This window comes from Phaeodactylibacter sp. (assembly GCF_022763345.1).
Taxonomy (GTDB): Bacteria; Bacteroidota; Bacteroidia; order Chitinophagales; family Saprospiraceae; genus Phaeodactylibacter.
The window spans coordinates 1-57,671 of record NZ_JALEGS010000061.1; the positions used below are offsets into that span (position 1 = coordinate 1).

At 51.0% G+C, this 57,671-nt stretch carries 33 protein-coding genes (1 of these 33 running past the window's edge); 18 read left to right on the forward strand and 15 right to left on the reverse strand.

Annotation, left to right across the window (positions count from 1 at the left end):
- The 9 genes from MRY86_RS16565 to MRY86_RS16605 form a co-directional block, all read right to left on the reverse strand.
- Nucleotides 1-589: hypothetical protein (locus MRY86_RS16565; protein ID WP_293571659.1), on the reverse strand; the 589-nt coding region annotated here is incomplete at its 3' end.
- A gap of 40 nt (nt 590-629) precedes the next feature.
- Nucleotides 630-2,603: a hypothetical protein gene (locus MRY86_RS16570; RefSeq protein ID WP_293571661.1), complete on the reverse strand. Its 1,974-nt coding sequence runs from the start codon at nt 2,601-2,603 to the stop codon at nt 630-632.
- Between the two features lie 144 nt (nt 2,604-2,747).
- Nucleotides 2,748-17,567 (reverse strand): hemopexin repeat-containing protein, encoded by a 14,820-nt coding sequence (locus MRY86_RS16575; protein ID WP_293567648.1) that lies wholly within the window; start codon nt 17,565-17,567, stop codon nt 2,748-2,750.
- 667 nt (nt 17,568-18,234) lie between these two features.
- Entirely contained in the window at nt 18,235-18,864 is a 630-nt protein-coding gene (locus MRY86_RS16580) for a fibrobacter succinogenes major paralogous domain-containing protein (protein WP_293567646.1), read from the reverse strand.
- Between the two features lie 268 nt (nt 18,865-19,132).
- Nucleotides 19,133-20,029 carry a hypothetical protein gene (locus MRY86_RS16585; RefSeq protein ID WP_293567644.1) on the reverse strand — a complete coding sequence of 299 codons (897 nt, stop codon included), beginning with the start codon at nt 20,027-20,029 and terminating at the stop codon, nt 19,133-19,135.
- A 258-nt stretch (nt 20,030-20,287) separates the two neighbouring features.
- Nucleotides 20,288-21,004, reverse strand: coding sequence for a response regulator (locus MRY86_RS16590; protein WP_293567642.1), 717 nt, complete (start codon nt 21,002-21,004; stop codon nt 20,288-20,290).
- Complete coding sequence (locus tag MRY86_RS16595; RefSeq protein ID WP_293571663.1) at nt 20,970-22,829, reverse strand: sensor histidine kinase; 1,860 nt, start codon at nt 22,827-22,829, stop codon at nt 20,970-20,972. The genes MRY86_RS16590 and MRY86_RS16595 overlap by 35 nt, the downstream gene beginning before the upstream one ends.
- Nucleotides 22,830-23,576: 747 nt before the next feature.
- Nucleotides 23,577-24,449 carry a hypothetical protein gene (locus MRY86_RS16600; RefSeq protein WP_293563331.1) on the reverse strand — a complete coding sequence of 291 codons (873 nt, stop codon included), beginning with the start codon at nt 24,447-24,449 and terminating at the stop codon, nt 23,577-23,579.
- 94 nt (nt 24,450-24,543) lie between these two features.
- Nucleotides 24,544-24,996, reverse strand: a complete 453-nt coding sequence (locus MRY86_RS16605; protein ID WP_293563330.1) for a DM13 domain-containing protein — start codon at nt 24,994-24,996, stop codon at nt 24,544-24,546.
- Between the two features lie 231 nt (nt 24,997-25,227).
- Between MRY86_RS16605 and MRY86_RS16610 the strand changes: the two genes are divergently transcribed.
- The 3 genes from MRY86_RS16610 (at nt 25,228) to MRY86_RS16620 (ending at nt 28,491) form a co-directional block, all read left to right on the forward strand.
- Nucleotides 25,228-25,947 (forward strand): response regulator transcription factor, encoded by a 720-nt coding sequence (locus tag MRY86_RS16610; RefSeq protein WP_293563329.1) that lies wholly within the window; start codon nt 25,228-25,230, stop codon nt 25,945-25,947.
- Nucleotides 25,944-27,425, forward strand: coding sequence for an ATP-binding protein (locus tag MRY86_RS16615; RefSeq protein ID WP_293563328.1), 1,482 nt, complete (start codon nt 25,944-25,946; stop codon nt 27,423-27,425). Before MRY86_RS16610 ends, MRY86_RS16615 begins: the two co-directional genes overlap by 4 nt.
- A gap of 262 nt (nt 27,426-27,687) precedes the next feature.
- A complete protein-coding gene (locus MRY86_RS16620; RefSeq protein WP_293563327.1) occupies nt 27,688-28,491 on the forward strand; it encodes a choice-of-anchor J domain-containing protein in 804 nt (267 codons plus the stop codon).
- Between the two features lie 69 nt (nt 28,492-28,560).
- On the opposite strand, the gene MRY86_RS16625 is transcribed toward MRY86_RS16620, so the two are convergent.
- From MRY86_RS16625 to MRY86_RS16635, 3 genes are all read right to left on the reverse strand, one after another.
- On the reverse strand, nt 28,561-28,935 hold the full coding sequence (locus MRY86_RS16625) for a hypothetical protein (protein ID WP_293563326.1): 375 nt from the start codon (nt 28,933-28,935) through the stop codon (nt 28,561-28,563).
- 84 nt (nt 28,936-29,019) lie between these two features.
- Nucleotides 29,020-30,108, reverse strand: coding sequence for an endonuclease (locus tag MRY86_RS16630; RefSeq protein WP_293563325.1), 1,089 nt, complete (start codon nt 30,106-30,108; stop codon nt 29,020-29,022).
- A gap of 31 nt (nt 30,109-30,139) precedes the next feature.
- Nucleotides 30,140-30,826 carry a hypothetical protein gene (locus tag MRY86_RS16635; protein WP_293563324.1) on the reverse strand — a complete coding sequence of 229 codons (687 nt, stop codon included), beginning with the start codon at nt 30,824-30,826 and terminating at the stop codon, nt 30,140-30,142.
- Between the two features lie 138 nt (nt 30,827-30,964).
- Here MRY86_RS16635 and MRY86_RS16640 point away from each other — a divergent pair, with 138 nt between their 5' ends.
- Nucleotides 30,965-32,935, forward strand: a complete 1,971-nt coding sequence (locus MRY86_RS16640) for a sensor histidine kinase (protein WP_293563323.1) — start codon at nt 30,965-30,967, stop codon at nt 32,933-32,935.
- Nucleotides 32,932-33,582, forward strand: a complete 651-nt coding sequence (locus tag MRY86_RS16645; RefSeq protein ID WP_293563322.1) for a response regulator transcription factor — start codon at nt 32,932-32,934, stop codon at nt 33,580-33,582. Before MRY86_RS16640 ends, MRY86_RS16645 begins: the two co-directional genes overlap by 4 nt.
- 41 nt (nt 33,583-33,623) lie before the next feature.
- Here MRY86_RS16645 and MRY86_RS16650 read toward each other — a convergent pair whose 3' ends face one another.
- Nucleotides 33,624-34,577, reverse strand: coding sequence for a c-type cytochrome (locus MRY86_RS16650; protein WP_293563321.1), 954 nt, complete (start codon nt 34,575-34,577; stop codon nt 33,624-33,626).
- A gap of 238 nt (nt 34,578-34,815) precedes the next feature.
- Nucleotides 34,816-37,773 (reverse strand): aminotransferase class III-fold pyridoxal phosphate-dependent enzyme, encoded by a 2,958-nt coding sequence (locus MRY86_RS16655; protein WP_293563320.1) that lies wholly within the window; start codon nt 37,771-37,773, stop codon nt 34,816-34,818.
- 172 nt (nt 37,774-37,945) lie between these two features.
- Here MRY86_RS16655 and MRY86_RS16660 point away from each other — a divergent pair, with 172 nt between their 5' ends.
- The 4 genes from MRY86_RS16660 to MRY86_RS16675 all read left to right on the forward strand — a co-directional run bounded on the left by MRY86_RS16660 (nt 37,946) and on the right by MRY86_RS16675 (nt 41,229).
- The gene (locus tag MRY86_RS16660; protein ID WP_293563319.1) at nt 37,946-38,812 is read left to right on the forward strand and encodes a helix-turn-helix transcriptional regulator; all 867 of its coding nucleotides are present in this window, start codon (nt 37,946-37,948) and stop codon (nt 38,810-38,812) included.
- A 113-nt stretch (nt 38,813-38,925) separates the two neighbouring features.
- Nucleotides 38,926-39,525 carry a YeeE/YedE thiosulfate transporter family protein gene (locus MRY86_RS16665; RefSeq protein ID WP_293563318.1) on the forward strand — a complete coding sequence of 200 codons (600 nt, stop codon included), beginning with the start codon at nt 38,926-38,928 and terminating at the stop codon, nt 39,523-39,525.
- A gap of 12 nt (nt 39,526-39,537) precedes the next feature.
- Nucleotides 39,538-39,951, forward strand: a complete 414-nt coding sequence (locus MRY86_RS16670) for a YeeE/YedE family protein (protein ID WP_293563317.1) — start codon at nt 39,538-39,540, stop codon at nt 39,949-39,951.
- A gap of 18 nt (nt 39,952-39,969) precedes the next feature.
- Nucleotides 39,970-41,229 carry a sodium:proton antiporter gene (locus MRY86_RS16675; RefSeq protein ID WP_293563316.1) on the forward strand — a complete coding sequence of 420 codons (1,260 nt, stop codon included), beginning with the start codon at nt 39,970-39,972 and terminating at the stop codon, nt 41,227-41,229.
- A 17-nt stretch (nt 41,230-41,246) separates the two neighbouring features.
- On the opposite strand, the gene MRY86_RS16680 is transcribed toward MRY86_RS16675, so the two are convergent.
- Nucleotides 41,247-41,936, reverse strand: coding sequence for an NUDIX domain-containing protein (locus MRY86_RS16680; protein WP_293563315.1), 690 nt, complete (start codon nt 41,934-41,936; stop codon nt 41,247-41,249).
- A gap of 297 nt (nt 41,937-42,233) precedes the next feature.
- Between MRY86_RS16680 and MRY86_RS16685 the strand changes: the two genes are divergently transcribed.
- From MRY86_RS16685 to MRY86_RS16725, 9 genes are all read left to right on the forward strand, one after another.
- A complete protein-coding gene (locus tag MRY86_RS16685) occupies nt 42,234-45,323 on the forward strand; it encodes a TonB-dependent receptor (RefSeq protein ID WP_293563314.1) in 3,090 nt (1,029 codons plus the stop codon).
- Nucleotides 45,324-45,326: 3 nt separating this feature from the next.
- Nucleotides 45,327-46,880 carry a RagB/SusD family nutrient uptake outer membrane protein gene (locus MRY86_RS16690; protein WP_293563313.1) on the forward strand — a complete coding sequence of 518 codons (1,554 nt, stop codon included), beginning with the start codon at nt 45,327-45,329 and terminating at the stop codon, nt 46,878-46,880.
- A gap of 107 nt (nt 46,881-46,987) precedes the next feature.
- On the forward strand, nt 46,988-50,527 hold the full coding sequence (locus tag MRY86_RS16695; RefSeq protein WP_293571665.1) for a VCBS repeat-containing protein: 3,540 nt from the start codon (nt 46,988-46,990) through the stop codon (nt 50,525-50,527).
- A 4-nt stretch (nt 50,528-50,531) separates the two neighbouring features.
- Nucleotides 50,532-52,049 carry an arabinan endo-1,5-alpha-L-arabinosidase gene (locus tag MRY86_RS16700; protein WP_293571667.1) on the forward strand — a complete coding sequence of 506 codons (1,518 nt, stop codon included), beginning with the start codon at nt 50,532-50,534 and terminating at the stop codon, nt 52,047-52,049.
- 28 nt (nt 52,050-52,077) lie between these two features.
- Nucleotides 52,078-53,628, forward strand: coding sequence for an alpha-L-arabinofuranosidase C-terminal domain-containing protein (locus MRY86_RS16705; RefSeq protein ID WP_293570386.1), 1,551 nt, complete (start codon nt 52,078-52,080; stop codon nt 53,626-53,628).
- Between the two features lie 6 nt (nt 53,629-53,634).
- Nucleotides 53,635-54,630, forward strand: a complete 996-nt coding sequence (locus MRY86_RS16710; protein WP_293570387.1) for a glycoside hydrolase family 43 protein — start codon at nt 53,635-53,637, stop codon at nt 54,628-54,630.
- Between the two features lie 19 nt (nt 54,631-54,649).
- Nucleotides 54,650-55,639, forward strand: coding sequence for a glycoside hydrolase family 43 protein (locus MRY86_RS16715; protein ID WP_293570388.1), 990 nt, complete (start codon nt 54,650-54,652; stop codon nt 55,637-55,639).
- Nucleotides 55,636-56,628, forward strand: coding sequence for an arabinan endo-1,5-alpha-L-arabinosidase (locus MRY86_RS16720; RefSeq protein ID WP_293570389.1), 993 nt, complete (start codon nt 55,636-55,638; stop codon nt 56,626-56,628). The genes MRY86_RS16715 and MRY86_RS16720 overlap by 4 nt, the downstream gene beginning before the upstream one ends.
- 7 nt (nt 56,629-56,635) lie before the next feature.
- A protein-coding gene (locus MRY86_RS16725) for a beta-L-arabinofuranosidase domain-containing protein (protein WP_293570390.1) crosses the window boundary here: on the forward strand, nt 56,636-57,671 show its 5' portion. The gene runs 932 nt beyond the window's last position; 1,036 of the gene's 1,968 nt are visible here — the first part of the coding sequence; the start codon lies at nt 56,636-56,638; its stop codon lies beyond the right edge, outside the window.

Below are 57,671 nucleotides of genomic sequence, written 5' to 3' on the forward strand. Positions count from 1 at the left end.
CAGTGAGCTTGAATTGCCCGTCTTTGTACGCCTGGTTGACGTGCATCAGATCGGCGAGCAGGCGCTCGCGGGTAGCGGCGTCCATCTTTTCAATAGCGTCCGGGCTCAGCTTAACCTCCTCGCCGTCTTTGACCCATCTTTTGAGTTTCAGCTGGTCGTTGTTGAGTAGGTCGCCGATTGTTTTTTTGACCTGTGCTTCCTTTTCCGCTGGAGAAAGTGGGGTTTGGGCTGTAGTGCTACCTGCCGATTGTTTGCCACTAACCGATCCCGTTTGATTGCTATTCTGTTGTGAAGCGTTCTCAGAAGTGTCAGCCTCACTGGCGGATTGGGCACGCTGTCGCTGTTCAGTGCGGCTAGTGGCACGCGAAGGGGGAGCGGAATTCGACCGTTGCCGGGCCTCAGTGCGGGAGGTAGGGTTTGAATTGGTATCGCGAGTGGTTGCTGACCGGTCCCGCGTACTTGTATTTGAGGAACTGCGGTCACGGCTGTTGTTGAGGCTGGAGCGGCTACGGCTACGCGAATGGCTGTCCGGCCTGGCGTTGGTCCGGGAACGGCTGGAATTGGAACGGGAACGGCTGGTTTTGGACATAACTGTATTTTTTATTTCAAATGCTCAGGAGATCGCTTTATCAAGATCTACCCGGAGCACCAGGAGCCCTTAGCGGTCGTAGTTGAGTGTTGGGCCATGGAGCAACTTCAGCAGCCGGTCTTGATTGAGCTTGCTGCTCAACTTGTGATGGGGCGCCAGGCATTGGCGCCAATCTAGGTCGCCCGGCAGCTGTCTGAGCTCTGACTGATTGCCCATGGATTCCTACCTTGGGATTGAAAGCGGCCTGTGGTCTTGGGATAGGACCATGCTGATAAATCCCATCTTTGAAAGCATCAAGTTTTTCTAAGTAACCGGGGGTTAAATTTACCGGAGGCTTGTAATTGTGGAATGCTTGAAGTGCTTCATCCCTGGCAATTTCCAATCTGGTTTGACCGGCAACTGTTCTTTGTATGGCAGGTGTATTTACCTGATATTTAGCCTTGTAGTAAGCCTGCGCCAGTTCATTGAGTTTAGCGGTGGTTTGTTCATAAAGCCTGACCTGGGCTTCATCTTCAGTTTGTGCCTGTTTGAGAGGAGTGAGGCCGCTCAGGAAACTGGCGAAGAGTTTTTCGCGGGCGAGTGCTTCTGTTTTTTGGAGCTGAGCGGATTGCACAATTTTTTCACTTTCGGAGATTGTATGTCTGTATCGTAACTCTAAAATTCTAGCCTGAAGCTTTTCTTTTTCTGAGTTGAGTTCTCTTTTTATAGCATCCAGGTTATTCTTTTCCCTGGTTAAAGCCTGGACATCTTGAACTCTGTTCTGTCTGGTAGCAATTCTGATTTTATTATCAAATGATTGGGGCGTTATTTCTTTGATTGCTTCAGATATTTCACCTAAGGATTTTTCAACAGCATTGAGTGTCGCCAAACTCCCATCCGTTTCAGTAACATCTAACATTCTTTCAATAGCAGAATAATTTCTAAGCCCCAGGGTTTTGACTCCGGGAATATAAGACGTACTGATTTCCTTTTGCAAGGAGGTAAGAAGTTCATCAACTTTTGTTTTTCTATCATTAATTGTTTTTCCAGCCAATGCAGCTAGCTCCTGCCTTTTTTGCCCGGTCTCTTCAGATTCCAGGTTTCTATCAGCGAATCGCTTAAAATAAGAACCAAGTTTCTTGAAATCCTCGACATTTTTAGGAATGTCATTGATTTCTGGATGCCCCTTTCCATCATTATCATTTATTAATTTATTTAACCTTATTTTTGCCATTTCCGATTCTTGGGGTGTTAGTACATCTTTCCATTGCTGGATAAGCTCATCTTTTTTGGATTTTAATTTATCAACGTAACTTTGAGGAATTTTTAAATCTGATGGGAATAAATTTCCTGCATCCCTTCCAGTAGTACGCCCCAATCTTGCTAAATCATTTGAACCGAAAGACGTATCGCTGTCAATTCCGCGTATTCTGGTAAATCGGCCATCTTGGTCTTCCACAAAGAGATTAGTAAGGTTTCGATCTGTTTGCCCTGTGATATAGTCGATTACCTGAAGGTTAAAAAGGTCTCTGACAAATGCCGGGTTAAGGGTGTCGGTATTGTATGGTTTCCTAATTACTTCCGCGGCACTTTTTCCTGGTGCCAAAGCTATTACTTGTCCCTTCTGCCCATTTATTTCATCTAAATAAGAGACAGGAAGGGGGACTTGATCACCAAAAAGAGTTTCACCTACATTAAAGGTTGCTACACTTCTTTCTTCAAGCCGTGGTTGGTCCTCAGGTATGCCGGCAGTGATCAAAGGGTTAGGCATTGAAGTCAGCCTTTCTTCAGTAGGCTTAAAGAACGCCTCCGTCCGATCTCCAATCGTATGCCGGACCTTCGTCGCTCCGGACGTATTCCCCTGTTCTGCCCGCTCGCCAAGTATTTTCTCTCGTGGATTTGCATCTTTTTCCCGCCGGGTCACCGCCACACTCTGTGTCCGTCGGCGGCCATTACGGATACTCGTATCAGCCGTATGCCCACCACTTTGATGAGCGACTGAACTTCTTCTGGGGCGGTTATGAATTGTAGACATAGGTTATACTTTTTTAAGCCTCAGGAGTCTTGGAAAGACTGTTGAGTTAATGGAAAATCATTGGTCGAATGCACCTGGTGCAGGCCCGCTTTTGCATGGGCGGACCTGCTTTGGATCAGATGTTGGATTAATTGGCTTAACGCATCACCCCACCTTCGCCCGATACCCCACCACCAGGCTAATATTCTGCAGCTCGCTCCGGTCGCCCGAATAGGTAAGCTGCCAGGTGGAGCCATTGCGGCCGATGTTGAGGCTACCTGGTTTCAGGATATGCTGGTGCTTCAGGGTCAGTTCCTCATCCTGATTGAGTTGAACGTTCCCCCGGCTGTCACCATCCGCCTCCACGAAGAGGTAGATGCTGTTGACCTTACCGCCCGACATATTGGGGAAAAGGTCGCGGGTAAGCGGCAGGGTCAGGGTATCCGTGTCCCCATCCAGGAAGTCCAGCCAGTTGTCACCGCTCACCAGGCTCAGGTCAAGCAGGGTAGTGGTTGGGTAAGGCTTCAACAGCCCTTTGATGGAATCTGCGTAAGCCTGTCCGCCCTGTAGGGCCGTGTACTCTACGTTGATGATGACATCTTCCAGATTGGCAATGTCCAGGCTGTCGCCGGGGCTGCCATTGATTTCCAACCGCCAGCGGGATACGGCTCCTGTACCTTCGAAGTGCTCGTAGCGCTCCTGATCGGGGAAGCTGTCCAGAATGCCATTGTCTTCCTGTATCCGGGATATGGCAATCTGCTGGCCGTCGCGCCAGTTGCTACGGATACTTTGTGGTGGCTGCCCCTTTGGATCCAGCATGAACTTCACGGCCTTGCTATCTGGCTTCGTCACTGTATGGTGGCTCAGTTGTGTAAGGGTAGCAAAAATGGTACGGTGCAAGTTAGGCTGTATGTCAAAGGTAACCGAGACAGACTTGATTTGACGGCAGTAGTGGCCGGGGAAATCGTAGGCAAAGAGTGCTTCATTGAGGAAGAACTCGCAACTGCGCTTGGTCTTAAGGTCAAGGAACGCCAATGGGTTATGCTCCAGCAGAGAGATCGGCTTCCTTACTTCCAACCGGCGTTTATCACTCTGCATAAAGGCTTGCTCCATACGATTGAGGTCAAGCTGCAGGCTTTCACCAGCAAGTAAGCCCTTGCGGCGGCTGTCCCAGTAATTGGGCTGAATGAAGCTGGTGTCACTTTCTGATGCAGCCCGTTCAAACTGATAGGCCCGCTCGGCCTGCTTTGCAACATCGTAGGCCAGCTTATAGGTCTGGTAATACAAGCCGGACAAGCGCCCGATCTGCCACTGATACAGCTGAGCATTGGTGAATTTGTCCCGCATGAATTTAGCGGTTTCTTCCTGGTGCTCAATTTCTTTCTCGAGCAGGTCGATCTCGTACCGGGCAATTTGCTCCTGCAGGTGGGCACCCTCAATTTGGTAATCTAACTGTACCAGTTCACTCAACGCCAGCGCTTTTTCCATTTCCCAGTCCATTTCCTGGCGTTGCTGATTGGCAATAATGGCCGGGATTTCAGCCAGCATACTGACGGCATCGCCACCGGTCTCCAAGCCTTCTCCAATCGCTTCTATGATATCACCCACTTTGCCACCACCGTGGGAGACTCCGGCTATGAATGGACCTACGTAGGCTTCCGGGGCTGCACGAGGCAGGCTGGACGCTGTTTTGATGATCGCTGAGATGCCCATCATCGCTGCACCTGCCGCGATAATGCCCATTTGTATCTGTTCTCCCAGGAAGAACCCTTCATCAATCAGTTCCTCGAAGTGCTCGAGGCGTATCTGAGTACTGTTTTTCGTTTCTTCCAGTACTTTGGTGTTCAAAATCGCATCTTCTAACTGAGCCTGACGTATCTGCCGGTTCATTTTAAGGATGATGCCTTCCTGCCGGTTTTGCAACAAGGTCAACTCCTCGGCATCTTTCTTTTCCAACGCTGCCAGAAGGGCATCACCAAATTGAGTAACCTGGCCCACCAACTCCTTAGCTCTGTCCAGCATGAATCGGAACCGGTAATGCGGTACGGGCAGGTGGAGTCCGCTGATCGCTGCACTGAGTGGCATGCCTCCGGCTACTGCCCGGACCAGGGCCATAGGGTCTATAGGTGGCTGGAAGAGTGGCAGTGGCTGCTTGACACCCAGTATATTTAGTGAATGGCGTATCTTATATAGCCGGTCTTCAACCCGGTCCCAATATTCAAGGAAAAGGAAGTTGTCAGGTACGTAGAAGTAAGGGTTGGCGGCTACGCTCATCACGGAATCACTGGCGCCGTGGCTCAAACCCTGACCAGCCAGCCCTAATTCCTGTGAAGTCCGGCCAATCCCTTTGATGCCCAGAAGGAAGTCATAGTCAGAAGTGTTGGCGTTGTCCAGGCCTTCTGTCCCATCGGCATAAGCCATGGCAGCTTCGAGCTTTAGCCTACCCATATTCGCGGGTTTTTGCCCCAGCAGGTCATAGGCCAGCACATAAAGCATCCGTGCTTCGTTAATGCTTTCCCGGGTGTACTGTCGGAATAGCATATCTCCCCAGTCCAGCAGATTGTCAACGTAAGCCATGACGATAGCTTTGCGATAGGCAACGGGCCGAAGGTTGGCCAGTGTATGCGGATCAAAAGGATCGTCAAGGTAAGCTTTGATCTGGGCATCTGTACTGTCCCGTAGTTGCTCCCAACGATAGCGTATCGGGCCCACAAGCTCGAGTAACTCTACTAAAGATTGTTTTTGCTGTTCCGCTTCAGGCTCTAAACCGGATAGCTCATTTAGCTCATCAATGACGTAGTAAGGATTAAACTTTCTGTCATCAGACTTATGCTCTGATATCCAGTGCAAATCGTCCATGAGTGCTTTCTCACTGTCAGTAGGCAATCGCTTACCAGTAAAAGCCGGGATTAGGGTTTCCAGCTTTTCAGCAATTAAGTCAATTCGCTCCTGAAGATCACTAGCCAATTGGTCTTGTAAATCTTCCTTCAGGCTAAGGAGCCCATCGACCAGCGCCTGAATGTCAAGCCCTACGAATGGCAGGTACTGCCAGTAATGCTCTGCTTCTGTAGGGTCATAGATGTACTCGTACCAGCGTTTGGCTTCTTCAAATTTCTGGCTGCCATTGAGGTGCTGAGCCAGTAAATAAGGGGCGTGAAAGAAGATCTCTTTGTAGTAGATACCGTTGGCACTGGTGAAATCTAAGTGGGAACTAACCGGATACCGGTCCACTTTGTCTTTTCTAAACTTGATGGTGGTCCAGTTGGATTCCTCTCCACTAAAGCGAGGCAACTCATCCAGCTCCTGCGTTTGCCGGTTCAGTAAGGCGTTCATCCCGCCGGCAAATAAGCGTGTGTTCAACTCTACAGCGGTGCTCGCCGTAAGGCGGATGATGTCGTAATTGTCATAAACCCGCGACTTTGATGTCGTTGGTAAATTGTTGTCATCGTAGGCTACATATTGATTCCCCTTGAAAAATATCCAATTGGATGATGCATTAAGTACCGCTGAGAAATTGCCCTTGAAGTCAGGGTGCATATTAGGGAATTCACTGGCCACAGACCGGTTCGGCCTTATCACATCTTTTGAAAAGCCATTGACGGCTGCAAATTGATTGCCCTTGAAAAAATAGGTGCTGCCGCCCTGGTAGCTTGCCGCCGAAATACCGCTGGCATCAGGGTCTGTAACCGGATAATTTTCACCAAGGGCCCATGGGTTTTGTGGGTCATTGGTTAAGCCGTAGAAATAGACCTGGTCTCCACTGAGCAAAACAATACCCTCCTGATCACTGGCGTAAGCGGCATCAACACGAGATGGGCCATCATTGCCATTGCTGCTCTGTTGCTTTAGCCAGTTTTGGACGCTGGTTACCTCCTCTCCGACAATTTGCTGACCGGAAATCAGGTGCAGTTTCGGATTAGAGCTACCTAATGGCCAGAAGAACGCACCGTCTATCTGTTTCCAGGAAGCAGGCAACTTGTCATTGAACTCGCTAAGCTTTGTTGTGTCACCCTGGTAAGTTCCCGTCTTGGTGTCATTGCTCACATCAGAGAACGTGGCGTATTCATCTTGTTTGATTAGATAAAGCTGCCCATTGTGAGCAAAGGCAGCAGTGACAGGTTTGCTATTGCCCCAATCGTGGGAAACGGAAAACATTTCATTGCTACTGCCAAAGATTTTTGAAGTCGCAAGCATGTATTGTTTGACCTTCGTGCCATCCAGCTCTGAAAGGTCCATAGGTGGCCAATAGCTTTCTGAACTGAAAAGCCTGAGTCTATTGTCACCTGTAATCAGAGCCCCTGTTACAGGAGCGGACAGAATATGAGGTGTAATTACTCCGTTTTGAGATTTTTCGATTAGGAATCTATCGTAGAACAGGTAGGTCGTTCCTGCCCACTCAAAATGAGCAGTCAATATTCGGTTGCTGTTATGCTCCTCTATCAGTCGAGCTCTGATTTCTTCAGCACGCTTTGCTTCATCAGAGGTTGTCAAAAACGCTTTAGCTTCGCTACTATTAGTTACCAAGAGCCGGTCTCCGCATTCAATCCAGATGGAACTATCATTACCTGAAGCGTAGAAGACACCCAAAGATTGAAACAGCCACTTTGGCGTATCGGCAATAAGGTTTCCACTGCCTTCAGAATTTTGCAGCAGGCTGGGATTTACGTTGTTCGCTTTGATAGGGGTAGTGTGTTCAATCCCCGCAATACTCACGGCTACCTTCGGTATCGTATCAGCGGGTTTATAGGTATCTACGAGCTTCCCGTCCTTGAGGTACTGTATCTTATCGGTTTGGATGACAATCTGCCCATCCTGCGTATGTGCCACAGACTTTACTTCCTTGCCTTTTTGCGGGTTAGTCAGGCTGCCCTGGTACCCGAGAGCCTGCAGAAGATTGCCTAAGTTGGTGGTTTGTGGTGTGGCGATGGGGGTGTTCAGGTCATCTTTACCGTAGCGGATGAATTGATCTTTGCCTACAACAATGACTTCATTGTTGTGCCGGATGACGCCCCGGACATGGGTTATGGAAGAGTTGACCTTCCAGTCCTGCTGAACAGACCGTGGCGTCTGCAGGCTATCCGAAGTGAGGTAATTATTATTTTGGAAGAAGAAGTTTTTCCCGCCGAAGCGCACCGCAGCCTCTACTTTGCCCAGCGATGGGAAATAATAAGAATTTCCGGACAGTGGGCTCGTTGCAGATTCACTGAGCAACTGGTAACTGTTGCCACTGAACAATACCATGCTATCCTTGCCATTGCTGGTTTTATACTGGAATATAGTGTCTACGGACGGGAAATCAACTTGCTTGCGCCCCCAGTCCAGGCTAATATCTTTAATCTTGCTGAAGTCATCAGAGCTAGTGTATTTCCCACCCCTGAATAGATAAGTGATACCACCGATCTCAAATGCTGCGTCCAGGTTGGTCCAGGTATTAGGCAGTTTACTGTGGTAATCCTTAACCTGTTTGACCGGAATGGCTGCAGGTTCTGTCTCTTCGCCCACTACGGGTTTTACCAGGAAGCTTCCTCCCTTATGATCAAAGGTGAACCAGCCCTTAGACTTGAAACTAACAGGAGTACCCAGGGCGACCATTCTGTCTTGTGTCATCGGTTCATCTTCGTGGATTACACGATAGAAATGTGATTCCGGAGTGATTTGCGGTAAGCTCCCTGACTTTTCTGAAACCTGATGAACATAAAGCTCTGGGGTTAAATGAAAAGTAGTGATATGTGTCTTCCGCTCTTTCTCAAATTTCGGGAAGACCGGATGGGGAAACTTAAAGCCAGGGAGGTCAGGGTGCTCATTGGTGAAGCCTTTGAATACGGTATATTCCTGTGCATACTCACAGCTGATTTCAATATTTTCGTGCTGATTGCCATCCAACTGTTCAGCGTTCTGCACATGTAGCCGGAAAGCAACAATCGGGATATTGTTAGAAATAATGGAAACGGGCTGCCCTCCCATCCCACTGGAGTTTTTGACCTTCAGCAACTGAGGTGCTTTCCATTGCTTGTTTAGGTCATAGAAAGAATAGTGTATCTGGAGCAGATACTCCGTTTCTGTGCTATTGCGGACCTCTTGTGTATCCTCACCGGAGCTTTTAACTTGTACAGCCCCTGTGTTGGAGGACTTGGAGGTTTGCTCCAGGGTCGCCCAAAAGACGAAGATCCGTCCAAAGGCGTATACCGGGTAAACCCGTGCAGCATTGATCTGAATCTCCATCGGTGTCCAGGCTTTCCAGGCGGCGTGTTCTGTTGCACCACCTACAAAAGTCGCTTCGCGGTAGTAGTAGCGCATGGGGTCTGTCTTGGTGCGCCCAAACAGGATGGTCTCGAGGTCATCAGGTGTATACAGGTTGTTGTAGACGTAGCCACCGGCGATGGTCAGCCGGGAAACTTCTGTATATTCATCCAGGTAGTTTTTGAATGCTTTGGTGACCAACTCCTCAGACATTTCCCCTTGCAGGAGGTCTTCTTCCAGCTTTTGGAAGGCAGGCGTTTTGGTATCACGCAGTTCTGGCCTGATATAGTTCTCGGGGTATAAGAATACTTTACGGTTAGCTTCCCATACCCGGTAGTTTTTAAGCCAAACCCAACGGTTCTTGAGTTCCTGCCGCACCAGGAATTCCTCGTCTTTTGTATTGGGGTCTTCCAGGTGTACCAAATACCGGTGAATAAACAGTTGCGTAGCTGCGATGGCTTCTTTGACCTTTGAGGTCCGCATCTCATTGCCCATTTCGATGTCAATCAAAAGCTCGCCGTATAGGTCGCGGGTGTTGATGTTTGGAGCACCGATGTATTTCTGCCCTGCAGGTACGGGGCTGCCACCTGACTGTTGAGCAAGGGTTTGCTGTTCTTTAAGCCATTCGCTCAGTGCTTCTTTGTTTTGATGAGCAAGAACATAACCGACCAATGCATCCCTTTTCTTCAGGTTCATCTCATCGTGCATCTGTCGCTTCAGGGTATTCCAGTCGGCTTCAGAATTTACGGTTTGCAGGAAATGGGCAGTTGTCTCAATAACTTCCGGACTTACAAATGGTAAGACATCGTTAAATTTATCCAGGTCGTTCATGGTATCGAAGAGCTTCAGCCATAAAGACTCGTAGAGCGCTTCGGGGCTGTGCCCGACTTTGGCGCACAGCCTAAAGATTTCGTACATCTTCAGCACCGCTTCCATATTGAATCGCGTCTCGTAGCGGCCCTGTACGGTGAGGAAGGCATTATTGCGCTTTAACCATTGCACTTTGTCTAGGTCTTCACCGAAGGTCTCCGCAAGGGCGGCATAGGGCTGTTCTTTGAGCCCGGTCACTGCATTGACAAAGTCGGTGAGGGTATAAGACTTGTCCGCAAACTGATCCGAGAGTGCTTTGAAGTCAGCAATGGTCTTAATGTCGATTAAGTAATAATCTGCCCGGCTTCTCCAGTGGTACCAGGCCCCTCTTGGGTAAAGGTCATCCATGCGTTGGTATGTCGGGTCGCTAAACCTGACGTACTGCACCATACCGGAGCCATTAAAGCATAGATAAGACTTCTGCTCAAAGCTAAAAGCACTATCTACTTTTATTTGCTCAGGCGGCATATGATATGCCATCCCTCCCCAGTGCCCCTCAAGTGGCTTGGGGTATCCTGTATCTACATATTCGTTGTTGAAGTCGCTATACCGGACGAATTGGTCGCCTTTAAATGCGTAGATAAAGCCATCCAATCCGTGCATCACAGCATCCACGCCTGTAGGGGCTTCCTGGAAGTTATTGTGGATTTTCCCCCAATTATCCTTGATTGGTATCGGAGTGGAAGAGCCTGTTTCTGAGAACCAGAAGTCTTTCCCTTTGAAAAAGCAAACCGAATAATCATTCAGGCTGCAACCTGCATCTATTCCGTCTCTGAACGAATTAGGTATAGCGAATCCATAGTCTTGCTCAAGGTTAGGATATATATCCTTAGGGTACCCTTCTTTTAGTGTCAGCTCGCCTTTTTCATCAGTATAGAAGTAAAACTGATCACCGCTAAATAAGATCATTTCCTTATCACCACTATGAATTGCCGCATCCACTTTTTTTCCGGACAATAGGTGGTTTTTGGCTTTTGTGAGTTGGCTGAGGTCTAGTTCTGCAGTTTTGTCATTCGCAAATACGTGCAAGTCGTCGCCAATGAATATATAGAGGTTCCGCCCGTTAGAAATGACTTCGTCAAACTGACCTGCTCCATCTACAAACATTTCTTCAAGCACTTCTTCAAACAGTTCCGGCAATAGTTTAAAGCCTGGCTCCATACGAAGGTTGCCCAAAATAGGCTTCGGGTAGTCCGGATCGATAAACTCATAATCAAAGCCAGAGTAGCGGACATACTGATCCCCGGAGAACAGATAGGTGTTGTTGTCAAAGACAAAAGCTGCCTCCAGCCCCTTCCGCTCTTGCAGGTTGTTCTTGATCTTGCCCCAGTATTCCTTAATTTTCAAGGGCGCTCCCTCTTTTTGCCCCTCCTTGTTGATTGACAAGAAAGTATGCTTGGAAAAGAAGTAAGTCCTTTGATTATTGGCAGTGAAGGCTGTTCGTACAGTGCCGAAATCTTCATTGGGTTCCGGCAGCTCCGGATAAATCCGCTGAAGAGGTTTAGGGAAGCTCCAGTAGTCTTCCGCCTTATTGTATTGTATAAATTCATTGTTGTTGATAAGGTACATATTGTCCTCCTCAAACAAAACGGCCTCAATGGTATTGAACCCTTCAGATATGTACTCCTCCGGTATATTCCACCATGAGATATCTGTTTCGTAGTATGCCCTACTGGACTCAATGTCATATTCCTCGCCTGTGATTACCAGGTGTAGCTGTACACCATTTTCATCGGGTTTGCCAAAGAAGTGCGTGTATTCCCCATCCGCGTAGGCTAGTACTACGCTTTCCAGTCCAAAATCTTCGGCAATAGAATGTGGGTAGCTTTCTGCATAAAGCTTGTCAGAAAGCTCAGGGCCTTTATCTTCTAACGGAAGCTTATAAGTCTGGTATTGACCACCTGAGAATACATATAGTTTTTGATCTTTACCGACAAGAATGGCATCAATGCCTTCGTCTAATTGTACATTGATCTCTGGTCTTCCCCATTCGTCAGCCAATGGATAGGCTTTTTCAAGCAGGCGGTTGTAACAGCGGTCGCCCTTGAAAAAATAGGTGTTGCCATCTGTACCTTGCAGCACAGCGTCTAATCCGGATTGGAATTCGGCAGGAATACCGTTAAGCAGCTCAGGCTTAGTTTCGCTTTGTACATCGTTATACGGATAGACTCCCCAGCCGTCACTGTTTTCTAAATATAGCTTGCCGCTATCCATGATGGCCGATAAAATCGGGCCTTTATGCATGTCGGTGTAATGCTGGTAGGGTTGGTCGACATTGGTGATGAGCTTCCCATCTTTAAAGATGTAAAGCGAACGGTGGTCAGCACAGATGGAGTCAAAACCTTCTACCAAAGAATGCTGAATCTGGTTAAATCGGGGTTCTGATTTCAGTTGGTCCAGGTTTTTGGGGTACCCTTCGTCAACGAAAGCGTAGTTTTGATCGGTATAACGTATGTATTGGCTGCCAGAGAACAGGTAACTGTACGCTACCTGCTTCATTTTTGGTGCTTCGTTTTTCTTCGCGGTGCCAGCCAGCTTGTCGGTCTTTGAGTCTTCAGTGTCGGAGTCTGGAGTTGTTTCCGGCACTTCTGCCACCATAAACAGTGCAGCGTCTACTATTTCCTTACGCTGGAAGTTATTGACCACCCGGCCCCAGGATGTAGCCGTTGATCTTGGATAGCCTTCGTCAATTTTAGAAAAGTCCTCGTTGGCATACCGGACAAACTGGTCGCCCACGAAAAGGTAAGTTTTACTGTCTTTTCCTGTGAAGGCAGCTTCAATATTGGTAAAGCCTTCCGGAAGCCCCCGCCATTTCTTCTTGATTTCCTCAGGCTCTGACCACCACCGTTCATTGTGCTCAAAGTAGACATAGTGCTGCCCGGAAAACAAATAGGTCTTCTCGTCCTTTCCGATGAATACTGCATCCGGCTTTTCAAATGTCGGGTACTGTTCCAGCAGTTCAAACGGAAGGTTCCACCAGTTGTCATCCACTGGCTTTGGATAGCCTTCTTCTAGTAGCGAATAGTCATTCGTCGTGTAACAAACATAGCCGGTCTTATCTATAGAGGGGGTTCCGGCAGAAGTGGAATTTTGCTCGGTGTAGGCGCCAAATAGGTACGTCTTCCCGTCCATGACAAAAGCCGCGTCAACGGTGGTTAAGCCTCCCCAGTCTCCTTCGATTTTCTTGGGGTAGCCTTCGTCTACTGTACCGTATTGCTCACCGGAATATCGGAAATATTGGTCCCCACTAAACACGTAAGCCATGCCATCTAAACCTAAAAGGGCTGCGCTCACCAACGGAGAAGGAGTAGGGTTGTTTTCAAAAGGATGATCGACTATACCCCAGAAATTACCGTTATTTCGTACCGTTACGCCATTTGAATCAGGAACAAGATTTAAGTGGGCATCAACTTCAACGAACAGCTCATCTTTAAATAAGTAGCCCCCTCCACTGGAAATTTGCAGTGCAGCATCGATCCCCTGATGGAATGGAGCCGGTAAATTCTTGACGTAATTGGTGATTAGCTTAGGAAAGCCTTCATCTATAATCGTATTGGGGTTCTCAATATTGCCGGAGTACCTCATTACCAACGGCCCGCTGAAGAGCACAAACTTGCCGTCCAGCATAAAAGAGGCCTGTACGGCTTCTCCCTCGTAAGTATGCTTTAGCTGCCCCCACCGATCATTTATGAGCAATGCCTGGGAAAAATCCTTAGAAGAAACATAATGTTCGCCTTTGAAGAAGTAGACCACGCCTTCCTGATCCCTGAAAGCAGCGTCGACCCCATCGTGAAAAGCTTCGGGCAGTTCATCCACACCGAATTCCGCTGCCCAATTCCCTTTAATGGGCTTAGGGTACCCCTCGTCCATCTCTTGAATGTCGGCCGGTGTTGGGTTGCTGTAGCGAATGTACTGATCGCCTACAAAAAGGAATAATTGGTTTTTTTCGTTGGTGATAGCTGCATCAATCTGATCGGGGTCTTCAAATGGATTATTAACAACCCCTATTTTCTTCTCTTTTTTGAGCACCCAATCCTCTTCTTCATGATCAAAGTAATAACAGGCACTGCCTGCAATCAACCATCCGATTTGATGGGTATCGACAAAGGCGGCATCTATTTTTTCAACCTCCGCCAGATTTTCAGATAGTCCGGACAGCGGTTGCTTACCGACGATTTCTTCGTAAGTATCAGGGTCGAAAGCTTTATAATAAGTTTTTCTGTCTGTCCAGTCATATTTAAAAACATAAATAGGGCCGTTGGGGAAGGGCAATATTTCAATAGGGCCGTCTCCCCAGCTCCAGATCTGCTCATTAAAGACAAAGCCCTCTCTGAACTTGTCTACTAGCCCCTGATCTATAAAGGCCGCCCGTGCCTCTTCCGCAGTCAGGTTAAGGTGGTTGCACAGGTGAGCGAACTGCTCAATACGCTGGTAGGTAAGGTTAAAATAATGGTCTTCGGGTATTTTTTGCACCTTGCCCAGAGTGTTGACGCTCTCCAAGACCGGAACGAGGAAGTGGACAGCTACAGATTCACGCCCGACCATCTCTTCCAGTATTACCCTTACAACAGGAAGATCCAGTCCAAGGCTTTCCTGAAGTTGCTCGTAGATCAGTTCTTCTTGTTGAGTAGCCTGGCTTTGGAGCGCTGAAGACACGTGAGCAGTCCAGTTTTGTACAGATTTGGCGATCTGATGAAGAATGCTGAATACGTTTTCCCCTTCCTGCTCATATCCCTCAAGGTCAAGGTCAAGCCGGTTGTTTTCGTTAAGAAAGTACCCCAGCTCGTTAGTAAGGATGTGCCCATTTTTCGTGAAGTTGTATTTTTCCAGCAAGTGCTTAATGGCTGAAAACTGCTCAGGGCTGTAGTCTAAATCCGTTACAGATTGGGGGGCAAAACGAAGTGTACTTACCGTTTTTGCAATTTCCGCGAGCTTTCTAAAGACAGCCTGTTTGTAGTAACTATTGAAATAGGGGCTTAACTCAAAATCGGATACATTTTCATCTTTGGAGAAGAAACGGTCCTCATCATCTCCTAAGACCTGACTTTCGGGTAGATAACCACCTTCGATCAAGTCATTCAGCAATAGCCTGCCAGTCAGTTCCTCGGCCAGATCGCCCAGGTCTTCCTTCTTTATACGGATGAATTGATGCTTGTAATCAAGGACATATTCCTGAATCGCGGCGAGTATTTTGTGCCGATATGGATAGAAAGGTAAAGCGATTTTCAGATCATCGGCAACCAGTTCAAAAATACCTTCTTTATCAACGATGGCATGCCCGGTGTCCAGGTAATCGTTGAACTGCAAGTTTTCCATCAATTCATCCAACTCCTCCTCTTCCAGGCCCAGCTCGTCGAATACGTCCTTCCTCAGGACCAGCTCTTCTTTTTCAAAAACTTCAATCTTCTCGAGGATTTTTTTATGTATTTCGGGAGCCAATACCTCGAAGTTAAGGCTCAGGTTAAATTGAGCAAGGTTTTCCTCATCACCAAAGAAAGAAGGTTCAATCACATTGCCTGCTTCGGTTGTGTACCCGTTGTAAACCAATCTTTTGTGCAGCTCCAGCTTCTGTAGTTCGCTGAAAGGAGCCTGGCCCATATCACTGATAGCGAAATTTAATTCTACGGGGCTTTGTCCCTTTTCCTCAGCTTTATTGTAATTATGGTTCAGAAAAAAGAAGGTCGCCTTTTGAAGCTGACTGAGGTCAGAAGCAATGACAAAGTCTTCAGCTTTTTCCGGGAAGTTTGCTGGAATAAGGCGTCCATCCGTTTCCAGGTAGCGCAGCACCACGAGTTGCTCATATAGTTGATCCAGCAAAAGCTCAGAAATGCCCAACCCCTTAAAGTCATGAGCCGTGACCTTAGGTAGGCTGTGTATCATTGCGTGCGCGAAATCCTGCGCCACCTCTTTTTCAAAATGTAAAATATCAGGATGCCCGGCAACGACTAAGTCCGGGTGTTTTTTCAACGCTCGTGCCAAAAGGTTGGCGGTACGCTGGTCTACAGGCTTCCCCAGGAACATAGCCGGACCAGGAACAACTAATTTGAATTTCTGGTATAAAGCATTGTAGACCGCAATTTTCGCTTTGTCGTGGGCAGATAATTTTTCGCCCTGATTGTTTTTCTCAGCTTGCTGCTCCCTGAGCAATTGCTGAGACCCGTTGGTCTGCTTTTCTCTTTTTTCTCCCCGGAGTATAAACCTTAAATCGCTTACGCTAAATTCATGCTTTTCTGCCCATTGGGTGATTTCGCTCATTAGCAGGACTAACCAAGCGCTCTGATCCCAGCCATCAACCCCTCCCCAGGCCCCTGGCTCAAGCAACATATGAGTACTCAGAAGGAAGCCGCCTTCAGCACCGTGCATAGAACCAAATTTACTAAACATGGAAATGTGAGGGTCTCCATTAAGGATATCCAGCATGTCTAGGAAGTCCTCGATGCTTATCTCAAACAGCTCACTGAGCTTGACGATTCTATAGAGCAATAAATAGGCCCGCATAGGATCTGAGCCTTCTTCAAATAGCAGACATGTTTCGTGTTCTACGTAGATGTTTTGCCGGTCCTCATAGCGCGTTACTATCGTTTCAAAATCTTTTTTGCTAATGCCTAAAGCCTTGGATAGGTGTGTACTAAGGTCTTTATTGCCTTCATCCAGTAAACTCCCCGGTACAGGGCGCAGTGCTTTATATCCTGCAAAAGCGGGTGGTACGAATTCTGAACCTGCTATGTAAGCTTTATGAATGGAGCTGGAATGATGATTGAAAATACGGTTGAACAGATCCATTGGTAGATGGTCATCTCCTATCCCAATAGTATTCAAAGGCCAGCCCAGTAAAGCAACAGCCTCATCAGCAGCTACATCATAGCGCTTGGTAAATCCTTTCAGATAAGCAAGCCTTTGAGCAACCATCTCTGCGGCATAGCCCCAGCCACTCGAAGAACGGGCAATCAACTCAACCTCTTGAATACTGTACCCCGTAACGTTGGACACACTGATCAAAAAGTGTACCCGGCGTAACCAGCCGGGCCAATCGTGATCCCCCTCAGCGCCTGATCCTTTAAATACAATTCGCTCTTCTGCTTCATCCAGGGTAAAACAACCTTCCTCTATGTGCAGATTTTGATAAAATGCTCTGGCAGCGTCAAGCTCCGTTTTACCGCTTTCGTTTTTAGCCGTAGGGCTGAGGTTACCATACAGAAGGCTTAGTAAATCCTCAGAAGAGATTCCTGTAGCTGCCAAAAACCTCGAAACCACTTTTAAATCCTCAGCGGACTCTTCTGCGGTAAGATTGTACAGGTTCTCTATAGATTCCTGCCCGGCTCCTTTTCCGTTCTCAAATAAAAACTCATAGGAGGCTTTTGTGACTTTAAAGGGGTAGCCTTCAGTATTGAGATAGGAGGTATCGTGTTGGGATGCCATGCTACCCTCCGCCGCAAAAGCATGAAACAACTCCTCTAATTCTATATTCAAAAAATCCAGGTGCTGATACAATTGCTCATGCTCCAAATCAAAAGGAAGGTTCATTGGGTAGGCCGCTTCCTTTAGAATATCATAGGCTTTTCGCTTGATCTGGTCGCTCGTCCACTCTTCACCGGGGGGTATTGCGCCTTTTATGTCAACGACCAGGCGCTCCAGGATTTCGTTAACAATATCGAGATACGGCACCATATCAAATGTATTCTCCTCATTGAGCAGGATTTTTTTGATATCGGGCCTTCTGATGTCAAGGTCAGGGTTTTGAAACGTATCATCTATCAATTGAAGCAAATCAGCCAAATACGCTGCAGGGGAATAAACGGACCTGGCATCGGTGCCTTTTTTGAAGTTCAGTTGTCCAAATAAGTCTTGGTAGGAAGGTAGATTGTTATTGCTCATTTTTTGCGGGTATGAAAGGTGTAAGCATTAGGAGGGTAGACCATGTCTCATGGTCATTCCTTCGGAGGGTTTTTTCAAGATCCTGAGCGGTCTTTGTATGCTCAGAAAAGTATAGCGTTTCTCAAACGGGGATACTGGCTCTGTTTTAAAGGGAATGCAGATCAAAAAAGCCTTGGGCTGGGACCACCCACTTTCGCCCTGGATCATGATTGAGCTTGGTAGGGGGGATACAAGTTTCATTCGAAAAGCAACCACTTGTCGTCTCTACCAGACAAGTGAAATACCGGTTACTGGAACCAGGAATGAACTTTCCTAACCAGTTCTGTTGATTAGTCTGAAAGTTTCGAGGGTTGAGTTTTTTAGGCAATATCATTTCAATTAGGGGTTAGGTGCGGAGTTTAATATTGGGTTGTAACTTCTTCAGAAAGATACTTCCGCCTGTTCTTTTCCGATAAAAAAAAGCCTAAAATGTTCTGAATGGTAGCCCTCGTGTTCTGAATGGTAACAATGAGGATGTCGTGACTTGTAAATGGCACACAGTGTTGGGCTGAGTTTTGAAGGGGCTACAACTAAAAACGGGCTGGCCCGTACACAGGCCAACCCGTTTTTTACTCCTCCAAAGTATAGGAAAGTTCCCGCCATATGAGGTGGGCATGGGTACTTCCTTTTACTCCTTCAAACACCGCACATAATTCCCCCACTTCTCATTCCCCTCTTCGTATAGCGTAAGCGTGCCATCTGCCTTCAGCTCGACGGTATAAGCCGTGGAGCCGTCTGCTGCAATGCCCCACCAGGTAACAGCTTTGCCTTCGAGGGCGGACCCGCTCGTGTCGAGGTGGCCCATCATATCGGCATTGAAGCCGGAGCTGCCGCCGCGCTTGAGCTTTGCACCGGCTTTATCGACGCCGCCAAGGTGATTGGCCAATGCTTCCCACTCTGCTTTGGTGGGGATGCGGTAGCCGGTTGGGCAAACCTCGCATTGCAGGATGGCGCTTTGATTGTATAGCGCACCGAACTCCAGCTCGGGCCTGTTCTGGTAGTAAGCAAAGTGAGGGGTCCCGTCTTGAAAGGTGGCGTCTTTTCCCCGCTCGCTGCCGTTGGCAAAGGTCATTTTGGCGCTGCCTTCGCAGGAGGCTTTTTCGGTATTGAGGTTTTCAGCCATCCAAACCTGAGCTCCAATCTTTACGGTCTCGTAGGAATGCCCTTCGCTGTCTTTGACCTTCCCGGTCTGGGCGGCTAGGGAAAGGGTGAAAACCAGTGCAAGCGCTGTGGTCAAAGTGAATTGTGATCGTTTCATTGGTAAATGATGTTTGATATGGTTATAACTAAGGTGAATCGGAATTCCGGTGCCTTTATTTTGGCAGCTCAAATCCGGGCATTTACACGGATTACGAAGTGGTATGCTACGCAATGTCGGTATAACTGCTTCGCCCAGCTGTATATTGTCAGCACTGGTCCTTTAATTCATTATATAACGGTTGGGCTGAAAATAAAATGGCCAGCCCATGGCATGATAGGCTGACCAGTGTTTTAGGTGTTTTCGGCATCGCCTTTTTGAACAGGGTTTACTTCGGGGTCTCAATGTGCGCCAAAGCTACCAACTGCTGATTCCAGTTGCCAAAGGGGAACTTGGCATAAGCCTTGCCATAGCCGCCTGGCCCATCGTAGTTGGCCGTGGTGCGGGAGGCAAAGTTGCGGGAGTTCCGGCCGTGCATCATGTCGTATTTGATAACGTTGCCGGCATCGTCTTTTTCTACTTTTGTTACGATGGCGATGTGCATGATTTTACCATTTGTGCCATCGTGGACGAACTTGCCGGGGTTGGTCAGCAGGTCGATGGTGATATTACTGTACTTTTCCTCGGTGCGGCCAAAGAAAACAACGGTGCCTGGGGTGATCAGGTTACGGTCGGCAATCGCATTCTGGACGATGTGAAAGTTGTTGTGGTCATAATACCATTGTGCGATCTGACGGGAGTTCCGGTCTGCTGTGAAGGAGGGGTAATGAAACTTAGTCTTGTCGCCAAGTACCGACATTTTCTTTTGTACCAGGTCTTTGATCTTGTGGTAGATGCCGGAGCAGTCCTGTCCCTTACTGCTGATGTACTCCAGCTCCTGGGCTTCCAGGTCCTGGGAAATTAAATCGAGTATAATACCCAGCCTTTCCTCATTAACGGTACGTTCCGCCATCTGCCCGTCGGATTTATTGGCGTTGTTGGAGGTGTCGGTTGCATCCGGCATGTCGGGGGCCGGCTCTGTTCCGGCAGTGGCGGTAGCGGTAGGTTCCTCAACAGCTGTGGTGTCTTCCTCAACCGGCTCGGCTTTGGGGGTAGGCGTGACGGCAGCGGCTACGTCATTAGAAGCCTCGGCGGCTTTGCTGGTTGATCCGCCGCAGGAGGATAATCCAATACTCAATGCGAACAAAATAAGAATCGGTAGACTTGGTTTTCTAGGGCGTGCCATTTGCATACAGTTTTAGATGTGTATTTTTAATTTTTTACTGTCTCTTCTTTCGAAAGATAATTTTGGGCAGAATTTGGTAGGTAAAAAAAAGCCTAAAATGTTCTGAATGGTAGCTCTCGTGTTCTGAATGGTAGCAATGTGAGTGAAAGAAAGAGCATTTAGAGTTGACTGGCAACAATGTTTTGGTGCGTGGTTGAGGGGGCTGGTGGTTTCAGTTTTAAAGGCTATATTAATAGTGTTGAAATTGCGGATTAAAGGTCAGGTTCTCTGTTTCTTGTCTTCAAGGAGGGCGAGCACTTCCCGGCGGCGGCCACGGCTCATCGGTACCTTATACTCCTGAACATAAAGGTAATCCTGGTCCCAGCTGGAGACTTGGCTGATATTAACCGCGTAGCTGCGGTGCGTTTGTACAAATTGCCCTTCTGGCAGTTGGTCGATCATCTCTTTAAGGGTGGCCCGTTGCACTACTTCGTCCTCATTTTTCAGAGCGATTTTGACATAAATATGATCGGCCCGGAGATAAAGAATGTCGTCTACTGGTACCTGAAAGTACTGCTTGCCGTTGTAGAGCCGGATGGTCGTCTTTTGCTTTTCCTGGGCACTGTGATTGTGCATGGCAATTTCAATAGTTGCTTTTAGGCTCCGGCCCTGAACTGGCTTGGAGAGATAGCCGGATGGGTAGGTCGCTTTTGCCGCGTCCAGGCTTTGGCGGTCGAGCTGAGAGGTCAGGTAAATGAAGGGCACGGACTTTCGTTGTGCTTTTAGCCATTGGGCCACTGCAATTCCGGTTTTTTTGCCGTTGAGGCGGATGTCCAGCAATACCAAATCCGGTTCCTGCTCCTGAAAGGCTTCAATAGCTTCCTCATAGGAAATGGCTTTTCCGGTTACCTGGTACCCCTCTTTTAACAAGTGGCGTTCTATCGTATCCGCGATCAGGACTTCATCCTCGACTATCAGTATCCGAAATGAACTCATGGCTCAGCTCTCGTTGGTTCTTTTCTTTAAAGAATATTTTATGAACGGCACCGTCATCGTTGTGAGTGGTCAGATGTCCGTTGAGTTGGCGGACCATGCTTTTCAGCAGGTAGGACCCCAGGCCACCATTCCGCTCTCCCATAGTGCCGATGGGGAAGCCCGGGCCGTTGTCCCGGTATTCCAGACAAAAACCATCCGCGCAGGGCTGCAGGTAAATGTCAATTTCCAGCTGATGATTTGGCATGGTGCCGTATTTCAGGCTGTTGGTCATCAGTTCATTCATAATGATACCTAACGGCATCAGTGTCTCCAATGTAAGAGGGGGCGCGTCCATGTCCAGTTTGAAAACCGGGGTTTGGCCTTCAGGAGCGATCTGGCTAAAGTGCTCGCAGAGCTGTTGTGTATAGGCTGGAAAACTAATAGTTTCCGCCCCCTCTTTGCTATACAACATCTCATGCACCGCAGCCATACTGTAAATACGGTTAGACATGGACTCCAGCCGGTCAAGCGTTTTGGGGTCTTGAATTTCTTCTCTTTGGATATCTAACAGACTGATGATGACTTGTAGGTTGTTTTTTACCCGGTGGTGGATTTCCCCCTGTAGCATAATTTGTTTTTCCAGGTTCTTGCCCAGCGACAGGTTTTTTTGGCTGATGAGCGCTGCCTGTTGCCGCATTTTTTTATTGATGTCGCGCAGTTTGACGTAGAAAAACAATAAGATACCGGTAAAAATCAGTGAAAGAAGGGCAATTCCAATACCCAATCGGCGCTTTACAGCCTCGTTTCTCAGCATTTCGGCCTGATCTTCGATCTTCTTTTCCTTTTGTTGATCGTGAAACTGAGCTTCAATGGCCACCACCTGTGCCCGGTTTTCTTCCTGGATGAGCTTCAGACGGCTGTCGAAGGCCAGTTGGAGATAGTAATGCGCGGAATCATAACGCTGCATGGCGCTCATAATCTCTGATCGGATTTCATAATGACTGGAGATCATCCAGGAATCGTTAATCCCTTTTTTGGACATTTCATCCTTTGCTTTTCGGTAGGCATCGCTATACTTCAGCGCCAGTTCTAATTGTTGATGGTCTTTATATAGTGAGGCCAGGTTACAGAGCATGGCAGAGTACCCAATGTAGTTGCCGAGGCTTTCAAAAATTTCGGCTGCTTTCAGGTAGTGCTGGGCTGAGGTCTCGAAGAATTGGTCCTTCAGGAGCATGGCGGTTAGCATATGGCCATTGCCCAGAAACTCAGTTTGCCCAAAATCCGGTGCAGTACGAATGACCTCCTTCGCATAAAACAGGGCGGTCTCAGGCTGCCCGAAAATCCGGTGGTAGGAAGACATCCGGATTGCAAAGCGGGGGTACAGGCTATCCAGCTGCTGGTCTTTAATAGCTACCTGAGCCTGCTGTAGCGCCTTGTAACTATGTTCCGGGCGCTCGTGCTTTTCATGCAGGCGTGCTAAAGACAATTGGGCGTTGGTATAGGCGGCCCATTGCTTACGGGTTTCGCAATCATAAGCTACAGCCAGGAGTTGTTGTATGGCAGCTTCATCCTGATCTGCCTTCTCCAGCGCTTCGGCTCTTTTCAGGCGGGCCTGAGTGCCAAGAGCAGATTGCAGCTCACCGGCCGCTTCGAGCCCCAGGATAAGCTGGTCTAGCAAAACAAGGGCACTATCAAGGTTAAACGCTTCGATTTGTGTCACCGCCTCTTGGTAGCTGATCCCCGGTAAGACCGTCCGAGGGGTTTTAGATGTTGATTCGGCAGGCAGGCATAGTAGGATCACACTCAATAGCCCCCCTGTTCGCAGAAACCTGGAAAAATCGTTCATAGTCAAATGGGTGTGCATAGGTATTGTACAAGGTAGATGCAATAACATTACATTTTCCACAAAACCGATCGGGGAAAATGTGTTTGTGCCTATTTGTTAAATGTGCAAAGTTCATTGGGAGCAGCCACCAGATTCCTGAAAATCCTTGTGTCGGCAGACTACAATACCGTAATCTGAAGCTCAAGGCTGACAGGAGGAGGTGAGCAGAAGTCTATGATTTTTAATATGCAGCAGCTAGGTAATTAGCACCAATGAATAAAGAAAAAGTTAGATGTCTTATCTAATATCACGGTACTCCGCAGGGATTATGCATGACAATAGGATGTCAATAATGGTCAGTGTTGGGAAATAGGTTGGTCGGCTTTGAGATTTGATAGTAGATAGCTCCTTTTGGAGCGTTTTAAGAAGGATAAGGCAAAATGCGCCTGTATTGATCTCAATGATTCTCCTTAACTGCTATTAAAGGTAAACAAAAAAAAGAAAAAAAAGAGCGTATAACTTTTTTTGATCAGTCAGGAGCTTATTTTGACCCTGGACTGAATTTACGATTCAGGCAGGTTGAACGATTGCCTTGGCGGTCCTGGCGAATTGCTATCGGAGACAGGCTCTTAATCCTTCAAAAATATACGGGATTGCGGCATTTGGCTTCTTGCCAGGACTGAAAGCAGGAATTCCAGGGTGGCCACCGTTCCAGCGGGTAGGAGCGATAAGGTCAGGTGGTATTTTATGCCCTGCTCAGATTGGCTGCTACTTATTTTTCCCCGATAGGGAGTAAGCTATTCCAGCCGTTAGGCCAGGGCCAACGTATACATTTTGATAAGGCGCGATCACATTTTCTACCGGCAAGTGGATTTTGGTAAGCAGGCTCCATTGGTCGGTAAGGTTATAGCTCAACCCAAAAGATATAAGGTTATAAGTGGTCCCTTCAGCTCTGAAGAAGGACGTGTTTTCGTTGTTGCCTTCCAGCCCCCGGAGTTGGCTGAACCACTGAACACTAAGCCAGACACCAGGCAAGGGCTTGGCCCCAACTTCTGCTCCCAGCCTCCATTGCCCGGAGTATTCTTGGGTCCGGTAGTTGTAGGTTGTGAAAAGTGAACCGTATGCCTTTCCACCCCAAAACGACTGCGATGCCGCCACCGTAGCCAGAAAGTTGAGTTCCCCATCCCCAGTGGGCAGATTGATCTCTTCAATGATCCCAAAGCTGTTGGGCTCTTTTGCTGAGGCAAAAAGGTCTTTACTGCCGGTAGGGACTTCTATGCCCAGGCTAAAGCTAATGGGGCGTTTATCCTGATTGATGCCGTACTTTGCAGTAACAATGAAGTCTCCTATACTGCCTACCGCATTGGTGGTAGAGAATTGATTGATTACAACAGCCGGTAAATTGGCGATTAGGGTGAATTGGTCGGTGAAGCCATACTCTGCGTACAAATTCAGGACCCGGGTAGAGAAAGTAGCGCCTTCAGCAAAGCGCGTATTGTCGATGCTGTAGTACTCATCAGAAGAAAAGCCATAATAACTGGCCTGGGCATACAGGCCGCCTTCTGCTCTGCTCCATCCGCTCTGCCCATTTAAAGCAAACTGCAGGCCTGCGGTAAATAAAATAAAAAGCCAATATTTCATGATACTTGGTTTGGGAGCATAAAACACCCCGCCTTCCGCACAAAGCAGGAAGGAAGGGTGGTGCAAAGCTTATTCTCCAATTATAAAATAAAGGTTATTGCAATGGTGCATTGCCGAATGGGATATTGGCAGTGCCGCACCATAGGATGACGTGGGTGTATTTGCTGTCTACCCCTCCATCTATGCGAAAGAAGGCCTCTCCGTTTCCGCTCACTGCGCCAACCACCATCAGGTCGGGATTGCCATTGCCCGGGTCAGGCATGAAAGTGTCAGAAGTGGACAGGTAAATGGAAACTGTACCCGTGCCCAGCTCCGTCATGAAGTCATTAGAAAACCGGAGAAAGTTCGTCCCGTCATCATCCGTTCCAAGGGCGGCATTACCTTGGGTTGGTGTCCCGTTTTGGGCAACAAAATCACCAGACCGGGACACCACCAGTTCACCGGTAGGCCGGCTGCTGTCAATGATTTCTACGCTGTCATCATCATTATCGCATGCTGTGAAAAGTACAAAAGAGGATGTGAGGAGTAATACCAATAAATTTTTCATAGTCAAGTATTGATTTTTTGTTCGGGTACAAAATTAGAGCGGAAGGATCACGGGAATATCACAAATCTGTGGTGTGCTTATCACATGGCCCAAAGTGTTCCGGTGGCGACAAGTAGCGCAGTTTTTTGCAGGCAAAGCGTTGGGGGTGCGACAGTTATGGCGGATTGGCCAATCGCTGTGATCTTTACGTGATACTTTGAGCTTAGTTTAGTGATAAAAATCCTCCGCCTTATGAAACAAGCATTAATCATAGAAGACGACCCTAATATTGTAGGACTGTTAGAGCTCCATTTGCGGGACCAAAACTTTCAGGTAGCTACCGCCTACCTTGGGGAAGACGGACTTCGCAAAGCCCGGGAGAGCCGCTTCGACCTGATCATCCTTGACCTTATGCTCCCGGGTATGGATGGGTTGGAGGTTTGCCGCCGGCTGCGCAGTGAAGGTGCAAGCACACCAATACTAATGCTTACCGCAAAATCTGAAGAAATTGATAAGGTGCTGGGGCTTGAAATCGGAGCCGATGATTACCTGACGAAGCCTTTCAGTATCCGTGAGTTTATTGCCCGGGCCAAAGCACTGGTCCGCCGGGCAGAACGGAGCAGCCCTGCCGACGGTGGGCACGGTCAGGCAGTCCGCCTGCAGTATGGGCCGCTCAGTATCGACCTGGACAAGCGCCTGGTTTACCAAAATGAAGAACGGGTTGCGCTTTCCCGAAAGGAGTTTGAGCTGCTCAGTTTACTCGCGTCCAACCCCGGTAAAAGCTACGACCGAGGCAAGTTGCTCAACCTCGTTTGGGGGTATGATTTTGATGGTTTTGAACACACCGTGAATTCTCACATCAACCGGCTGAGGGGGAAAATTGAACCCGATATGTCTCAGCCCCAATACATCCTGACGACCTGGGGCATGGGGTACCGGTTTAATGAAGCACTGGCAAATACACGCTCATGAAAATCCTGAATTTTAGCATGAACGCATTGTACTGGAAGGTATCGGCAATACTCATGATGGTGTTGGCCCTGCTCGGAGTGGGGTATTTATTCATCAGCTCTTTTACTGCTCAGCGTTACTTGCAGGAAGCCAATCAGCAACTTTACGGTGATGTGGCGGGCCATATGGTCAAAGAGACACAGCCTATTGTCAATGGGAAGGTGGATACCGCCGCCACACATGACATTATGCATTCCATGATGGTCATCAACCGGAGCGTGGAGGTCTATCTGCTTGACCCGGAAGGTACCATCATTGACTATGTGGTGCCCTTCGAGACTGTTGAACAAAAAGCTGTTGACGTGAACCCTGTGAAGCAGTTCATTGCAGAAGGAGGGCAGTCTTTCATTCTCGGCGATGACCCTAAGACGACCGGGGAGCAAAAAGCCTTCTCGGCGGCGCCCATCTATGATAAGGGGCAGTTGGCAGGCTATGCCTATATCATTTTGGCGAGCGAACAACAGGATGCGGTGCTCAGCCACATTTTTGGAAGCTATATGCTGAAAACCGGCACCTGGATGTTCTTTCTGGCTTTGATTGTTGCCCTTTCCATTGGGCTTGTGGCTATTGCCTACCTCACCCGCCACCTCAATCAGATTATTAAAACCGCCCACCGGTTTAAAGAAGGCGATTACGGCGTGCGGGTGCCCGACCATACAGATGGCGGGCTTGCCATTCTCAGGGAAGCATTCAATGAAATGGCAGCAACACTGGAATCCAATATTGAAGAATTAAAGGCTGTGGACCGGCTGCGGCAGGAGCTCATTGCCAATGTCTCCCATGATTTGCGTACGCCACTTTCCCTGACTCAGGGGTATCTGGAAACCCTGACCATGAAGGAGAAGACCTTGTCCTCAGCAGACCGGCAGTCTTACCTGAAAATAGCCTATGACAGCTCTGAGCGACTGGGGCGCTTAGTGGATCAGTTGTTTGAATACTCTAAACTCGAGGCCCGGCAGGTCCACCCTGAGAAGCAGCCTTTCTTGCTGGCGGAGCTGCTTCAGGATGTGTCCGTACGGTATCAAATAATAGCAGCGGAGCGTAAGCTGGACATTGCCCTGGAGGTCGAGGAAAGGGTCCCTCTGGTCTATGCCGATATCAGCCTGGTGGAGCGTGCTATTCAGAATCTGCTGGACAATGCCATCAAGTTTACGCCCGATGGTGGCCAGATCCGGATGCAATTGAGCAATCAGCCCGAAGGTGTGGAAGTCCGGATATCCGACACAGGGCCTGGTATTCCGGAACAGGAACAATCGCAGATATTTGAACGCTACCGGCAGGTGGGTAAGGAGCCCTATCAACGCAAAAAAGGAGTCGGGCTTGGCCTGGCTATAGTCAAAAAGATCATGGACTTGCACGAAGCCACCATCCGGGTGCAAAGCTGGCCGGACCGGGGGACTGCCTTCTGGTTTTGTTTACCGGTTTATCAGGGGCGTTGACTACGACCTGGCTTTTTTGTGGGGCAGGTTGGACGGGCTTTGAACGGTCGATATTCCTGCGAGGTTCCTTTTGGGTACAGTACTTATTCTGGCATCCCGGGTTTTTCTTTTGGTCATTCAGAATCAAAAAGGTGAGGAAGCGGAGCGCCTGATCGCTGTAGCTTAGACAAAAGTTAACCCAAACTTAACCCCCCTGACTTTTCATTGAGATGCTCGGGGCTATAATTTTATAGGCTGTTTTAACAACTCAAAATTACAGTTTATGAAAAATGCTTTACTGATTGTACTATTGCTTTTTGCAGGTTTCGCTTCTAATGCTCAGGAAATCCTATTGGAAGAGACCTTTAATGATGGGACTTTGGGCAGCTTCACCGCTTATAGTGTGCTTGGTGACGGGCAGGTTTGGGAGCCCCGGGAGTTTGGGGGCAGGCAATTTGCTCAGATGAACGGTTTTGATGGGGGTATTCAGGATAATGAAGACTGGTTGATCTCTCCTGCCCTTGATATGGATGCACAGGAGGGGGAGGTCCTCACTTTCGAGAATGCCAGTAACTTTAGCGGTCCTGATCTGGAAGTATTGGTTTCCAACGATTACGATGGCAACAGCGACCCTAATACCGCCACATGGACAAACCTTAGTGATCAGGTGAACTTCTCCACGGGCAATTATGAATATGTCAATTCCGGGGCACTCGATTTATCAGCCATTTCTGGTACCGGACACATCGCCTTCAAGTACATTTCCAATACCAGTGTAGATGGGAAGCTTTGGCAAATAGACAGTGTCGTAGTTAGCGCAGAAATGCCAAGCAACCTTGAGGAACCCACAACAGACCTGATCCGCGCACCTATAGTACGTAACGGGCAGCTTCAGTTTGAACTGACTGGGCTAACCGGGCAGGCAAATTGCACATTGTATGATATGACAGGACGTTTTGTTCTGGGCCAAGCGGCGGCTTCAGCTGGCCTGATTACTATGCCGGTTCGTCAGCTTTCCTCAGGAATTTACCTGCTTACCGTCCAAACTCAAGGCACCATGCAGGGGCATAAGATCTTTATTCCTTAAAAGTGCTAAAACGAAAAAGGTTGCAGCAATAAATCTTGCTGCAACCTCTTTATCCTGTTTGGAGTTAATTTACATCCGGCTAAACACCATTCTGCCCTCTGGCCCGCTCCGGCCGGGGCATTCATCTTTAACGGCTAGCATGGTTAGTTGGTCGCCTTCAACGGTAAACTTGTAAATACCTTTGCCATTGCAATCGGATCCTTTGACGTCCTGCACAGTCATCTGATCGCCTTCGATATCGTAAGAGCCTTCTATTTCGGTAGTGCCATCAGCATTGAAATCGACAGCATAGGTGTTGTCCGCTTTCATTTCAACCTGCATTTTCCAGGTTTGCCCTTCCTGATCTGTGAAGGAGGTAAGCCAATTGCCGGTAAAATCAGATTGTGCAGCAAGATTGGATACGCCCAGGCAAAGCCCCAGGCAGGTAAGCCATAAATACTTCATCGGTTATATGGGTTTTAGGTGTTATGAATGCCTAAAGCTAACCTTTCTTTTTTATTTTGGCTTAAATAATTGGAATGCAATTACTTAGAAATTGACGATTTTAAGGGTGTTCACTACTTTTTGGCTTCCGGCTTCCCATTCCAACCGGCAAAGATAGAGACCGGGCCCGCCTGAAAGCTCAAGGGCAATATCATGGGTGCCGGCCGGATAGGCGGTGGTAGGAAGGGAGCGCAGTTCCTGCCCCTGTGCTCCAAACAGCCTGACGGAAAGCCGGCCTGCTTCGGGTAAGGTGATCTGTAGTTGGGCCTGTCCGTGTGCAGGTTGTGGATAGACGTGAGCGTTGAGCGTAATGGAAGGTGCAGTTTCGGTGCTTACCGGAGGCGTACAGGGCGGAATAACACCCTCGCAGTAGCAGCGGTCCGCAACGGTGCAGTCCAATACAAATGGGTTTGCTTTGCCCTCCTGATAAGGGGCAATCGCATGGGTGCGGTCCCACTCCTTTTCACTCACCGGGTCGGAATAATGCCACTGGCACAAAGTGGTACGCTGCTGTTCGAAGAAGTCCGGGTCGGCGGCATTGGCTTCCTGCTGGTAGACGGTGTAAAAGTAGAACATCGCCCGGGCCACATCGCCCTTATGGTCGTCGCGGGGCTCAAAGACCTGATCGCCTACGCGGCTGTATAGCGCGATATTACTGCCCGGTGTATTGCTCTGTTGCTGATCGAGGTAGTACCAGCTGTTGACCTGGCTCGGTGGGATATCGGCAAAAGGGAAATTGCCCCGTGCTGCATTCACCACCACCCGGGTAGGGAACAAATGGTGCATATCGGCTTCCGGAGTTGGCGCTTCTGCACCCTTTGCCCGAGGGTAGGTATGCTCGGTATTGATGCCGGTGCCATTCTCAAAAGCTGCTGTTGTTGGGTCTTCTCCGGGCGGCAAATAAACGGAGTAGCCGGTGTAAACGCAGTACAGGGTGTCATTCCGGGCGTCTACATTCCGGTACATGGTATCGCGGGCATTGCCATAATCCAGCAGGCCATTGGGACGGTACTGGTCTTGCAGGGCTTGTATCAGGGCGCTGCCTTCCAGATTAGGCAGGACAGGGTGGTGCATCTGAGCTATGCTCAGGGTCGAACAAACAGACAGTAAGGCAAGGCATAAATATCGTAGCATAGTTGCAGTTTTCAGTAGGCAAGCAGTTGGGCTATCCAGCCACAAATTTGCAAAAATCCCAGACGACGAGGCGGCTCTCCTCCGTGTAGTGTAGCCCGGCTTGCAACCTTTTTTGGTGCAGGCCGAGTAAGCCTTCCTCCTTTGCCATCAGTTTGTAGAGGGTTTGGGTGACTTTAGCATAGCGCTCCAGGTCGTTGGTTTCAGGAAGTTGGGTGCTGCCCAGTTTTTCCAGCATCATTCGGAAAGCATCCGCCTCATAGTAGGCATAACGGTCGGGGTACCGAAAAGCCAGATAAAGCGACACCATCTGGTAGTTATCGTCGTGGTAGTGGTTGTTGTCAATGGAGCGCGGATTGTTGTCCTTGTATTCCTGAAGCAGCATATCGCAGTAGTAGACAAAGCGGCCGGCGCGCCCTTCCAGGCTCTTCTCCTCATTGAAGAGGTCGATAAACATATGCCGGGTGAAATCGGGCTGCATGCGCATCAGCTCCAGCATCATGCGCTTGGGCTCGTAGGCTTCCCGCTTCCACAGGCGTTTGGTGGTGGAGTTTTGAAGGCTGTAGTCGTACATCCCGGGCCAGTCTTCCGCATCCATATCCCAGTTGTCCTGAAAAACCCGCTGGGACTCCCAGATCGGCAGGCGCTCGGTTTGGGCCAGGCGGGACTTGAGGTAGCCCTGGTATCGGTCAAAGTATTCTTGTATCCGTTTCAGTTGCATAGCAGTAAAATGTGCCGCAAAGATAGGTGAGCCTTTCGGCAAAGTCCAAGCCAACAGCCGCCGATTTTGCGCAAGCTCCGATTCTGCGTAATTTGAGGGGCGTTTTGCCGTTTCGAAGCGCTGCTTAATGAACCGAATATGCGAAACCTTTTCTTTCTGTTTGTATTGCTTAACCTGTGCTGCACAGGCTTGGCGCAGTCTGGCACGGCTGACCTGCAAAAGCAATTGCAAGCGGCAACGGCAGATACCGCCCGCCTGCAACTCATGCTGGAGTTGTCCAATTACTACCGCCTGCGGCAGCCAGACAGCAGCTTATTATACGCCCGGCAGGCGGAGGCGCTGGCTCAGCAGCTGAAAAACCACAACGGTGAAATCCGTGCGCTGCTTATTCGCGGTATGCTGGCCCACAGGCAGGGCCGGGAAGCCGAAGCGGCTGGGCTATTCCATCAGGCCGCCCGTTTGGCTGGTACCAATGGCAAGCGTGCATTACGGGGTTCTGCCCGTCAAAACCTGGCTTTGGTCTACAAACGCATGGGGCGGCAGGACTCAGCTTTTTACTATTTCACTGCTGCCGAACAAGACTTTACTGAGGGCGGGAATGCATATGAAAACTGGCATGTCTACTTCGGGCTCAGCGAGCTCTACGAAGGACAGGGACAAACCCGGGAAGCCGAGGCGTACCTGGTCAAAGCCCTGGAGGTTACCCAATCCGGTGATAGCCGTATGGATAAGGGGTTTGTGCTTTACCATCTGGCAGAAAAGTACTTTATGGCCGACCGGTTTGCTGATTTTGCCAGGGTGCAACAGCAGTGGGAAGCCTTGCAGCAGGACAATCACTCTGCTGCTGAAATTCTTGAGCACCCCGGGCACTACAGCATGGCCCGCCTGTTTCTGACCGATAATACCGCCACCCTTGACCGCATTGACCGTGCTTACGAGCATTACCTAAGCGGTGGGAACCTTTTTATGGCAGGTTGGAGCCAGGAAAACCGGGGGCAGTACTTTGAGCAAAACGCGCAGTCCGACACTGCGCTGAAAGCCTACAAAAAGGCACTCCGCCACTACAAAGCCGCAGGGGCTCACCTGCGCCGGGGGATGGTACAACAGCGGCTGTATCAGCTGTACAAAGCCCGGGGAGAGACAGCGGCTGCCTTAACCGCCCTGGAGCAGTTCCGGCAGCTTTCGGACAGCCTGAATACCGCTGAGGCGGAAGCTCATTTACGTGAGCTTCAGGTGGCTTATGAGACAGATAAAAAAGAACAGGCCCTTCGCATCCAAAACCTGGAAATCCGGCAGAAAACGCAACAGCGCAACGGGCTCATTGGGCTGGTGGTGTTGCTTGTACTGCTTGGCGTATCCATAGGTTTCGGGTTGGTCTTCCGCCTGCGCACCCAACAGCGGCTGGCGGCACAGTCGGCCCAATTGCAGGAACAGCGCATTCAGCAACTGGAACAACAGCAAAAACTCCTCGCCTTCGATGCTGTGCTTGAGGGCCAGGAGAAGGAACGGGCGCGCATCGCTCAGGACCTGCACGATGGGCTGGGCGGCTTGCTCACTTCCGTGAAAGCCCACTTCGGGCAATATGCCAACGGAGGGTTGTCCGATGGGCTAAAAGCCAAAACCCAGGCCCTCATTGATGAATCCTGCGTGGAGGTGCGCCGCATTTCCCACAATCTCATGCCTCGCAGCCTGGCGCTGTACGGGCTTAAAGGGGCCGTGGAAGACCTCGCCGGGCAACTCCGCCAAAGTGGGCTCAGGGTGGACCTGGAAATCCGGGGCAACCTCACCGATATCCCGGAAAGGCAACAGGTGACGCTTTACCGCATGCTACAGGAAGGTACCAACAACATCCTCCGGCACGCTCACGCGCAGTCTGTCCTGCTCCAGATTCTACTGCATGGCGATCAGTTGACAGTCATCCTGGAAGACGATGGGCGGGGCTTCAAGCCGGTCGAATACAGCTCGGCGGAAACCCTCGGGCTGAAAGGGCTCCATTCACGTGCACAGTTTCTGCAGGGCACTCTGGATGTTGACAGCGTACCCCGGGAGGGCACCACCATCACTTTTCAAATGCCGGTTGCCCAATCTTTAAAACCTGCTGTATTATGAAGGCTCCAACCCGTATACTAATTGTTGATGACCATCAGCTGGTGCTCGATGGTTTGCAGCTCATGCTGTCCGATGCTGAAGATATGGCTTGTGTGGCGGTGGCCCGGCACGGCAGGAATGCCCTGGTGCAATTGCAAAAACAGGCAATCGACCTCATTCTGCTCGATATCAATATGCCGGAAATGAACGGGGTGGAGGTCTGCCGGGAAATCCGCAAAACCAATACCACTGTCCGCATATTGGCGCTCTCTATGCTCCGGGAAGCCAGCCTGATCAAAGAGATCATGCAGCAGGGGGCTAATGGCTACCTGCTGAAAAATGCCGGTCAGGAGGAACTCCTGCTGGCGGTACGCCAAGTGATGGCCGGGCGCGATTACCTAAGTGCTGATGTGGCGCAATTGCTTTCCGAGAGTAAAGCACAGCCTGCCCCATCTTCCCCCTTCCCCAGGCTTTCGAGGCGGGAAAAACAGGTGCTGCAGCTCATCGTCGAAGAGTTTACAACCGGTGAGATTGCCGATCAGCTTAGTATTGGCTTCGGCACGGTAGAAACCCACCGCCGTAACCTCCTGACCAAGCTGGGCGCACGGAATACCGCCGGGCTTGTCCGGACGGCACTGGAATATCACTTGCTGGAAGAGAAAAGGTAGCAGGCCCGGGTATTGCACCGGGCCCTTGCGCTCCCGCTTTTTTACTTCACAACTGCTCCCGGTTCAATGGCATTATCAATGACGGGCACCGTTTGCAGGTACGCATACATGGCGTTGACTTCGGCATCGGTCAGGTTGGTAAACAGTGGCATCGAATGGTCAAGGTTGCTGCCATCGTGCCGCTTGCCCGTGCGTACGGCCTTTGCAAACAGCTCCGGGCTATATTTGCCCAAGCCATGGTCCGGGTGTGGGGTCAGGTTGGAGGAAAGGACTTTGGCACTTCCGTCTTTTTTCAGGATGGGGTTGCCGCCCCCAAAATACCCTGCCGAGGCTGTTGGTTCGACCTCGTTGATACCGTCAAAACTGCCGGAGTGGCAATGGTAGCAGGCCAGGTTGTGGGCCAGGTAGCGGCCGTGGGCCACCGGGTCGTTAAAGTCCACCGCTGCTACCGTTTCAGGGTAAGGGGTGGGCTTGATCGCTACCTTAGTCAACAGCTTTGCCAGATAATTGGGCTTTCGCTCCGGCCACTGCTTGTCGGAAGGGCGGGTGAGCGGGCTTTCTGACCTCAGGAATGCGATAACGGCATTAAGGTCTTCATCGGACAAATGCATATACCGGGGCATAAAGAAGGCCACTTCACCATTCTTTTTGAGGCCGGTGCGGAGCATCAGTGCCAGTTCCCCATCAGAATACTGCGAGAGTTTAGAATCCGGGTGGAGGGTCAGGTTGGGGGTGTAGACTTCGCCAAAGTCTTTTTCCCGCCATAGCCCGCCTTCCATTTGGTTGGTGTTCTTGCCTTTGTGGCAAAGGGCGCAGGAGGCGTTGACCAGGTGTTCCCCACGTGCCAATTGGGCCGAATCCGCCTTAATGGTGATAGCCGGTACTTCCGCTTCGTGCTTGGGTATAGGCGAAAAGTTGATGTAAGCCGCACCCAGCAGCACAATGACAACCAGGCCCAGAAGGACCATTCCGAGGATTTTCAATGCTTTCTTCATAATATGGTGGTTTAGGTGATCAAATCCAATGCTGAATTTACGAGGTCGCCCAAAGGTGACCCGCAGGTGTGCAAGGAAAGCTGCGAAAGTGGATAGGAAATATTGTTTGTTCACAAGCAGGAGTTGCCGGTAATTTGAGCAACTATAGTAAGAGGGAACTTAAAAGTACTAAAAGTTGGAATGAAATCTGATTATTTCATTGGAAAGATTTTTTGGGTGCAGGCTCCGGGGGCACTTTTTACAGTTCCTGCAAAACCGCACCCAGCCGCTTTGACAGCTGATCCGCTTCCTTCATCCCAAAAGACAAAGGCGGCTTAATCTTAAGCACATTATGCTGAGGCCCGTCGGTGCTCATCAGTACGCCCATTGCCCGCATACGGTTGATGATGTACGCTCCTTCCCGGGCTTTAGGCTGCCCGTTTTGCGAAAGCTCCACGCCGAGGAAGAGCCCGTGGCCCCGTACCTCAGCGATGATGTCGTGCCGTTGTTGCAGCTGGCGGAGTTGTTCCATCAGGTACTGTCCGGTAAGATGTGCCTTTTCCTGTAGCCCTTCTTCCTGAATGACTTGCAGGACCGCCCGCCCTGCTGCACAAGCGACCGGATTGCCCCCGAAAGTGCTGAAAAATTCCATGCCGGTATCAAAAGCCTCCGCCACAGCCCGGGTACAGACTACTGCCCCGATTGGGAACCCATTGCCCATAGGTTTACCCAGCACCACAATATCCGGTACCACGCCCTGCAGCTCAAATGCCCAGAACGCTTCGCCGGCCCGGCCGAAGCCGGTTTGCACTTCATCCATAATGCACAACCCGCCTATGCTGCGGATGGCTTCGAACACGGTTTGAAAATACCCCGGTGGCGGGACCAATTGCCCTCCGCAGCTGAGTATGCTTTCGCTGATGAAGGCGGCGGGGTGGATGTTATGTTGGGAAAGTTCCTCCAGGCGGGCTTTGGCCTGCTCAAGAGGCTGTTCCGATTGGTCAAAAAGCGGCATAAGGTGGGTACGTGGAGGTTGCCCGCTGCCGCCTTTCCCATTGAATTTATAAGCGCTGATGTCAATGGTAGCGGACGTATGCCCGTGGTAGGCACCGTCCATCGCCAGAATATCGTTGCGCCCCGTGGCTGTGCGTGCCATGCGCAGCGCCAGTTCGTTGGCTTCACTGCCGGAGGTGACAAAATAGACCACCGAAAGGGGCTCGGGCAGGGTGGCGGTAAGCTCCTCAGCGTAGCGGGCCAGCTCGGTGTGCAGGTAGCGGGTATTGGTGTTGAGAATGGCAGCCTGCTGCTGTACAGCTTCCACCACTTTGGGGTGTTGATGCCCGACGTGGGGCACGTTATTGACCGTATCCAGGTAGCGCCGCCCATCGGCGGCGTAGAGGTAGTGGCTGAAGGCTCGCACCATGTGCAGGGGCTGTCGGTAGGACAAGCTCAGGTTGGGCCCGATATGGGCCTGCCGTTTCTGTTGGATGGTCTTTCCGTCCCACTGCACCCGTTTGGGCTGCGTACTGCCTTCCGGCAAATGCAGCAGCAATTCCGGGTTGGGGCAAAGGCTGCGCCAGACCGGCCATTCATCAGGGAAGCCCACACCAGGGAAGTCGCCTTCCTTCCCCAGCGTATCCAACAGCACCTGAAAGTGGAGGTGGGGCGGCCAGTTGCCATTCACCTCTCTCGCTCCGTAGGTCGCAATCCATTGCCCCTTTTGGATGGGCATGCCGACTTCAAGTTGGGTTAAAGATTCCCGGCAGAGGTGCCCGTAGAGGGTATAAAAAGTCAGCCCTTTCCGTGGGGTGTGCTCCAGGATGATGGCGGGGCCGTAGTCGCGTTCCGCTGCATTGTCCGCAAAGCTGTGTACCCGTCCGTCAAGCGGGGCGAAGACGGGTGTTCCTGCGGCGGCCCATACATCCAGCCCCAGGTGGACGGTACGCCAGCGCGGGCCGCTGTTGCCTTCCACCTGATAGGCATCGGTGGTGTAGAAAGGGCGGACCTCCCCGTAGCCGCCCAGCCCAAATTCGACACCATCCTCTTCCATGATCCGCTGTAGGTGGCGCTCGAAGCGGTACTCGTCCTCAAAGTTGCGGTTGTTTCCCAGCTCCAGGCTACCCACGCCCAGGTCCATCTGCCGCCACGGTTCGGGAATAGGGGAGACTGGGGCGAAGGCAGGCTGATCTTCCCGTATCCAATCCTGAAAGACCGTAGCCTGCGGGCAGGGCTCCCATCCGCAGGCGTGGCGGAAGTGGTAATGCAGCAGGTTATATGGGATGCCCTGAAGCCGTTGCAGTAAGGCCCAGGCAGCTTGGTTACTGACTTGCAGGTACGCCCGGTCCGGCGCGGCCTGTTGATTGAGGGTGGAAACGGTGACGCTGATGAGCAGCCTCGCCCAAACCAGGGCGGGCAGGGCGGCCACTTCCGCTTCCTCCAGCGGAAAAGCCTTATGGTACCCGCGGATGACCTCTACGGCGGCACCGGCGGGGTCGGGCTGTTCCATCATAGCGTACGCCAGGGCAACGGCCAGCTCATTGATGGTGGCAGTATGTACGGCATCCCCGAAGTCGAACAGTCCGGCGATGCGGTAGTGCCCGTCCCTGCCGCGTTCGGTCATCAGGTTGTAGTCATTGGCATCGTTGTAATTGACGGAGTGGCGGAGGAGGGGGAGGGTCGGTGCGGCATGTTTCTGAAAATACCCCAGCCCCTGTTCAACGATTGCTCGCTGTGCCGCGTCAAAGCGCTCCAGGTGCTGTGCCACCCAGGGCAGTTGGTTGTTGTCCCAGCGTATTTCCCGGTGGGCGGCCGGATGGTCAAAGCCCTGCAATGCCAGGGTAAGCTGCCCCAGTGCACGCCCCAGGCTTTCGCGCAGTACGGCATCCTTCAGTTTTGCTTTTGCGTAAAGCGTGCCGGGAATCCAGGTGGTGAGGTAGGCGGTGGCGCCATCGGGTAGGGGGCAGGTATGCGTCCCCTTGTTGTTGAGGATAGGCTTGGGCGTGGCGAAGGGTAGCCCGGCAGATGCCAGCCGCTGCATCATTTGCAGTTGAAGGTCCACCAGCGCCGGGGCTGCATGCGTGATTTTCAGGCAGTAAGTGCCGCCCCAGGTGGGCCTGACTTCAAAGGTGGCGTCTTGCTCGCCTTCCAGCTGTCGGGGCTGAGCATGGAGTTGGTAGTGTGCTTCTAGTATTTTGGTGGCATCAGCAAGAGTTGGCATAGGGCGTTACCGTTTGTTCTGGCCCAAAAGTCGGGAGTGTGGGGGAGAAAGCGAACAATTAAGACGTAAAGAATTGTTTGGGCTGTGACTTAGGATGTGTCTCAGTAGTTCTGTTTTTGATTTTCTATCTTCGTATTGTTATAGATTCTTCACCGTATCAAGGTCAGCATAAGTGAGCAGTACCTCAACGCTGGAACACCGAGCCTCCCAGCACCCCTTCTACCTGGAGCACATGGGCCGCCTCTACGACCGCGCCGCCGGGAAAGCTGATGAGCCGCACCGGCACGATTACTACACCGTGCTGTTGATTGAGCGTGCCACCGGGCAGCATTTGGTCGATTACCAGGCGTATCCTTTTCAGGAACGGGAAGTCCACTTTGTCAGCCCGGGGCAGGTGCATCAGGTGTTGGCGGAAGCACGGCCGGAAGGCTGGGTATTCACTTTTTCCAGAGACTTCCTGGCAGAAAATAATATCCCCGAAAGCTTCATTTCCAACATCAATCTCTTCAAGGCCTTTGGCGATACGCCTCCGTTGCAACTGGATCCGGCTACTTTTAACCGGCTGCAGGATATCATCAGTCAGATGAAGAACTGCCTGAGCCCGGATTTGACCTACCGGGAGCGTGCGCTGGGCGCTTTGCTGCAGCTCTTCCTAATCTATTGCAACAACACCACCCAACTGGACACGGCCCAATTGGATGAAGAAAACGGCAGCATCTGTATTTTACGCGACTTCAAACAGCTCATTGACCAGCAGTACGCCAGCTGGCACAAGGTGAGCGAGTACGCCGGGCAGCTACACATTACGCCCAAGCACCTCAGCCAAACCGTGAAAGAACTGACCGGTAAGCCCGCCAAGGAAGCCATTCAGGACCGGCTGGTACTGGAAGCCAAGCGCCTGCTGCTGCATACCGATCTGGCGGTCAAGGAGGTGGGGTACCGGCTGGGATTTGAAGAGCCCCTGCACTTCAGTGGCTTCTTTAAGAAGCGGGTGGGGGTGTCGCCTTCTGCGTTTCGGTCGGAGCGCAAGTTGAGCTAGAGCAAGCTGCCGGCATTACCAATGAGAAAAATCACCCTTTACAGCGATAGAGTTTATCGGAAAGCAACAAAAGAGCTCCTTAAATTTGAAGGTGTAACTAACCTCAAAGCATTATGGCACCTGAATTTTTGCTTCAGTTTAAAGACTTTATCTCCCAGCCCTGGCCTTGGTACGTGGCGGGCCCGATGATTGCCCTGATCATGTTTGTGCTGCTGTTTTTTGGGAAGGAGTTTGGGATGTCCGCCAACCTGCGCGTGATGTGCGCCGCAGATGGTGCAGGCGATATGGCTGACTTTTTCAAGTTTGACTGGCAGTCGCAGGGATGGAACCTGCTCGTTGCTCTGGGCGCGGTATTCGGGGGGTACCTGGCCGCTACTTACTTCAGCGGGCCCGAAGGCAACGTGGCGCATATCTCTTCGGCAACTATAGAAAGCCTGAAAAATATGGGCTTTAACTTTGAAAATGGGGAAGTGCCTCTGGTACCGGAATTTTACGCCTGGGACTACCTCTTCACCTGGAAAGGGCTGCTCATCATCGTTGGTGGTGGTTTTCTGGTGGGCTTTGGGGCACGCTATGCTGGCGGGTGTACTTCGGGGCACGCCATCAGCGGCATTTCAGCCCTGCAGCTTGCTTCGGTCTATGCCGTCATTGGCTTCTTTGCCGGCGGGCTGTTTATGACCTACGTCCTGTTTCCTCTAATTTTTAATGCTTAAACCGACGTTGCCATGCGAATGTCAAGATACATCCTGGTAGGTATCCTTTTTGGAATCACCCTGTACAAAGCTGAGGCCGTTTCCTGGTTTCGGATTTACGAAATGTTCCGCTTTGATTCCTTCCATATGTACGGTATCATCTTTTCGGCCATTGCGCTGGGGGTACTGGTGGTGCAATTCATCAAACGGCGCCACCTACGCTCTACGGAAGGGCAGGAGATTCAGTTCCATGACAAAGACAAGCACTGGCCCCGCTACATCATCGGTGGGTTTATTTTTGGTATGGGCTGGGCTTTGGCGGGTGTTTGCCCGGGGCCGATGTTCATTTTAATGGGCAGCGGGTACACTGTTTTCGTGGTCTTCCTGCTGGCAGCGATGACCGGCACCTTCCTCTATGGTGTTTTGCGAAAGCGATTGCCCCACTAAAATGCTATCTTCGTACCTATGTACGAGTCTTTTAGCTTCCTGTTTTTCACCGCTGCGGTGATTAGCTTTATCAATTATCGCTGGATAAAGTTGCCGCTTACTATCGCTCAGCTACTGTTGTCGCTGGGACTGGCGGTGCTGGTGCTGGTTGCCAAACCGTTGTGGCCTGCCGCTTACGGGTTTCTGAGCAATACGGTGACGCAAGTGGACTTCAACCACTTCATGCTGGATATTTTGTTGGGCTTCCTTCTGTTTGCCGGAGCCTTGCATGTCGATATCAGAGGGCTGGAAGAAGAGCGCTGGCCGGTCTTTTGGTTTGCCACACTTGGCGTGCTGTTGTCTACAGCTATAATAGGGATAGGGCTGTACGGTATTGCTGCCGGGCTTGGGGTTCCTTTATCCTTCTTCGACTGTTTGTTGTTTGGGGCGCTTATTTCACCCACTGATCCGGTAGCCGTTTTGGCATTGCTCAAAGATAGTAACGTCAGTCCTTCGCTTCAGTTAAAGATTGAAGGGGAATCGCTTTTCAATGATGGTGTTGGGGTGATTGTGTTCACAGGTATACTGTTGCTTTCCGAAATGAGTTCATCAGGCGGAGAGTCGCCCTTAATGCTGGAACTGGGGCAGTTATTGTTAAGGGAGGTCTTTTTGGGCCTGTCTTTGGGTGCCCTGCTGGGCTTTTTGGGATTTAGGGCAATGAAAATGGTGGATCAGGATCCCCACCTTACGACGATAGTTAGTCTGGCTATCGTATTCGGGGGCTACAGCCTGGCACAAGCGCTGGAAACTTCAGGGCCTTTGGCGATGGTCGTTGCTGGTCTATTCATCGGCAATCAAATAAAGCAACCGGGCTTTGAAGTTGAAACGAGAAAAGTACTGGACGGCTTCTGGGAGATTCTGGACGATAGCCTCAACGGCATACTATTCGTATTTCTCGGGCTGGCCATCCACCTGATGTCGCCGGACAGCATGGCGGAGATATGGTTAATGCTATCCGTTATTGTGCTGGTGCTGGCTGCCCGGTTTATAGCGGTTGTAATTCCGTATTCCTTTCTGCGCCACGATGCCCACCGTTGGGTGGATACCGCAGCTGTCCTGACCTGGGGCGGCTTGAGAGGGGGGATTTCCCTGGCATTGGCTTACTCGCTTACCGAAAACATGTCAGGCAGTACCCTATTGCTGCTGACCTACGGTTTGGTTATATTTTCTATACTGGTACAAGGGCTTACCCTACCGAAAGTAGTGAAGGTATTGTTGCCATCGGCTCCATCCAAATAGAAGACGAAAAGGGGCTCCTATAGCTTCAGCATAAAGCCCTCCGCCGCCTTCTTATCGTATTTACTAGGGTCAAACTGGTAGAGGAAGGACCCCTTTCGCGACGATTTCTTGTCCTTTTCATCGAGTTTGACCACAATATCCAGGGAGCGGATTTTATTGATGAAGTTGCGCTTGTCGAGGGTGGTGTCCCAGATCGCCTCGTACAGCTTTTGCAGTTGGCGCATGGTGAACTTCTCGGGCAGGAGCTCAAACCCAATCGGCCGGGTAGTAGCCCGTGTTCTCAGCCGTCGGATGGCATAATGTACCATTTTGTCATGGTCAAAGATCAGGGAAGGCGCCTGGGAAACGCTGAACCAGTTGGCGGAGAACTGTTTGATCAGCTTCTCATTGTGCTCCTTGATGTTGATCAGTGCGTAGTAAGCCATGGAAATGGTGCGGTCAGCCGGGTCGCGGTCCACCTCACTGAATGCAGCCAACTGCTCCATATAGACATCACTCAGGCCCGTATAGCGTTCCAGTACCCGCCGGGCGGCATCGTCGAGGGTTTCCTCGGCTTTCAGGAAGCCGCCCACGAGGGACCATTTTCCTTTTTCCGGTTCAAATCCTCTTCGGATCAGCAAAATTTTCAGGTCTTCTTCATCGAAGCCGAAGATGATACAGTCTACGGCTAACAGCACTTTATCCTCCGAGCTGTAATTATTGATCATGATGTGTGGTTGTCGATTTGTTTTGACTGCCTACTAAGACAAGTGTACCAGTAGAATAAATGTTTTCGGGGCTTTGCGGAATAAAATCCCCTCTGTCTTTTCATTAATAGGCACCTTAAGATTGACAAATGTTGCTAATTTTAAGTGTAAAATTAACACAAAAAATGATATTTGTCACTAGTCGGGTGAGCGGCATGTAAATAACTTTTTTGTCGAAAAAACGGAATTATGTTAGGATTTTTAAATCAATCTTACCTATCTTTGGAAGTGTAAAAATTACACTTATAAAGTTAATGTATGAAACTCATGGAAGCATACTTTGCAAAACCAAAGCTTGGTAAGCGGGCTGCGACGCTGAAGCGTATCGTGTCTGCCACCAGTTTGTTTTTGCTGTTCGCCTGCTCCCTAATGGCGCAGAACAGCAAGACAATCAACGGAAAAGTCACATCGGCAGAAGGCGAGTCGCTGATCGGTGTGAATGTAGTGATTCAGGGCTCGAGTACAGGGACCATTACGGACTTTGACGGGGGCTACAGCCTGAATGCAACGCCGGATGATGTGCTGATTTTCTCCTACACCGGCTTCAGAACGGTAGAAATCGAAGTGGGCAGCCAAACGACCATTGATGTGGTATTGCGGCAGTCTGCTGAGCTGCTGGAAGAAGTGGTGGTGGTAGGTTACGGCACGCAGCGTAAAGAAGACCTTACCGGTGCAGTAAGCGTTGTGAACACCGAAGAGATGAAAAAGCAAGCCACCAACGATGTGACCCAGATGATGCAGGGCCGCGTTGCTGGCGTTTCTATTACTTCTGACGGGCAGCCGGGTGCCGCGCCTACTGTCCGCGTCAGGGGGGTTAGTACGTTTGGCCTGGGGGCCAGCGCTGAGCCGCTGTATGTTGTGGATGGTTTCCCGCTTTCCGGTGGTATCCGCGACATCAACCCCAATGATATTGAATCTATTCAGGTCCTGAAGGATGCAACCGCGGGTGCCATCTACGGTAACCGTGCCGCTAACGGTGTAGTAATCATCACCACTAAGGCAGGCAGCAAAAACGAAAGGTTCAGCATTGACTTTTCCAGCTACTACGGGGTGCAGACGGTACCACAGCGTATTCCAGTTCTGGAGCGGCAGGGATATCAGGCCATCAATACCGAATTGCTGGCTAATGCTGGCCAGGCTCCCGTACCTGGTAATGACCCTAACTCTCCTCAGTACATTGACGACATCAATACCAACTGGCAGGACGAGGGTTATAAGGATGGCTCCATTCAAAACTACAACCTGAATTTCTCCGGTGGTACCAAGCGGACCAACTACTTTGTTTCTATGGACTACATGGACAACAGAGGTACACTGGTGGGGAGCGGCCCGGATTACCGGCGCTATTCCATGCGGGTCAACTCGCAGACGGAGATCGGACGCCTGAAGTTCGGGGAGAATGTTTACCTGATGCGTTCTGACGAAAACCCCTTGTTTTACAATGGTGTATTCACTTTGTTCCTGCCAGGAGGGCGCCCGACTCTGGTCAACGACCTGCTGCAGGCTGCACCAACCATCCCGCTGCTTGACCCCAACCGGGAAGGTGGCTTCGGTGGTGCCGATGCGGTCATCCATCAGTCCATTACCCTGAACGTACCGGGTTTCAATACCCTGGTCAACAACTCCACTCAGGTCAACCGCCTTTTGGCGAACGCCTACGGTGAGCTGACGATCGCGGAAGGCCTGACCTACAAGCTGAACCTGCAGTACGACAACTCTGATATTACCGACCAGCTTTTCGCACCTCAGTACGATCTGGGGTACTTCTTCCCGCGCCCCATTGCGGAGTTGCAGGTGGGCGACCGTTCTTCCCGTTCTTTCCTGGTGGAAAACACCTTGAAGTACGAGCGCAAGTTTGGCAAGCACGACCTGAAGCTTTTGGCTGGTCAGAGTTTCCAGAACTTTGACTTCCGTCAGGTATCTGCAGTAGGCTCCGGCCTGGAGAAACCTTACATCCTGAGCCTGGCCAATGCCTCTACTTTTAGCGTGATTGACAATCAGCAGCCGGCTTCCCTGGTTTCTTACCTTGGCCGGGTCAATTATTCCTTTGACGACACCTACCTCCTGACCTTGAACCTGCGCTACGATGGTTCTTCCCGCTTTCGCGAAGAAAACCGCTTCGCGCTGTTCCCATCTGTTGGATTGGGCTGGAAGCTGCACAATACCTTTGAGTTGCCACAAGCCATTTCCGGCCTGAAGCTTCGCGGTGGTTATGGTCAGCTGGGCAACCAGGAAATCGGTAACTTCCGTTATCAGGCTACCATCAACCGGGCGATCCCGTATGAGTTCGCCACCGGGCGTACACTGGGTGCTGCGACGACTATTCTGGTTGACCCTTCCATTACCTGGGAGACTCGTACCACACGTAATATCGGGCTTGACCTGGAAATCATGGATGGCAAGCTGGAATTTACAGCAGAGTACTACTCCAATACCTCTGATGACGTGCTGATCGACCTGCCTATTCCACTGTCCAATGGCTCTTTGGCAGGACTGACGACCAACGCCGGCTCTATTCAGAACTCCGGGGTTGAATTTTCGGCTACCTGGCGCCCGCGTATTGGCGATGTGGTCTTCAACATTTCACCTAACTTCTACACCCTGAGAAACGAGGTGCTCGATATCGGTACGCTGGACTTCCTTTCCGGAACCGGCGCAAGAACCGAAGTAGGACGTGCAGTGGGAGAGCACTACGGCTGGGTTTATGATGGTATCTTCCAGACCCAGGGGGAAGTAGAGTCTCATGCTTTCCAAAACGATAACACCGCACCTGGTGATATCCGGTTTGTAGACCTGAACGAGGATGGCATCATCGATGACGCTGACCGGCAGTATCTTGGACAGGGTATGCCGACTTACTACTATGGCATGAATATCGTTGCGAATTACAAAAACTTCGACTTCACAATCTTTGGTCAGGGTAGCGGCGGCAACCTCATCAACAGCAATCTCTACCGGGGCTTGATGGTCACTTCCGGCTATACCAACTGGCACGAGGACATCCTGAACCGCTGGACACCTTCCAACACAAACACGGATGTGCCACGCGTGGTCCTGAATGACCCGAACAACAATCAGCGGGACTCAGACCGCCCAGGCTGGCTGCAAGATGGGTCTTACTTCCGTTTGAATACCATTTCTTTAGGCTATAGCTTTGGTCAGTCGGTACTGGAGCGGGTGAAAATGCAGAGCGCACGGCTTTACGTGACCATGCAGAACGTACATGTCTTCTCTGCTTATGAAGGGTACAATCCTGACTTCCAGGCGGGTATCCTGAACCCTGGGTTTGACTTTGGTACTTTCCCACGCCCGACGACAACTATGGTTGGACTTCAAATAAAATTTTAAGCAATGAAACTTAAGCACTTTAAAATAGGCTTGATGGTTTGTTTCCTTTTCGGAATCAATGCCTGCCACGACGAATTGGACATTGTTGATCCTAACCGTCTTTCAAACGAATCTTTTTACGAAAATGCCGATCAGGCAGTCGCTGCCGTGGATGCCATCTACAATGCACTCATCATTGATGGTATGTACCAGCGGATAACGCCGGTGTACAACGATGGACGGAGTGATGAACTCTCCTGCCGCAGCCCGTGGGTTTTCCTGACCGGCCTGAGCAACTTCACCGTTCCCGGTACGGATGCCGCCCTTGAGATTTTTTGGGCAGGCCACTACATTATGGTGTCCCGGGCGAACCAGGCACTGGAGAACATCCCCAATATTGAAATGGATGAGGGGCTTCGCAACCGGCTGTTAGGCCAGGCTTACTTCCTCCGTGCGCTGGCGTACTTCAACCTGACCAACGTGCATGAAAATGTACCGCTCATCCTCGAAACGCCTAAGGGGGGCGATTCTTACTACCCCAGCAATGAAGGGGTGACTCGTGATATGGTCTACAGCCAGGTGAAATCAGACCTGGAAACCGCTATCGGTTTGCTGCCGCTCAACTACAACAGCGTTGAAGGTCCGGATCAGGGGCAGTTCGGCCGTGCTACTCAGGGTGCTGCGCAGTCTCTGCTCGGCAAGGTGTTCCTCTTCGAAGGCAACTACTCAGAGGCCGGCCGTTACTTCGAGGCCGTTATCAACTCTAATGAGTACGCCCTGGGCGATAACTATTTCGATCTGTTCACTCAGGACCCAGGTTTGGAAAACAGCAATCCAGGCAAAATCTTCTGGGCGGACTTCACCACGAGCACCGCTGCTGAGTTCAACTGGGGCGGTGATCCTAACGTGAACTGGCGTCAGTTCCTGGCCATTACGCCTACGTACTCACAAGGTGATTTCTACGACTTCTACGCTACGGAATTCCTGTACAATGAAATGCGGGAAGAGCTAACGGTAGACGGCACTTTGGACCCCCGTTACCATGCCACCATCCTGTCTTATGAGCCGGATGAAGGTTATACGACCGCATACGGTGTGGACTGGTTTGAAAGAGGCTACACAGAAACCGACTTCTTCATCAAGAAGTATACCAATGCCGCGACCGGCTCGGATGCGTTCGCTTCCGGATTCGACTACCACATCATCCGTTATGCAGACGTACTGCTGATGTATGCGGAGTGTCTGGCGAATACCGGCGATGTAGCAGGTGCAGCAGGTTACGTACAGCAAGTGCGCAACCGTGCCAACCTGCCCGACCGGGAAGCTGAATTTGCAGCCCTGTCTCTCGACGACTTCATGGATCAGCTGGAGCACGAGCGCATCATGGAGCTGGCTATCGAAGGCCACCGCTGGTGGGATATCCTGCGCTGGGGCAAGCTGGACGATTCTGCTGAACTGGCGGAGCTGCAGTCACACGACTTTGAGTTCAATACTTATGCGGTAGGCCGCAAGGTCTTGCCAATTGCTCAAACCGAACTGGACCGCAACCCCAATTTGGTGGGTAACTCAGCTAACTAAGGCAGCTGAGCTAAAGGTGTAAAGCTTTTCATTGTAAAGAAGTGAGGGCGGGTTCAGTAAATTTGATTTACCAGCCTGCCCTTACTTTTCTCAATCTGGAACGAAAAATGATGTCCATTCACAAGATCAACATACTGGGGGGCGTTGCCCTTTTGCTGGGCTTGTGCGGCTGCCAAAGCGGTCAGCAGGGCACCGGAGCGCTGTTCCAGGTGCTTGATGCTGCACAGACCGGCATCGACTTCGAAAACACCATCGTGCCGGATGACACGTTCAACCTGATGGACTTCGAATACCTCTACAACGGAGGTGGGGTAGGGGTTGGCGACTTTGACCAAAACGGGCTGCCCGATCTGGTCTTCACCGGCAATCAGGTCAAAAGCCGGATCTACCTCAACAAAGGCAACTTCGAATTTGAAGACCTCACCGATGCCTCAGGGCTAAACACAGAAGGGCTCTGGTGCACCGGTGTATCCGTGGTAGATATCAATAGCGATGGGCTGGATGACCTGTACATTTGTGTGGGCGGGCCAATCAATGAAAGCATTTACCCCAACCGGTTGTACATCAACCAAGGGGATAATACCTTTTTAGAAGCCGCTGAAGCTTATGGGCTTGCCGATCCCAGCCAGTCCAACCAAGCGGTTTTTTTCGATTACGATCGCGATGGCGACCTGGATGTGTACTTGCTCAACGGGGGCGGCTTTGAGAAATCAGCCGTGACCATCCGGCCCATGCTGACCAATGGTTCGGGCCGCAATACCGACCGGCTGTACCGCAATGATTTTGATCCGGCTTTGGGGCATGCCGTATACACCAACGTCTCCCGCGAGGCAGGCATCACGATTGAGGGCTTTGGGCTGGGTGCCAGTCTACTCGATGCGAATGCCGATGGCTGGCCGGATATTTACGTGGGGAACGACTACCTCTCCCGCGATCTGCTTTACCTCAATAATCAGGATGGGACCTTCACCGAGGCAGCGGAGGCATACTTTGGCCACACCAGCCACTTCTCAATGGGCAACAGCGTAGGGGACATCAATAACGATGGCTACCTCGATCTTTTCACGCTTGATATGCTGCCCGAAAGTTATTACCGCCGCAAGTTAATGTTTGGCCCCAGCCAGTATGACAAATTCCAGCGTGCCCTGCAGTACGGTTACGGGCATCAGTACATGCGCAACATGCTCCACCTGTCCAACGGGCAGGGACAGTATGCCGAGATCGGGCAATTGGCAGGCGTAGACCGCACGGACTGGAGCTGGGCACCCCTGATCGCGGATTTGGACAATGATGGCTTTCAGGACCTCTTCGTCACCAACGGTTATGGCAAAGACATCACAGACCTCGATTTTGTGAAATTCAGAAAAAATGCTGCGGCGCCCTTTTCCAGCCCGGATGAAGTGGAACAACGGGTATTGAAAAGCCTGGAAGAGCAGCCCGCCATCTCGCAGCCCAACTACGCCTACAAGAATAATGGCGATCATACCTTCGCCAACAAAATAAAAGACTGGGGCTTCGAAGCGCCCACCATTTCCAACGGCGCCGCCTACGCAGACCTGGACCAGGACGGCGACCTGGACCTGATCATCAATAATATTGACCAGGCAGCCTTTATCTACCGCAATACGCTCATGGAGCGGGATACCGCTGCCGGACGCTACCTGCAAGTGCTGCTATCCGGGCCCGAAGGCAACGAAAAAGGCATAGGCGCAACGGTAAAAGTTTATGCGAGCGAACAGGTGTTTACCCGATTACAGCAACCGGTAAGCGGCTTTCAAAGTACGGTAACGGATGTCCTGCACTTTGGGCTGGGGCCGATTGAAAAAGTGGACAGCCTGACGGTGGCCTGGCCAGATGGCAAAAAAAGCACCCTCCTGTCAACGGTTACGAATCAACGCATTCGTGCCCCATATCAGACAGCGGTGGAAGTGGTAACAGCCTCCTCTTCCCGAAAAGCGCCTCTGCTGAAAGCAGGCGGTGCAATACCCTTGCAGCATCAGGAACCGGATTATGCCAATGACTTCAAGGTGCAGCCCTTATTGCAGCATGGCTTTACCCATCAGGGGCCAGGCATGGCTGTTGGGGATGTCAATGGCGATGGGCTGGACGACGTAGTGATGGGTGGCGCCTACGGGCACGATGCGCAAGTCATGCTGCAGAACACCGATGGCAGTTTCACGGCACTTGCATTGCCCACTAAGAACTACGAAGACCTTGGCCTACTGCTTTTTGACGCCGATGGAGATCAGGACTTAGATCTTTACGCTGCCTCTGGTGGTTCCGAGCGTTATGCCCATCATATCCATTACCAGGACCGCCTTTACCTCAATGACGGGCTTGGGCATTTTACCCTGAGTACAGGCCGCCTGCCTGAGATGCTGAGCAGCACTGCTGCCGTTGCCGGGAGTGATTTCGATGCCGATGGGGATATTGACCTGTTTGTTGGTGGGCGGGTTGTACCGGGGCAATACCCCAAGGCCCCGCAAAGCTATCTGCTTCAAAATAACGGAGGCACCTTTACGGAGGTAACCAAGGAGATTTGCCCGTCCCTGCAAACAGTTGGAATGGTCACTGCTGCCCTTTGGACCGACTTCAATAACGACCACCAACCCGATCTGATCGTAGTGGGTGAACTCATGAAAATCAGCGTCTACCAAAATACAGGAGCTGGTCTTACGGATATTACAGATCAGGCCGGGCTCGCCCAGTCTGCCGGTATGTGGAACAGCATCACATCCGGCGATTTTGATAGGGATGGAGATATGGATTATGTAGCAGGCAACATCGGGCAAAATACGCCCTTCAAAGCAACACCAGAGCACCCCCTAAAGCTCCACTACGCTGATTTTGATCAAAACGGGGCCACCGATCCGGTTTTCTCCATCTACGAGGAAGGCGAATACTATCCGTTGGCTTCTCTGGACCTGCTTACGGCACAAATGCCAGTACTGAAGAAAAAAGTGCTGCGGTATAAAGATTTTGCCCAATCGACTACCTCAGACATTCTAAATATCCTGGAGGCAGGGGAGATGCAAACGCTGCAATGCGATATACAAGCTACTGTCTTACTCGAAAACCTCGGCACCGGGCAATTTAAACTGCACCCGCTTCCACAGTTGGCGCAGGCCGCACCTGTTAAAGGGATTGTCTGCGAGGACCTGGACCTGGATGGTGACCCGGATATCATTTTGACCGGCAATGAATACAACACAGAAGTCGTAACCGGGCGGTACGATGCGCTCATGGGCTTAGTCCTGCGCAATGAAGGAGGGCTCAGGTTCCACCCGCTTAGCAGCGAAGCATCCGGCCTCCAAATTAGCGGAGATCAACGCGCGGCAGTAACTCTCAGAAAAGCCGATGGTGAAATGGCCCTGCTGGTGAGTACCAACGGCGGTGCTGCGAGGGCATATGCATTGCCACGATCCGGCCAGAAACTTTTGGCCTTTGAGCCGGGAGAAGTCAGCGCCCTGTTAACCTATGAGGGCGGTCAGCAACAGAAAATCGAATGCCATTTTGGTGGTGGCTACCTTTCACAATCCACCCGCAGCCTGCGCCTTTCACCGCAAGCCAAAGAGATGGCCTTTTACGATCGCAACGGAAAGCCAACCAGAACACTGAATATTTTAGCATTAAAAGCCGAATTATAGCATTATGAGACTATCGCTTAACCACAACAAGATTTTATTTCTGGCGGCTGTCGTTGCCTTTTCGACCCTTATGGGGTGCAAAGATGACGATATGCCTACGCCCATTATTGAGCCGGAACCAAGCACCAATACCGGAGATACCACCACACTTGATGATGGCCCGGTAGATTTTTCCAACTTCTCCGACACGTATGCCGGTGTCGCAACGCCCGCAATGACCGATCAGTGGAGGCATTACAACGTGCACGATCCTTCCTACGTCGTGGATGATGAATTCACCTACTGCTACAATACCGATGTGGCATTCGGGCACGAAATCAGGGCCGGTATACAAATCAGACGGAGCATCAACCTGGTGGAATGGGAGTTTGTAGGCTGGGCTTTCCCCGGCATCCCATCGCAGGGAGGCAATTACATTCGTCAAAACGGCGGAGAACCCAATCCCGGGCTTTGGGCACCTTACATTATGAAGGTTAATGGTGAATATCGCCTTTACTACTCCCTGGCATCCAACGTCCCCCGCCTAAGCGCAATCGGGCTGGCGACATCTGACGACCCCCGCGGGCCGTTTGTGGAGCAGGGGTTGGTGGTCACGTCCCAGAATGACGGCTCTACCCACACTAATGCGATTGACCCCACGGTCATCGTCACCGACAACGGAGAGCACTGGATGTACTATGGTTCTTCCTGGGATGCCATTTACAGGGTACAACTGAACCCGACAACCGGGCTGTCTCAGAACCCAAACGACAAAGGGGTGCGTATAGCCCATCGCGGCTTTACCGGCAACACCATTAACGGAAATATCGAAGCCCCGGAAATCATCTACAATCCGGAATTTGATCAGTACTACATGTTCATTGCCTACGACTGGCTGGAGACCAAGTACAATGTGCGCGTGGGAAGGTCGGATAGCCCAACGGGCCCCTTCTTCGATATTGAGGGCAAAAACATGAATGAGCTGGCTGACGATGAGCCCATGATTCTGGCCCCTTACCGCTTCGAAGGGCATAGCGGCTGGCAGGGCGTCTCCCACCCCGGCGTTTTTGAAAAGGATGGCCGTTTTTACATGGGGCATCAGGGACGCCCGGGCGTCAATCCATTCTTTATGGTGATGCATGTCCGGCAGTTGTTCTGGACCGAAGATGGCTGGCCCCTCGTGAGCTGTCAGCGCTATGCTACCGAAGAAGAAACCGCAGTGGAAGAGGCGGAGCTGATTGGCAACTGGGATCAGATTACGTACGAATACCAAATCGTGCCTGGCTTTGCCGAAGAACAGCTTTCCCCGAATTATATCGATTCAGAACCCATCACACTGGAGGAAGGCGGCACGATAAGCGGAAGCACCGGCGGCACCTGGTCTTACAGCAGCCCCTGGCTAAACCTGGCTTATGACAACGGCACCACAGCAAGGGTGCGGGTGGAAAGAGGCCGGGACTGGGAAAATGAAGTACCGGAAACCGTGCTGTTCACGGGCCTGAATGACCAGAATATTACCGTTTGGGGCAAAAAATTGCAATAAACAACATAACTCCCTTAAAAGAAAAATCATGATGAGCAAATTCATTGCGCTTGCAGTTGGAGGATTCTTGCTGATGGCGAATATCAGCAACGCTCAGGCTGTGGCCATTAAGGTCGAACCACAGGAGGATGCACCACAGATTAGCAAGCATATCTATGGCCACTTTGCCGAGCATCTGGGCCGGTGTATCTACGGTGGCTTTTACGTAGGAGAAGATAGCGATATCCCGAACACCGCCGGGGTCCGCATGGACGTGGTAGAAGCGCTCAGGGAGTTGTCGATACCGAACCTGCGCTGGCCAGGCGGTTGCTTCGCCGATACTTACCACTGGAAGGACGGTATTGGCCCGAAGGAAGAGCGCCCATCCATCCTCAACATCTGGTGGGGGAACGTCCGGGAGGACAACAGCTTTGGCACCCATGAGTTCCTCAACATGTGCGAGCTGCTGGGCACAGAGCCTTACCTGTCGGCAAACGTTGGCAGCGGCACCCCCCAGGAGCTGGCGGACTGGATCAAGTACACCAATCATCCGGCGGGTACAAGCCCCATGCCGGAACTCAGAGAAGAGTATGGCCGCGAGGAGCCCTGGAAAGTGACTTACTGGGGGATTGGCAACGAAGCCTGGGGCTGCGGTGGTAATATGACACCGGAATACTACTCGGATGTCTACCGGCGCTACGCCACCTTTACAACCGACTGGCGCAATTCTGATGGCCTGGTGCGGGTCGCTTCCGGCGCAAGCAGCAGCGACTACAACTGGACAGAGGTGCTGATGAAGAACATCCCCAAAAACCTCATCGAAGCCATGGCGCTGCACCATTACTCGGTCATTGACTGGGGCAACAAAGGGCCTTCCACTGAGTTTTCCGAAGGCCAGTACTTCACCATCATGGAGCGGGCGCTGATGATGGAAGAGCTCATTCAGAAGCACACCGCGATCATGGACAAGCACGATCCGGAGCAGAAAGTGGCCTTGTTTGTGGACGAATGGGGCGGATGGTACGACCCGGAACCGGGCACCAATCCTGGCTTCCTGTATCAGCAGAACACCATGCGTGACGCGATGATCGCAGGTACTACGCTGAACATCTTCAACAACCACGCCGACCGGGTCAAAATGGCTAACCTGGCACAAGCCGTGAACGTACTGCAGGCGGTCATCCTGACCGATGAGGAAAAAATGATCCTTACGCCGACGTATCACGTGATGCGGATGTACAAGGTCCATCAGGATGCTACGCTGATCCCGCTGTCCTTCGAGTCTCCGGAGTATACGCATGAGGACAAGTCCCTGCCCGCGATTTCCGCCTCCGCTTCACGGGATGCAGCAGGAAATACCCATTTCTCCCTGGTCAATATCGATTCAGAAAAAGCGCATGAGATCCAGCTGGATGTAAGCGGGCTTGACCTGTCCAAAGTATCGGGTGAAATCCTGTCTGCTGACAAGTTGCAGGACCACAACTCCTTCGATAACCCCGACAAGGTACATCCGGAAAGTTTTAAGAAAATACAGCTGAAGGGCGGTACCCTCTCCCTGGAGATTCCTCCTTTCTCAGTTATTGTAATCACAGCAAAGTAAAGATTGATGAAGTTAAGTGAAGTGTATTGGACGTTGTTGATCGTAGGGCTGGCTTTAGCCTGTCAGCGAGAGGATGATGAGGTACCGGTCATTGAGTCACCGGTCAGCTCCATTGTGCATCACAATCCTATTATCAAAGATAAGTTTACCGCAGACCCGGCTGCTATGGTTCATGACGGGACCGTCTACCTCTATACTGGTCATGATGAGCAGGAAATTGGAACCGAAGGCTATTTGATGAAGGACTGGCTCGTTTTCTCGTCTACCAACCTGGAAGACTGGACAGACCATGGCCCGGCTCTCGCGGTAAGCGATTTTTCCTGGGCACTCCGGGATGCCTGGGCTGCTCATACAGTAGAGCGGGACGGAAAGTTTTACTGGTACGTATCAGTAGAGCACCGCACGGTCCCCGGCAAAGCCATTGGCGTGGCGGTATCAGATAGCCCGACCGGGCCTTTTTCGGATGCACGCGGGGATGCCTTGATTACCAACGATATGACCACAGCGATAGACAGCTACTGGGATGATATCGACCCTGCCGTGTACATCGATGACGATGGGCAGGCTTATATCTTCTGGGGCAATACGGCTTGCTACTATGCAAAGCTCAAAGACAATATGATCGAGCTGGACGGTGAAATCCACGAGGTAGAAGGGTTGGTCAATTTCACGGAAGCGCCCCACATTCACAAAAAAGACGATCAGTATTATTTGACCTACGCTGCGGAGTGGCCGGAGAGAATTGCCTACGCAACAGCGGATAGCCTCACTGGCACCTGGAAATACCAGGGCATCATTAACGATTATGTGGAGAACAGCTCCACGAACCATCAGACCATTATCGAGTACGAAGGCCAGTCTTACTTCATCTATCACAATGGCAGCTTGCCTTCTGGTGGAGACTATCGGCGTTCGGTCTGCATAGACAGCCTGTTCTACCGGGACAACGGGACCATAGCGCCCATCGTCCAAACGGATGAAGGGGTGGAAAGTATTCGGTAAAGCAAAAAGCAAAGCGCAAATGAAAATACATTCCCTATATCATCTTGTAATTACGCTGGGGCTGGTGTGCCTAGCCCATAGTGCCCTACATGCCCAGGGGCCGGACGAAGCCACCTCCCCGCTCAAGATGAACAACCCGGTGATTACGCACAAATTCACCGCAGATCCGGCGGCCATCGTGCATAACGATACGGTCTACCTGTATACCGGGCACGATGAAGCCGAACAAGACTACCACTTCTACAAAATGAACGAATGGCTGGTCTTCTCTTCCACCAATATGGTCGATTGGAAGGAGCACCAGGTGCCGCTTAAAGTCGCTGATTTCTCCTGGGCAAAAAGTGATGCCTGGGCAGCGGAAGTCATCGAAAAGGAGGGCAGGTTTTACTGGTACGTTACGGTTGAGCATGCTACCATTCCCGGCAAAGCCATCGGCGTAGCGGTAGCAGACAGCCCGGTTGGACCCTTTAAAGATGCCCTCGGTAATGCCTTGGTCACCAATGATATGACCAAAGCAACGGATATTGGCTGGGATGACATCGATCCTACTGTTTTTATTGATGATGATGGCCAGGCCTACCTCTTCTGGGGCAATACTGTCTGCTACTACGCGAAGCTAAAGGAAAACATGATCGAGCTGGATGGTGAGATCAAAGTAGTGGAAGGCTTGCCCCACTTCACGGAAGCGCCCTGGATTCACAAGCGGGGAGACTGGTATTACCTTTCCTACGCCTATCAGTTCCCGGAAAAGACGGCTTACGCCATGTCCAAATCCATCGAAGGCCCCTGGGAGTACAAGGGTATCCTGAATGAACTGGCCGGCAACTGCAATACCAACCATCAGGCCATTATCGAGTACAAAGGCGTGCCTTACTACATCTACCATACCGGCGGCATCCAGCCTATGGGCGGCAGTTTCCGCCGTTCGGTCTGTATTGACCGCCTGTACTACAACGAAGACGGCACGATGAAGCGCATTATTATGACATCAGAAGGCATTCAAAAATGAAGCATTTAACCTATAGCATAGCAATATTGATGATAGGGCTGTTGCCCTCCCGGAGTCTGGCTCAGGCTATCGACATCCGGGTGCATGACCCGGTGGTAATCGAAGCCAACGGGCTTTATCACCTTTTTTGTACCGGCATGGGCATTGCCCATTTTACCTCCACCGATTTGGAAAACTGGGAGGAAGCAGATCCGGTATTCCCGGAAAAGCCAGCCTGGACGGACGAAGTGGTTCCGGAGTTCCGCAATCACATCTGGGCGCCTGACATCCTTTTCCACAACGGGCAGTACTACATCTACTACTCGGTTTCGGCTTTCGCCAAAAATACCTCCGCCATTGGCGTGGCGACTACGAAATCCCTGGACCCGGACGACGAGGGCTATGGCTGGACCGACCACGGCATCGTCATACAGTCCCATCCCAACCGGGACCTCTGGAATGCCATCGACCCAAACATCGTCTTTGATGACGAAGGCGTGCCGTGGATGTCCTTTGGCTCCTTCTGGGACGGGCTGAAACTGGTCAGGATGGCCCCTTCCCTGCTCGAAATCGCCGAACCACAGGAATGGCATACCATCGCCCGCCGGGAGCGCAGCTTTGAGCTGAGTGACAAAAACCCGGGTGACGCCGCTCTGGAAGCGCCATTTATCTTCAAGAAAGACGGCTGGTACTATCAGTTCCTTTCCTGGGACCTGTGCTGCCGTGGCGCCAACAGTACCTACAAGGTGGTCGTGGGCCGCTCCAAAAACGTAGAAGGCCCCTACTTCGACCGGGAGGGCAAAAACCTCTTCCACGGTGGGGGCAGCCTGGTGGTGGAAGGCAATGAAAACTGGTACGGCGCAGGGCACTGTAGTGTTTACCATTTTAAGGAGGAAGACTACATGTTCATGCACGCTTATGACGCCAAAGACGAGGGCCGTCCTAAGCTCATGGTTAAGAAAATCCGATGGTCAGATGATGGCTGGCCCTATGTCAGAAGACTGAATTAGAAGCAAAATGAAGCACACATTATATCTGGCTATCCTATCCTGTTTTGTATTCAGTTGCAGCACACAGGAAACACAGGTGGAAGCTGAAGTTTCCAAATACGCGGGTTATCGGATTGCTCCGGTGGACATACAGCATGTACGCATGACGGACGACTTCTGGCTGCCCATCATCAAAAGGGTACAGGAGCAAACCATTGCCTACGCCCTGGACAAGTGCGAAGAAGAAGGCCGCATGGAAAACTTCCTGATTGCCGGCGGAAAGCTGGAAGGAGCCACCCGCGGGGCCATGCCATTTGATGATACGGATTTGTACAAAATCATTGAGGGCGCCTCTAATTCCCTGATCAGTGCACCTAATCCGGAACTGGAGCGCACCCTGGATACCCTGATTGACATCATTGCCGTGGGGCAGGAAGCAGATGGCTACCTGACCACCTGGCGGACCATTGACCCGGCCAAACCACCAGCCCCCTGGGTAAAGGTGATAGAAGGCAAGCGCTGGGAATCCCTCGAGGCCAGCCACGAAATGTACAATCCGGGGCATTTATACGAAGCCGCTTACACGCACTACATCGCCACTGGCAAAACCAACTTCCTGAATATTGCCCTGAAAAATGCCGACCTTTTGGTAAAGACCTTCGGGGATGGCGAAGGGCAGATTAGCACCGTGCCCGGGCATCAAATCATCGAAACCGGGCTCATCAAACTGTATATGGCTAGTGGAGAAGAAAAATACCTCCACCTCGCCAAATACTTCCTCGACAACCGGGGCAATCCGGACAACCATGAGCTCTTCGGGCCTTACGCTCAGGACCATCTGCCTGTAGTGGAGCAGAAGGAAGTGGTGGGGCATGCCGTCCGGGCAGTGTACATGTACGCGGCCATGACAGATATCGCGGTGCTGATGCGCGACTCCGCCTATGATCAGGCCGTACAGCAGCTCTGGGAGAATATGGTGGGTAAGAAAATGTACCTCACCGGCGGCATCGGCGCCCGGCACGATGGCGAGTCTTTTGGCGACAATTACGAATTACCCAACCTGA

Excerpts from the sequence above, each read along its gene's own strand:
- MRY86_RS16655 (WP_293563320.1), bottom strand. The coding sequence starts at position 37,773 with ATGCCAACTCTTGCTGATGCCACCAAAATACTAGAAGCACACTACCAA.
- MRY86_RS16590 (WP_293567642.1), bottom strand. The coding sequence starts at position 21,004 with ATGAGTTCATTTCGGATACTGATAGTCGAGGATGAAGTCCTGATCGCG.
- MRY86_RS16605 (WP_293563330.1), bottom strand. The coding sequence starts at position 24,996 with ATGAAAAATTTATTGGTATTACTCCTCACATCCTCTTTTGTACTTTTC.
- MRY86_RS16640 (WP_293563323.1), top strand. The coding sequence starts at position 30,965 with ATGCGAAACCTTTTCTTTCTGTTTGTATTGCTTAACCTGTGCTGCACA.
- MRY86_RS16665 (WP_293563318.1), top strand. The coding sequence starts at position 38,926 with ATGGCACCTGAATTTTTGCTTCAGTTTAAAGACTTTATCTCCCAGCCC.
- MRY86_RS16600 (WP_293563331.1), bottom strand. The coding sequence starts at position 24,449 with ATGAAATATTGGCTTTTTATTTTATTTACCGCAGGCCTGCAGTTTGCT.
- MRY86_RS16580 (WP_293567646.1), bottom strand. The coding sequence starts at position 18,864 with ATGAAACGATCACAATTCACTTTGACCACAGCGCTTGCACTGGTTTTC.
- MRY86_RS16645 (WP_293563322.1), top strand. The coding sequence starts at position 32,932 with ATGAAGGCTCCAACCCGTATACTAATTGTTGATGACCATCAGCTGGTG.
- MRY86_RS16685 (WP_293563314.1), top strand. The coding sequence starts at position 42,234 with ATGAAACTCATGGAAGCATACTTTGCAAAACCAAAGCTTGGTAAGCGG.
- MRY86_RS16670 (WP_293563317.1), top strand. The coding sequence starts at position 39,538 with ATGCGAATGTCAAGATACATCCTGGTAGGTATCCTTTTTGGAATCACC.
- MRY86_RS16570 (WP_293571661.1), bottom strand. The coding sequence starts at position 2,603 with ATGTCTACAATTCATAACCGCCCCAGAAGAAGTTCAGTCGCTCATCAA.
- MRY86_RS16705 (WP_293570386.1), top strand. The coding sequence starts at position 52,078 with ATGATGAGCAAATTCATTGCGCTTGCAGTTGGAGGATTCTTGCTGATG.
- MRY86_RS16695 (WP_293571665.1), top strand. The coding sequence starts at position 46,988 with ATGATGTCCATTCACAAGATCAACATACTGGGGGGCGTTGCCCTTTTG.
- MRY86_RS16675 (WP_293563316.1), top strand. The coding sequence starts at position 39,970 with ATGTACGAGTCTTTTAGCTTCCTGTTTTTCACCGCTGCGGTGATTAGC.
- MRY86_RS16575 (WP_293567648.1), bottom strand. The coding sequence starts at position 17,567 with ATGAGCAATAACAATCTACCTTCCTACCAAGACTTATTTGGACAACTG.
- MRY86_RS16620 (WP_293563327.1), top strand. The coding sequence starts at position 27,688 with ATGAAAAATGCTTTACTGATTGTACTATTGCTTTTTGCAGGTTTCGCT.
- MRY86_RS16715 (WP_293570388.1), top strand. The coding sequence starts at position 54,650 with ATGAAAATACATTCCCTATATCATCTTGTAATTACGCTGGGGCTGGTG.
- MRY86_RS16710 (WP_293570387.1), top strand. The coding sequence starts at position 53,635 with ATGAAGTTAAGTGAAGTGTATTGGACGTTGTTGATCGTAGGGCTGGCT.
- MRY86_RS16650 (WP_293563321.1), bottom strand. The coding sequence starts at position 34,577 with ATGAAGAAAGCATTGAAAATCCTCGGAATGGTCCTTCTGGGCCTGGTT.
- MRY86_RS16585 (WP_293567644.1), bottom strand. The coding sequence starts at position 20,029 with ATGGCACGCCCTAGAAAACCAAGTCTACCGATTCTTATTTTGTTCGCA.
- MRY86_RS16615 (WP_293563328.1), top strand. The coding sequence starts at position 25,944 with ATGAAAATCCTGAATTTTAGCATGAACGCATTGTACTGGAAGGTATCG.
- MRY86_RS16625 (WP_293563326.1), bottom strand. The coding sequence starts at position 28,935 with ATGAAGTATTTATGGCTTACCTGCCTGGGGCTTTGCCTGGGCGTATCC.
- MRY86_RS16700 (WP_293571667.1), top strand. The coding sequence starts at position 50,532 with ATGAGACTATCGCTTAACCACAACAAGATTTTATTTCTGGCGGCTGTC.
- MRY86_RS16595 (WP_293571663.1), bottom strand. The coding sequence starts at position 22,829 with ATGAACGATTTTTCCAGGTTTCTGCGAACAGGGGGGCTATTGAGTGTG.
- MRY86_RS16610 (WP_293563329.1), top strand. The coding sequence starts at position 25,228 with ATGAAACAAGCATTAATCATAGAAGACGACCCTAATATTGTAGGACTG.
- MRY86_RS16630 (WP_293563325.1), bottom strand. The coding sequence starts at position 30,108 with ATGCTACGATATTTATGCCTTGCCTTACTGTCTGTTTGTTCGACCCTG.
- MRY86_RS16690 (WP_293563313.1), top strand. The coding sequence starts at position 45,327 with ATGAAACTTAAGCACTTTAAAATAGGCTTGATGGTTTGTTTCCTTTTC.
- MRY86_RS16680 (WP_293563315.1), bottom strand. The coding sequence starts at position 41,936 with ATGATCAATAATTACAGCTCGGAGGATAAAGTGCTGTTAGCCGTAGAC.
- MRY86_RS16720 (WP_293570389.1), top strand. The coding sequence starts at position 55,636 with ATGAAGCATTTAACCTATAGCATAGCAATATTGATGATAGGGCTGTTG.
- MRY86_RS16635 (WP_293563324.1), bottom strand. The coding sequence starts at position 30,826 with ATGCAACTGAAACGGATACAAGAATACTTTGACCGATACCAGGGCTAC.